The 57,671-nt window shown below is 46.9% G+C and carries 49 protein-coding genes and 2 pseudogenes (1 of these 51 only partly in view); 23 read left to right on the top strand and 28 right to left on the bottom strand.

The genetic code is table 11. The features are described from left to right. Positions 1–1,363: the 5' portion of an NAD-dependent succinate-semialdehyde dehydrogenase gene (locus JOY44_RS19150; RefSeq protein ID WP_171575165.1), read on the bottom strand. 2 nt of this gene lie to the left of the window's left edge; the window shows 1,363 of its 1,365 coding nt (coding positions 1–1,363); its start codon is at positions 1,361–1,363; its stop codon straddles the left edge of the window (only 1 of its three bases is visible, at position 1). An 87-nt stretch (positions 1,364–1,450) separates the two neighbouring features. Beyond that, a complete protein-coding gene (locus JOY44_RS19145; RefSeq protein ID WP_171575164.1) occupies positions 1,451–2,197 on the bottom strand; it encodes a metal-dependent hydrolase in 747 nt (248 codons plus the stop codon). Here JOY44_RS19145 and glcD point away from each other — a divergent pair. The 4 genes from glcD to JOY44_RS19125 all read left to right on the top strand — a co-directional run bounded on the left by glcD (position 2,155) and on the right by JOY44_RS19125 (position 6,973). Next, complete coding sequence (gene glcD / locus JOY44_RS19140) at positions 2,155–3,876, top strand: glycolate oxidase subunit GlcD (protein WP_197985572.1); 1,722 nt, start codon at positions 2,155–2,157, stop codon at positions 3,874–3,876. The two genes, JOY44_RS19145 and glcD, sit on opposite strands and share 43 nt — an antisense overlap. Positions 3,877–3,951: 75 nt before the next feature. Continuing rightward, entirely contained in the window at positions 3,952–5,292 is a 1,341-nt protein-coding gene (gene gntT, locus JOY44_RS19135) for a guanitoxin biosynthesis MATE family efflux transporter GntT (protein WP_197985571.1), read from the top strand. 410 nt (positions 5,293–5,702) lie between these two features. Continuing rightward, the gene (locus JOY44_RS19130) at positions 5,703–5,918 is read left to right on the top strand and encodes a hypothetical protein (RefSeq protein WP_171575163.1); all 216 of its coding nucleotides are present in this window, start codon (positions 5,703–5,705) and stop codon (positions 5,916–5,918) included. Between the two features lie 326 nt (positions 5,919–6,244). After that, complete coding sequence (locus JOY44_RS19125; RefSeq protein WP_171575162.1) at positions 6,245–6,973, top strand: pentapeptide repeat-containing protein; 729 nt, start codon at positions 6,245–6,247, stop codon at positions 6,971–6,973. 19 nt (positions 6,974–6,992) lie between these two features. On the opposite strand, the gene JOY44_RS19120 is transcribed toward JOY44_RS19125, so the two are convergent. Further along, a complete protein-coding gene (locus JOY44_RS19120; protein WP_203032060.1) occupies positions 6,993–7,784 on the bottom strand; it encodes a hypothetical protein in 792 nt (263 codons plus the stop codon). 189 nt (positions 7,785–7,973) lie between these two features. Between JOY44_RS19120 and JOY44_RS19115 the strand changes: the two are divergent. Further along, positions 7,974–8,216: pseudogene (locus tag JOY44_RS19115) on the top strand (pentapeptide repeat-containing protein); the annotation flags it as partial. A 19-nt stretch (positions 8,217–8,235) separates the two neighbouring features. Here the strand turns inward: JOY44_RS19115 and JOY44_RS19110 are convergent. From JOY44_RS19110 to JOY44_RS19100, 3 genes are all read right to left on the bottom strand, one after another. Then, positions 8,236–9,000: a hypothetical protein gene (locus JOY44_RS19110; protein ID WP_203032059.1), complete on the bottom strand. Its 765-nt coding sequence runs from the start codon at positions 8,998–9,000 to the stop codon at positions 8,236–8,238. A gap of 292 nt (positions 9,001–9,292) precedes the next feature. Beyond that, positions 9,293–11,947, bottom strand: coding sequence for a PAS domain S-box protein (locus JOY44_RS19105; protein ID WP_171575158.1), 2,655 nt, complete (start codon positions 11,945–11,947; stop codon positions 9,293–9,295). Positions 11,948–12,234: 287 nt separating this feature from the next. Further along, positions 12,235–12,399 (bottom strand): hypothetical protein, encoded by a 165-nt coding sequence (locus JOY44_RS19100; RefSeq protein WP_203032058.1) that lies wholly within the window; start codon positions 12,397–12,399, stop codon positions 12,235–12,237. Positions 12,400–12,602: 203 nt separating this feature from the next. Here JOY44_RS19100 and JOY44_RS19095 point away from each other — a divergent pair, with 203 nt between their 5' ends. From JOY44_RS19095 to JOY44_RS19080, 4 genes are all read left to right on the top strand, one after another. Then, a complete protein-coding gene (locus JOY44_RS19095; RefSeq protein WP_171575156.1) occupies positions 12,603–12,986 on the top strand; it encodes an alr0857 family protein in 384 nt (127 codons plus the stop codon). A 189-nt stretch (positions 12,987–13,175) separates the two neighbouring features. Further along, on the top strand, positions 13,176–14,966 hold the full coding sequence (gene sppA, locus JOY44_RS19090) for a signal peptide peptidase SppA (protein WP_171575155.1): 1,791 nt from the start codon (positions 13,176–13,178) through the stop codon (positions 14,964–14,966). Positions 14,967–15,242: 276 nt separating this feature from the next. Then, positions 15,243–15,959, top strand: a complete 717-nt coding sequence (locus JOY44_RS19085; protein WP_171575154.1) for a PHP domain-containing protein — start codon at positions 15,243–15,245, stop codon at positions 15,957–15,959. An 18-nt stretch (positions 15,960–15,977) separates the two neighbouring features. Next, positions 15,978–16,223, top strand: a complete 246-nt coding sequence (locus JOY44_RS19080) for a hypothetical protein (protein ID WP_197985570.1) — start codon at positions 15,978–15,980, stop codon at positions 16,221–16,223. Positions 16,224–16,249: 26 nt separating this feature from the next. Here JOY44_RS19080 and JOY44_RS19075 read toward each other — a convergent pair whose 3' ends face one another. Continuing rightward, positions 16,250–16,612 carry a Lin0512 family protein gene (locus JOY44_RS19075; protein WP_171575153.1) on the bottom strand — a complete coding sequence of 121 codons (363 nt, stop codon included), beginning with the start codon at positions 16,610–16,612 and terminating at the stop codon, positions 16,250–16,252. Between the two features lie 150 nt (positions 16,613–16,762). Here JOY44_RS19075 and JOY44_RS19070 point away from each other — a divergent pair, with 150 nt between their 5' ends. From JOY44_RS19070 to JOY44_RS19060, 3 genes are all read left to right on the top strand, one after another. Then, positions 16,763–17,629, top strand: a complete 867-nt coding sequence (locus JOY44_RS19070) for an SWIM zinc finger family protein (RefSeq protein ID WP_171575152.1) — start codon at positions 16,763–16,765, stop codon at positions 17,627–17,629. 80 nt (positions 17,630–17,709) lie between these two features. Further along, positions 17,710–17,850, top strand: a complete 141-nt coding sequence (locus JOY44_RS19065) for a hypothetical protein (RefSeq protein ID WP_171575151.1) — start codon at positions 17,710–17,712, stop codon at positions 17,848–17,850. 188 nt (positions 17,851–18,038) lie between these two features. Further along, positions 18,039–18,677: a YqiA/YcfP family alpha/beta fold hydrolase gene (locus JOY44_RS19060; protein ID WP_171575150.1), complete on the top strand. Its 639-nt coding sequence runs from the start codon at positions 18,039–18,041 to the stop codon at positions 18,675–18,677. Positions 18,678–18,884: 207 nt separating this feature from the next. Here the strand turns inward: JOY44_RS19060 and JOY44_RS19055 are convergent, their stop codons facing one another. Next, a complete protein-coding gene (locus JOY44_RS19055; protein ID WP_171575149.1) occupies positions 18,885–20,216 on the bottom strand; it encodes a histidine kinase in 1,332 nt (443 codons plus the stop codon). 244 nt (positions 20,217–20,460) lie between these two features. Then, entirely contained in the window at positions 20,461–21,639 is a 1,179-nt protein-coding gene (locus JOY44_RS19050; RefSeq protein ID WP_171575148.1) for an esterase-like activity of phytase family protein, read from the bottom strand. Between the two features lie 242 nt (positions 21,640–21,881). Between JOY44_RS19050 and JOY44_RS19045 the strand changes: the two genes are divergently transcribed. Then, positions 21,882–22,745 carry a tetratricopeptide repeat protein gene (locus JOY44_RS19045; protein WP_171575147.1) on the top strand — a complete coding sequence of 288 codons (864 nt, stop codon included), beginning with the start codon at positions 21,882–21,884 and terminating at the stop codon, positions 22,743–22,745. On the opposite strand, the gene JOY44_RS19040 is transcribed toward JOY44_RS19045, so the two are convergent. The 6 genes from JOY44_RS19040 to JOY44_RS19015 form a co-directional block, all read right to left on the bottom strand. Continuing rightward, the gene (locus JOY44_RS19040; protein ID WP_197985569.1) at positions 22,729–23,910 is read right to left on the bottom strand and encodes a leucine-rich repeat domain-containing protein; all 1,182 of its coding nucleotides are present in this window, start codon (positions 23,908–23,910) and stop codon (positions 22,729–22,731) included. The two genes, JOY44_RS19045 and JOY44_RS19040, sit on opposite strands and share 17 nt — an antisense overlap. 1,081 nt (positions 23,911–24,991) lie before the next feature. Continuing rightward, complete coding sequence (gene msrA, locus JOY44_RS19035; RefSeq protein ID WP_171575145.1) at positions 24,992–25,654, bottom strand: peptide-methionine (S)-S-oxide reductase MsrA; 663 nt, start codon at positions 25,652–25,654, stop codon at positions 24,992–24,994. Between the two features lie 131 nt (positions 25,655–25,785). Continuing rightward, a complete protein-coding gene (locus JOY44_RS19030; protein WP_171575144.1) occupies positions 25,786–26,907 on the bottom strand; it encodes a tetratricopeptide repeat protein in 1,122 nt (373 codons plus the stop codon). Positions 26,908–27,085: 178 nt separating this feature from the next. Then, positions 27,086–30,712 carry a methionine synthase gene (gene metH, locus JOY44_RS19025; protein WP_171575143.1) on the bottom strand — a complete coding sequence of 1,209 codons (3,627 nt, stop codon included), beginning with the start codon at positions 30,710–30,712 and terminating at the stop codon, positions 27,086–27,088. A 175-nt stretch (positions 30,713–30,887) separates the two neighbouring features. After that, entirely contained in the window at positions 30,888–33,863 is a 2,976-nt protein-coding gene (locus JOY44_RS19020; RefSeq protein ID WP_197985568.1) for an NPCBM/NEW2 domain-containing protein, read from the bottom strand. A 755-nt stretch (positions 33,864–34,618) separates the two neighbouring features. Further along, the gene (locus JOY44_RS19015) at positions 34,619–35,941 is read right to left on the bottom strand and encodes a glutamate-5-semialdehyde dehydrogenase (RefSeq protein WP_171576114.1); all 1,323 of its coding nucleotides are present in this window, start codon (positions 35,939–35,941) and stop codon (positions 34,619–34,621) included. Between the two features lie 90 nt (positions 35,942–36,031). Between JOY44_RS19015 and JOY44_RS19010 the strand changes: the two genes are divergently transcribed. Next, a complete protein-coding gene (locus tag JOY44_RS19010; RefSeq protein WP_171575142.1) occupies positions 36,032–36,364 on the top strand; it encodes an arsenosugar biosynthesis-associated peroxidase-like protein in 333 nt (110 codons plus the stop codon). Between the two features lie 74 nt (positions 36,365–36,438). Here JOY44_RS19010 and JOY44_RS19005 read toward each other — a convergent pair whose 3' ends face one another. Together JOY44_RS19005 and JOY44_RS19000 are read right to left on the bottom strand one after the other, a co-directional pair. Next, complete coding sequence (locus tag JOY44_RS19005) at positions 36,439–37,557, bottom strand: glycosyltransferase family 4 protein (protein WP_171575141.1); 1,119 nt, start codon at positions 37,555–37,557, stop codon at positions 36,439–36,441. A 304-nt stretch (positions 37,558–37,861) separates the two neighbouring features. Then, a pseudogene (locus tag JOY44_RS19000) lies at positions 37,862–38,687 on the bottom strand (IS5 family transposase). Between the two features lie 192 nt (positions 38,688–38,879). Between JOY44_RS19000 and JOY44_RS18995 the strand changes: the two are divergent. Continuing rightward, positions 38,880–39,890: a tetratricopeptide repeat protein gene (locus tag JOY44_RS18995; protein ID WP_171575140.1), complete on the top strand. Its 1,011-nt coding sequence runs from the start codon at positions 38,880–38,882 to the stop codon at positions 39,888–39,890. Positions 39,891–39,952: 62 nt separating this feature from the next. Here the strand turns inward: JOY44_RS18995 and purE are convergent, their stop codons facing one another. The 4 genes from purE to JOY44_RS18975 all read right to left on the bottom strand — a co-directional run bounded on the left by purE (position 39,953) and on the right by JOY44_RS18975 (position 42,431). After that, a complete protein-coding gene (gene purE / locus JOY44_RS18990; RefSeq protein ID WP_171576113.1) occupies positions 39,953–40,444 on the bottom strand; it encodes a 5-(carboxyamino)imidazole ribonucleotide mutase in 492 nt (163 codons plus the stop codon). A 32-nt stretch (positions 40,445–40,476) separates the two neighbouring features. Further along, on the bottom strand, positions 40,477–40,968 hold the full coding sequence (lspA, locus tag JOY44_RS18985) for a signal peptidase II (RefSeq protein ID WP_171576112.1): 492 nt from the start codon (positions 40,966–40,968) through the stop codon (positions 40,477–40,479). 190 nt (positions 40,969–41,158) lie between these two features. Further along, on the bottom strand, positions 41,159–41,740 hold the full coding sequence (locus JOY44_RS18980) for a biotin transporter BioY (protein ID WP_242541807.1): 582 nt from the start codon (positions 41,738–41,740) through the stop codon (positions 41,159–41,161). Between the two features lie 151 nt (positions 41,741–41,891). Continuing rightward, on the bottom strand, positions 41,892–42,431 hold the full coding sequence (locus JOY44_RS18975) for a class I SAM-dependent methyltransferase (protein ID WP_171575138.1): 540 nt from the start codon (positions 42,429–42,431) through the stop codon (positions 41,892–41,894). 281 nt (positions 42,432–42,712) lie between these two features. Here JOY44_RS18975 and JOY44_RS18970 point away from each other — a divergent pair, with 281 nt between their 5' ends. Next, complete coding sequence (locus tag JOY44_RS18970; RefSeq protein ID WP_242541806.1) at positions 42,713–43,624, top strand: FkbM family methyltransferase; 912 nt, start codon at positions 42,713–42,715, stop codon at positions 43,622–43,624. A gap of 42 nt (positions 43,625–43,666) precedes the next feature. Here the strand turns inward: JOY44_RS18970 and JOY44_RS18965 are convergent, their stop codons facing one another. The 4 genes from JOY44_RS18965 to JOY44_RS18950 all read right to left on the bottom strand — a co-directional run bounded on the left by JOY44_RS18965 (position 43,667) and on the right by JOY44_RS18950 (position 48,341). Beyond that, positions 43,667–45,892, bottom strand: a complete 2,226-nt coding sequence (locus JOY44_RS18965; protein WP_171575136.1) for an O-linked N-acetylglucosamine transferase, SPINDLY family protein — start codon at positions 45,890–45,892, stop codon at positions 43,667–43,669. Next, the gene (locus JOY44_RS18960; RefSeq protein ID WP_171575135.1) at positions 45,885–46,094 is read right to left on the bottom strand and encodes a hypothetical protein; all 210 of its coding nucleotides are present in this window, start codon (positions 46,092–46,094) and stop codon (positions 45,885–45,887) included. The genes JOY44_RS18965 and JOY44_RS18960 overlap by 8 nt, the downstream gene beginning before the upstream one ends. Positions 46,095–46,293: 199 nt before the next feature. Further along, positions 46,294–46,881 carry a type IV pilin-like G/H family protein gene (locus JOY44_RS18955; protein ID WP_171575134.1) on the bottom strand — a complete coding sequence of 196 codons (588 nt, stop codon included), beginning with the start codon at positions 46,879–46,881 and terminating at the stop codon, positions 46,294–46,296. A gap of 125 nt (positions 46,882–47,006) precedes the next feature. Further along, on the bottom strand, positions 47,007–48,341 hold the full coding sequence (locus JOY44_RS18950) for a class I SAM-dependent methyltransferase (protein ID WP_171575133.1): 1,335 nt from the start codon (positions 48,339–48,341) through the stop codon (positions 47,007–47,009). 122 nt (positions 48,342–48,463) lie between these two features. On the opposite strand from JOY44_RS18950, the gene JOY44_RS18945 reads away from it, so the two are divergent. The 3 genes from JOY44_RS18945 to JOY44_RS18935 all read left to right on the top strand — a co-directional run bounded on the left by JOY44_RS18945 (position 48,464) and on the right by JOY44_RS18935 (position 51,515). Beyond that, the gene (locus JOY44_RS18945) at positions 48,464–48,958 is read left to right on the top strand and encodes an adenylyltransferase/cytidyltransferase family protein (protein ID WP_171575132.1); all 495 of its coding nucleotides are present in this window, start codon (positions 48,464–48,466) and stop codon (positions 48,956–48,958) included. 130 nt (positions 48,959–49,088) lie between these two features. Continuing rightward, on the top strand, positions 49,089–49,832 hold the full coding sequence (locus tag JOY44_RS18940; RefSeq protein ID WP_171575131.1) for a GUN4 domain-containing protein: 744 nt from the start codon (positions 49,089–49,091) through the stop codon (positions 49,830–49,832). Between the two features lie 240 nt (positions 49,833–50,072). Then, on the top strand, positions 50,073–51,515 hold the full coding sequence (locus JOY44_RS18935) for a GAF domain-containing sensor histidine kinase (RefSeq protein ID WP_171575130.1): 1,443 nt from the start codon (positions 50,073–50,075) through the stop codon (positions 51,513–51,515). Positions 51,516–51,603: 88 nt separating this feature from the next. On the opposite strand, the gene JOY44_RS18930 is transcribed toward JOY44_RS18935, so the two are convergent. Continuing rightward, a complete protein-coding gene (locus tag JOY44_RS18930; RefSeq protein ID WP_171575129.1) occupies positions 51,604–52,632 on the bottom strand; it encodes a TonB family protein in 1,029 nt (342 codons plus the stop codon). 381 nt (positions 52,633–53,013) lie between these two features. Between JOY44_RS18930 and JOY44_RS18925 the strand changes: the two genes are divergently transcribed. After that, on the top strand, positions 53,014–53,724 hold the full coding sequence (locus tag JOY44_RS18925) for an esterase/lipase family protein (protein ID WP_171575128.1): 711 nt from the start codon (positions 53,014–53,016) through the stop codon (positions 53,722–53,724). Between the two features lie 92 nt (positions 53,725–53,816). Here the strand turns inward: JOY44_RS18925 and JOY44_RS18920 are convergent, their stop codons facing one another. Continuing rightward, positions 53,817–54,245 carry a hypothetical protein gene (locus JOY44_RS18920; RefSeq protein WP_171575127.1) on the bottom strand — a complete coding sequence of 143 codons (429 nt, stop codon included), beginning with the start codon at positions 54,243–54,245 and terminating at the stop codon, positions 53,817–53,819. 114 nt (positions 54,246–54,359) lie between these two features. Between JOY44_RS18920 and folD the strand changes: the two genes are divergently transcribed. The 3 genes from folD to JOY44_RS18905 all read left to right on the top strand — a co-directional run bounded on the left by folD (position 54,360) and on the right by JOY44_RS18905 (position 56,897). After that, positions 54,360–55,232, top strand: a complete 873-nt coding sequence (gene folD, locus JOY44_RS18915) for a bifunctional methylenetetrahydrofolate dehydrogenase/methenyltetrahydrofolate cyclohydrolase FolD (RefSeq protein WP_171575126.1) — start codon at positions 54,360–54,362, stop codon at positions 55,230–55,232. Positions 55,233–55,424: 192 nt separating this feature from the next. Continuing rightward, positions 55,425–56,345: a geranylgeranyl diphosphate synthase CrtE gene (crtE, locus tag JOY44_RS18910; protein ID WP_197985565.1), complete on the top strand. Its 921-nt coding sequence runs from the start codon at positions 55,425–55,427 to the stop codon at positions 56,343–56,345. A 96-nt stretch (positions 56,346–56,441) separates the two neighbouring features. Beyond that, positions 56,442–56,897 (top strand): divergent PAP2 family protein, encoded by a 456-nt coding sequence (locus tag JOY44_RS18905; RefSeq protein WP_171575124.1) that lies wholly within the window; start codon positions 56,442–56,444, stop codon positions 56,895–56,897. Between the two features lie 51 nt (positions 56,898–56,948). On the opposite strand, the gene JOY44_RS18900 is transcribed toward JOY44_RS18905, so the two are convergent. Further along, a partial coding sequence (locus JOY44_RS18900) for a thiamine phosphate synthase (RefSeq protein ID WP_171575123.1) occupies positions 56,949–57,671 on the bottom strand: 723 nt, incomplete at its 5' end.

Genomic DNA, 57,671 nt, shown 5'->3' with positions numbered 1-57,671 from the left:
ATTTCACCCAAATCGTTTTAATATTCACAAATTCGTGAATTCCATGAATCCCCAATTCTCTGCCAAAGCCCGATCGCTTGGTGCCGCCAAAGGGTAACCGCGGATCAGATTTCACCATGCCGTTGATGAAGACACATCCAGCATCAATGCCATTGATTAACTGTTCTTGTTCAGTAGGGTCGGTTGTCCAGGCGCTAGAGCCTAAACCGAAGGGTATATTGTTTGCCAGAGCGATCGCCTCACCCACATCTGCCACCCGCAACAGCAGCCCAACTGGACCAAAAAATTCTTCTCGTCCCAAAGAGTTATCCACTGTAATATCCGTGATTAGCGTGGGCTGATAGTAGTTTCCAGGGCGATCGAGCCGGGTACCGCCTACCAGAATTCGTGCGCCTTGCTGGACGATCGCTTGCACTTGGCGATCAATGTCTTCCAGAATTTTGGGTGTAGACAGTGGACCCAAATCCGTCTCCGGCAGCATGGGATCACCGACTTTCAACTGTTTATACTTAGCAATCAACAACTCTTCAAACTCATCTGCAATAGAATTTGCCACAATAAACCGCTTGGCAGAAATGCAGGTTTGACCGCAGTTCAACATGCGCGAGGCAACCGCAGTGGCAGCAGCAGCAGCCAAATCCGCACTAGGCAAGACGATGAAGGGGTCGCTGCCGCCCAGTTCCAACACTACTTTTTTAATGTTTTTTCCAGCCGCCACTGCCAAACTCGCACCCGCAGGTTCGCTGCCTGTCAACGTTGCCGCTTTGATGCGATCGTCTGCCATTAGTGCAGCGACCTTGCTGGCATCCATCAGCAATGCTTGGAATGCACCTTGGGGAAAGCCTGCTTGCTGAATCACTTCGGCGATCGCCAGCGCACATTGGGGTACGTTGGACGCATGCTTCAGCAATCCCACATTGCCCGCCATTAGCGCCGGAGCCGCAAACCGAAACACCTGCCACAAGGGAAAATTCCACGGCATGACGGCAAGAATAATGCCCAATGGCTGATAGCGGATAAAGCTGTGGCTGGCATCAGTTGAGATCACCTCGTCTGCTAAAAACTTCGCTCCATTTTCAGCGTAGTAGCGACAGACCGCAGCACATTTTTCTACCTCTGCGATCGCCGCCTTCAATGTCTTCCCCATCTCTAGCGTAATCAAGGCACCCAAGCGCTCTTTATCAGACTCTAGAATTGCAGCAGCAGACTGGAGCCACTGCGATCGCTGCTCAAAATTCGTCTGGCGATACTGCAAAAACGTCGCTTGGGCGATCGCAACCTTACTTTCAATCTCCTCATCTGAAAACGCCTCAAACGTTTTCACCACCTCGCCAGTCGTCGGGTTAACTGTAGCGATACCCATACTGACCCTCCCTCGAAATTCTTTTATGTTCACCATTTTAGACAGCCAGATTTGCCTGTTTGGTAAACAGCAAGCATTTCGTTACGATCAACCGTGTGCTGCCGGATGAAAGTTGGGTTGCAAATACCAGAAGCAATGGGGAACTGTTCGCAGTAGCATTTTCTCTTTTGTCAGCCAAAACTGCCCCATCTCCCGCCAAGCTGCCCATCGCCAAAGGCACCGATCCTGATGCAGCAAGGTAAGCGTACACCTATTTAATAAGCCCAAGACAAAAGCACAGCCGATCGCCAACCCTGCAACCCGGAGCAGATAATTCTGACTCACGGTTTGCAGTACCTCATAGGCAACGCTTTTATGCTCAATCTCTTCTATCGCGTGCCATTCCAACATGGCTTTGAGGGTGGGTTCAGCCGCTGCTAGCAGGTCACTGTGGAGAACTACCTCAGACAGTAAGACCGTCAGATGCTCCATACCTGCGATCGCTGCTAAATTCAACCGCCAATCTAGCCGTTGCAGACTCGCTAATAGCCAATCCTCCATCTGCAAGCAAGCCTTTAGCTCGTACCCTTGCTGTCGTAGTATTTGCCCAAATCGAGCGTGTTGCTCCGCATGTTGGGCTTCTTGTAAAACAAATCCGCGAACATTTTGCCTTAGTGGGTCGGCTGTAATGTATTTGAGCCTAGACTTGACATGTCTAATCATCCAATGTTCCACAGCAGGCAAAGTCAAATGCAAGCTGTTAAACAAATGAGTTTTGAACGGACTGCCACTAATCCAATGGCGATCAATCGATGCTGGCAAATCAAACTGAACGGCTCGAACTGCGATCGCCATATTGCTTCATCCACATGCTGGTCTCTTTTGAGAGAACACGATCGCTACAGCAATTGTCATCATCCCTTAGAGCCACACCAACCCTCCAATTTGTTGATACTTCACGCGGTTGCATTATCCAGTGGGGTTCGGCTTCGCTCACCTCACCTCCACCCCTCGTCATTCGCTATAAAATAATCTTAGATACTACGCAGGGACGCTTCATGCTGGCTCAAGAACGAGAAACCACGCGCAATTGGCAGCCGATCATCAAGCAATTTGAGGCGATCGTCAGCAAAAACAACGTCATTCGTCGCAAAGAAGAACTGCTGGTTTATGAATGCGATGGGCTAACCAGCTATCGCAACCGCCCTGATGTGGTGGTGTTGCCCCGCACAACCGCAGAAGTCGCAGCGATCGTTCAAGTGTGCGCCCAAAGCCAGATTCCCTTTGTCACTCGCGGTTCGGGCACGGGCTTATCCGGTGGAGCGTTGCCTGTGGATGGCTGCGTTCTCATTGTCACGACCTTAATGAACCAAATTTTGGAGATTGACCTAGAAAATCAGCGCGTTGTGGTGCAGCCCGGAGTGATTAATAGTTGGGTCACACAAGCCGTCAGTGGAGCAGGTTTTTTCTATGCGCCGGACCCTTCCAGTCAAATCATTTGCTCAATCGGTGGCAATGTGGCAGAAAATTCTGGCGGTGTCCACTGTCTCAAATATGGTGTGACGACCAATCATGTGCTGGGCTTGAAAGTAGTGCTGCCCACCGGCGATATTGTGGACATCGGCAGTGCGGTGCCAGAAACGCCAGGATATGACCTGACTGGCGTGTTTGTCGGCTCTGAAGGTACGTTGGGCATTGCTACTGAAATCACGTTGCGACTGGTAAAAACGCCAGAATCGATTCGGGTCTTGCTGGCGGATTTTATGAGTGTAGAAGCAGCGGCGGCAACCGTTTCAGATATTATCGGCACGGGGATTATTCCCGGTGGCATGGAAATGATGGATAACCTCAGCATTAACGCGGTGGAAGATGTGGTGGCAACAAACTGCTATCCCCGCGATGCTGAGGCGATTTTGCTGGTGGAAGTGGATGGGCTGGAGGTGGAAGTAGAGGCAAACACGCAGCGGGTAGAAGCGATTTGTTTTCAAAACGGGGCACGCAGCGTTCGGATTGCCACCCATGTAGATGAACGGTTGACCCTGTGGAAAGGACGCAAAGCTGCATTTGCTGCTATGGGTAAGCTTTCGCCCGATTACTATGTGCAGGATGGTGTGATTCCTCGCACCAAGCTGGAATTGGTGTTAAAGGAAATTGCGGCATTGGGCGATCGCTATGGCTATTACGTAGCAAACGTGTTTCATGCAGGCGATGGCAATCTGCATCCGCTGATTTTGTATGATAATGCGGTTCCCGGTGCGCTGGAAAAAGTGGAAGAGTTGGGCGGCGAAATCCTGAAGCTGTGTGTGAAAGTCGGCGGCAGCATTTCCGGGGAACACGGTATTGGTGCCGATAAGCGCTGCTACATGCCAGAGATGTTTTCGCCAGCAGATTTAGAAACGATGCAGTGGGTGCGACAGGCGATCGATCCCCAAACGATCGCCAACCCGACTAAGCTCTTTCCTACGCCCCGCACTTGTGGCGAGGCGGCTAAACCGTTACCTAGCAAAACTTTTGAAGGAGTCGATCGCTTCTAGACTTTCGCCAAACAGCATTGTCAAAATGATTCTGACATTTCTACGTGATGTAAATTCTCCAAACCAGATCAACGAATGCCAGAGTTAAATGTGGAAGGCGATCGCGCTTTTTTTGAGCGATTCTTTCGCTTGGCAGCGGTCAACGTATTGTCAAATTTGATGGTGCCCCTGGCAAGCCTGCTGGATATGGCATTTTTGGGGCACTTGCCAGACATTCATCATTTGGCAGGAGTTGCCCTAGCAACCGTTCTATTTAACTACCTCTATTGGACATTCGGATTTCTTCGCATGGGCACTACGGGACTAACGGCTCAGGCGATTGGACGAGATGATCACGACGAGGTGATGCTGACTGGGCTTCGCAATGGATTAGTTGCCTTGATTGCTGGAGTGGGCATGGTCTTGCTACAAGAGCCATTACGAATCCTTGGGTTTGCAGTATTAAATGCCACAGCCGAAGTGAAAGCATCGGGACAAGCCTATTACAGCGCTTTAATTTGGGGAGCGCCTGCCACACTGATGAATATGACCTTAGTGGGTTGTTTTTTAGGACGAGAGCAAAGCACAAAAGTGCTGCTGCTTTCAGCAGTGAGCAATGGCAGCAAGATTGCATTGGAATATCTATTTGTGGTGCAGTGGGGCTGGCAAAGCATGGGAGCAGGCAGCGCAACCACCGTTAGCCAATATTTGATGCTGTTCGTTGGTGTATGGATGGTTGGCAGCGATCGTGCCCTTTACCCCACCATCCCTCATCTTCGCCAAAAGCTGCTGGATGCTACCGCGCTGAAAGCCTCATTTGCCCTTAACGGAGCGATCGTCGTTCGCACCTTTGCTTTTGTCTCCACGTTCGCTGTCTTCACAACTCTGAGTTCCACGATGGGCACAACAATCCTGACTGCCAATGCGTTGATGCTGCAAGTGGTGTCTTTGGCTGCCTATTTTATCGATGGATTAGCTTTTGCGACCGAAACCATGGCAGGTGTATTCTATGGGAAAAATAATCTAGACAAACTCGCTTTGCTAGTTCGCGTGTCGGGGATAACCAGCTTAGGGTTGGGACTCACCTTTGCGATCGCCTTCATTGCCATGCCCAATTTTCTATTTGGGCTGCTGACAAATCATTCTGAAATCGTGGAACTGATTCATGGACAAGTCCCTTGGCTACTAGCAATTCTTGGATTTGGCTCCATTGCCTATATGCTCGATGGCTACTTCCTCGGACTCACCCAAGCTCAAGTAATTCAAAAGTCAGCGTTGATCGCAACATTAGGCGGTTTTGCACCCATAGCTGCGATCGCTGGATTCTTACAGAACGTTCATCTTCTGTGGTTTGCCCTGACCATTTTCATGGCAACCCGCGCGCTCACGCTAGCTCTACAAGTACCCAAAACGTTTCGTTTTAACAGCAGTTGCTAAAATAGTAGTAGCTGATAGGAAAAGGCTGAATTGAAAGGATGGGCTAGTTTCCCTGAACGGGTGAGGCGATCGCGTTCCGCTTCAGATAATCTTAAAGAAATGAATCCTTGACTAAGGAAAGGTTGAATTAAAGGCTTTCTTTAAAGATTTGCTTTTCCTAGAGACATCGCTACAAAGGAATGTTAGGTTCGTGCTGTAGTAATTTTGTCAAAGAACAAAGCTCTGTAAGTCAGTGATTCAAGACTTTGAAGCCTATTATTGCTTTTTAAGTCTTTGGGATAGACCATTCAGAACTGACAGTTGATATACTGCACAAAGTTTGTTGATAACACTAGATTACCTGCGCAAAAGTTAGCCTTCCGGACCTGGGCAACTTCTTTAGTAAATTAAATTAGTTTTAGGACATAACAATGCTTCAGCCACATCTACAACTGCACACACTGAGTTCTTATCACAGTTCACTCAATCCAAGTCTTGCTCAACAGCAAGAGCGAAGTGTCACGGTTGATAGATCGGATGCAACCATAGCTCAATTAAAAGAAACGCTTGGTGCAGAGATGAGTCCAAACAAACGGGCAGTGGTTGAGCAATTGATTAAATTATGGAGTCAGGGCAATTTAGGTTAAATTTTTACTGATCTGCGGGTTTTTACTGCCCTGCAATTACTTTTTATTAAAATAACTTATCAATGGGTTCACAAATGTGAACCCATTCTTGTTTAGAAAAAATTAGAATTTAGGTAATTCACGCTAGTTTGGGCGCTGCTTTTCCGAGAGCTGAGCAGTCATTTTTTCTAGAAAACGTTTGATTTATTTCAGCTTCACAAACAAGTTGTGATTTGACAGCAAAAGATTTGAATTTGCGATCGCCCGACTGGTTGAATATTTCCAGCTAAATTTCAGGATATTTACTCATTACTATTGATTCTGCTAATGTTCCTAACCGGAGTGTTATGGATTACAGCTCCACCCTTTCTGGGCAGTTTTACCAAAATATGCCAACCGACCAGCCTTTTCAGAAACTTCACGACTTAACCCAACTGGTTGCGAAGGCAGACACTGAAGACTTTTTTGAGCTGGCAAAACTCGTTGGATTGCGTCCAACTGAAGATTTTTCTGGAGCCGACCTCAAGCGGGTTGATTTACACTCTGCTCAGCTCAAAGGAGCTAATTTTATCAGTACCGATCTTTCCGGTGCCAATCTGATCAATGCCAATTTGGAAGATGCTCGGCTAATTGGTGCTTTTTTAATATCAGCCACGTTGATTGGTGCTAATCTTAACAACGCCAATTTGGTGGGTGCCAATTTGACTAAAGCCAACGCTCTAGGTGTCACCTTAACGAATGCAGACTTGACCCGCGCAAATCTAACGCAAGCGAATTTAAGTCGGGTCGAGATGGGTCGGGCAAACCTGACAGCCGCTGTTTTAGAAAGCGCTAATTTGAGCGAAGCTTCTTTAAGTCATGCCAACTTGCGCCGGGCTGATTTAAATAGTGCTGATTTAAGTGGTGCCAATCTTTACGGTGTCGATTTGAGCAACTGCGATTTGCGTTGGGCAGATCTGCAAGAAACAAACTTGATTGGTGCGACTGTTACCAGAACGCTGTTTGGTCAAAATTCGGGGCTGACAAAAAACGCCGCTCTTGATTTGAGGCAGCGCGGCGCAATTTTTTATACTTAAAAAACTGGAGTTCCTATCCCTATAGAAGTGGCTTAACCGATTTGCGTTTAAGAGACCAGCCGAAGCCTAGTAAGCCGATCGCGATCGCGCTGCCAGCCATTTCGCTTGGTTCGGGAACTGCCTCAGAAGCAGGTGACACAGAAGCAGGTGACACAGAGTAAGAAGTCACGTTCTGCAACGTTTGGGCAATGCCAAAATCAAAGGTTGCTGTGCCGCAAAATGGGAATGTTGCATTGGAACATTCGCTTGGGTTTGCTGGATTAGAAAGCGTAAGCACAAAACCTGAGCTAAAAACAACTACACCTGTAGGAGTCAAGTTAGAAAAGCGCAGGTCAAAATCTTGTCCAAAACCTGGCATTGGGTCGGTAGCCGCTCCAGGGCTAAGCTGCTCTTTAGCGAAAATCACGGATCGTGGAATGATACGCTTGATAGTGCCATCACTGCCGGGTGAACTCGCGGCAAAGTAGCTGCCGATAAAGTTGGTAAAGGTATAGCGATCGGCGAGTGCTCGAACAGCCGCTTCCTGAACCTCCGGCGAAGCGTTAGAATCAACCGGTCTAAACCCTGGCAAACTAAAGCCTCCAAGTCCTCCTATAACAAATGTTCCACTCACTTCAGGTTCAAGCATTCCCGAAAACAAATATCTCGTAAAAGGAGTCTGAGTCACTCCATCAAAACTGACTAAAGCATTATTCTCATCAATCTGCGTGAAGAATTGAACGGCAAAAACTGGACGGACATCGGCTGCAACTAGGCAAGTCAGTGCGGCTGTGGCAATGGAGGTCGTTCGCAAAAAGCTAGAAAAGTTCATGGCTATGTGGGGATAGGTGGCTAGGGGGGTGTCAGGGAAACTACCCAGAAGGTTATCGAATCTCAGAGAGGTCATTTCATCTCTCTGCTATGCCTTATTAAAAAAACATAAAGGATTTACGATAGCTACACATGACACTTTGGTTCAGTCAGGGCATGGCATTCGGACCATCACTTTCTAGAAAGCGCTAATTTGAGCGAAGCTACTTTAAGTCATGCCAACTTGCGCCGGGCTGATTTAAATAGTGCTGATTTGAGTGGTGCCAATCTTTACGGTGTCGATTTGAGCAACTGCGATTTGCGTTGGGCAGATCTGCAAGAAACAAACTTGATTGGTGCGACTGTTACCAGAACGCTGTTTGGTCAAAATTCGGGGCTGACAAAAAACGCCGCTCTTGATTTGAGGCAGCGCGGCGCAATTTTTTATACTTAAAAAACCGGAGTTCCTATCCCTATAGAAGTGGCTTAACCGATTTGCGTTTAAGAGACCAGCCTAAGCCTAGCAAGCCGATCGCGATCGCGCTGCCAGCCATTTCGCTCGGTTCGGGAACTGCCTCAGAAGCAGGTGACACAGAAGCAGGTGACACAGAGTAAGAAGTCACGTTCTGCAACGTTTGGGCAATGCCATAATCAAAGGCTGCCGTGCCGCAAAATGGGAATGTTGCATTGGAACATTCGCTTGGGTTTGCTGGATTAGAAAGCGTAAGCAGAAAATCTGAGTCACCAACATTTACGCCTGTGGAAGTCAAAATAGTACGGCTTACCTCACCCTCCATGTCTCCAACGCTGACCTGACCTCGAAAGAACCTCGCTGACTGGGGGAGTATGAGCCCGCTAGCGGTGCCGGGTAAATTGGCTGCAAAGTAGCTGCCGACAAAGCTAGTGAAGGTATAGCGATCGACAATTTCTTGGGCAATCTTTGTACTAATTTCTAAGGGAATCGAAGAATTGCTACTTGGTTGAAACCCGTCTGAAGTGAACAATCCCTTTGCTCCTGGCGCGTTAAGTGTTGCAGTAACTTTAGGTTCAAGTGTTCCCGAAAACAAATATCTCGTAAAAGGGATCTGGGTTACCCTGTCATAACTGACTAAAGCATTATTCTCATCAACCTGCGTGAAGAATTGAACGGCAAAAGCTGGACGGACATCGGCTGCAACTAAGCAAGTCAGTGCAGCTGTGGCAATGGAGGTCGTTCGCAAAAAGCTAGAAAAGTTCATGGCTATGTGGGGATAGGTGGCTAGGTGGGTGTCAGGGAAACTACCCAGAAGGTTATCGAATCTTAGAGAGGTCATTTAATCTCTCTGCTGTGCCTTATTGAAACAACATAAAGGATTTACGATAGCTACACATGACACTTTGGTTCAGTCAGGGCATGGCATTCGGACCATCACTTTGCCGACTCAATCGGATACTGGATAGCAAATATTGCGCCCCTACAAAAATTTGAAAATTAATGAAATTAGCAGGTAGGAAAAGCTCTGTTTCTCTTATTGAAATATTACGGCTTTGTTAAGCACAGGGAAGGCTAAACCAAAGCGTTGAACCTTGACCCGGTGTACTACAAACACCGATTTTGCCACCGTGAGCAGAAATAATCTGCTGGCATCGATAAAGTCCTACCCCAATACCAGTGAGACGCTGTTTATCTAAGCCACGGGCATAGAGTTGAAAGAGGCGATCGCACTGTTTTTGAGTCATGCCTGTGCCATCATCGGTCACGGTGCAATAGAGAGAGTTTGGGAAAGCTTGATTGGTAAGAGTAGCTGTGAGGGTTATAGTGCGACCCGGCGAATTGTGTTTAGCAGCATTGGCAAGCATGTTTTCTAAAACTTGCTGGAGCAGGATAGGGTCAGCATTTACAGCCGATAAGCTTGGCGGCATCTGATTGACAATTACAGCTTCATTTTTAGTTAACAGACCAGCTTGAGCGGCGATCGCCTCCTCAAAGACTTGAGATAGACAAACGGGTTCGCAACTTAAGGTCAGTGATGCCTGAGTATTGGTATGGGTTTCCATTAAAGAGTTAAGCAGACTCAATTGGCGATCGCTGCTGGCAATCATACAATCCAGCATGGAGCGAGTCACGGGCACCGTTTCACATCCTTTATCACGGAGATGATTTAGCACCATCAGCGTTCCCTGGATTGGAGTTCGCAAGTCGTGAGAAACAGCATGGAGCAGTAAATCTTTAACCTCATTTAGGTTCTGTAGTTCTTGCATTCGCCGATGTAATTCCACGGTGCGGTCTTCGACTTGAGATTCTAGATTGCTTGCCAACGCCATTAGTTGTTGATAGAGCTGCCCTTGCTGAATGGCAATTTCAACTTGAGTGCCCAGTTTTTTTAGCAAATCTACTTCAAATGGCTGCCAGTGACGAGGTTCTAAACACTGATTAACAATGAGTACACCAAACATTTCTCCATTCAACATGATGGGAATGCCCATTCCCGCTTTTACCTGGCAGCGCGTGTAGTATTCCGCAATAAAGGCAGTCTTTTCAATCTGGTCAGTGTTGTGAATGACGCGCACGGTATCTGGCTCGAACAACTGTTTGATTTCTGCGATCGCGCAGGCTTGAACCTCCCATCCCAAGACAGGTTTCCAGTTATCGCCTACAGATTCTGCGATCGTTCGACAGCAACCAGTTGGCTCAAAATAGCTAATCAGCACCCGATCTGCCTGCAAAAATTGGCGTACCTCTGCTACTGTCGTCTGCAAAATCTCTTCCAGGTTGAGTGAACTCCGGATTCGTAGCGAAATTTCCCATAGCAGCCGCTCGCGATCAGCCGCTAATTGCAGTTGTTCCTCAGCCTGTTTGCGCTCAGTAATGTCATAGCCTGTAGCTAACACGGCTGGCTTACCCTCCAAGGTAATCACGCCAGCAGTAGAGTCTAACCACCGTTCTTTACCGGATTTAGTCAATATTTTAAATTCGTATCGATTGGGTAGATCTGCCCCACTCTGTCTCGCTAAGCCGCGATCGCGCACCATGTCTTGAAAATCAGGATGAACAGAATCCCAAAAGGTCATCGTCATCAGCTCATCACGAGAATATTCACTAATGGTTTCTGCGGCCGGATTTGCATAGCGAAGAGAGTTTCCTTGAAACACCAAAAACATACAAGCGGCGGTTTCTGCAACCACCCGAAATCGTGCTTCACTTTGTTGCAAAGCGTCTTCAGCCTGCTTGCGCTGGGTAATATCGTCAACGACCAGCCCGATACACCGATTGGGCAGCGGAAATGCTTTCATTGCAAAAATCTGCTGGCTCGTAGTGTCGCCGTAGCACCCTTCACACAAATTTCGACCTTGACCTGATCGAATCACTTCCGCGTAGATGTCAGGAATATCGGTTTCCAGCAACTCTGGAAAGAGCGCCGCCAAGGGCTTGCCGATTAACTCTTCATGGGTTGCTGTGATTTGCAAAATCTGTTGAGCCGCAGGATTACACTCGACTAAACGCAAAGACTGAACATCATTTAAATCAGGCATTTGCCAAACCAATAGCCCAAGCTGCATTCGTTTCACGATGTCTCTGTAAAGCTGAATGCTTTCTTGAGCTTGCTTTAAGCACGTAATGTCTTCGATAACAGCAATGGTGTAGCGAGGATTGTTCGCCTCATCCCGAATTAGGGAGTTGGTCAGCCTGATCCAGCGTAACTGCTGATCTTTGTTGATGTGACGTTTTTCAATTTGGTATGAACTGCGATCTCCTGCAATCATTTCACCAAATAGCCCAATATCGATCGCCACATCATCGGGATGGGTGAATTGAGAAAAAGTCATGCTGGCAAGTTCTTCATGGCTGTAGCCCAGCATGGCTTGTAAAGCAGCATTGCTTTCTATAATTTTGCCATCCAGATTGTCTAACCCAATACCGATCGCAGTTCCTTCAAAAATAGTCCGAAATCGATTTTCACAATCTTGAGTAGAGATCAAAAACCGAGCCAAAAAAAATGCTGTTGCAACAACCGCAGCAATACTGCAAATAATTGGAATGCCAATCATTGCAACCTGCATCCAAACAGGCGTTTGGGCAATGGTAGGACTTTGAGACTCCATCACTTTCCAGGCAATCACTTCAACCGTCGATGCGATCAATCCCGTGATTGCTGCGATCTCCCTAACCATTCGCCAGTATTGAATTGGTTGATTCAGCCCCATAAGCCTCCAAACACACATCGATGGAGTATAGAAAAACTTTCGTTAGAGCTGCCTTATTGTAAGACTGCCTTAGCTCAAACGAATGCCCTCTAACACAGCCCCTTAAATAGGTTGGCTGTTTTTCCTAGCCTTTACCTCATCCACTTGGATGACCGAAGAAGCAAGTTTTTTCAATCTTTCAGGAATACATCGTGATCACACTGATTCCCCTAGTGGTAGACAAACAGGTGTTACACCTTGTAGTATCTAAGTAACAAAATTAAAACCCACGTCCTATGTTGATTCTCTCAGCCATACCCAGCCAATCGTATTGCCATTCTATTACCGGAAGTCTGGCGATCGCTGGGCTTTTTAATGGTAGCGGCTTTGCCAAAGAGCTGGAGAATCGACCTATAGGCAATTGTGATGTCGTCACTGCAAGCCCAAGCGATCGCATTTTTAGACTCATTCAAAATGAGTTCAGTTCAGAAGCATACATTGATAGCGGGAGGTGCAGGTAAAGACCTGAGCCGACATAGGCAAGCTTTGTGAGACGCTTACGCCCCCGCTGCTGGAAAGAACCAGAAGCGGGGGTTGTTTTTTGTCTAATTTTGGCACTTAATCCCCATCTCCATTCAACTCCCCTACTTCCTCTCCCTCCCCTGGAGAAATCACCATGCTGAAACTGACGTATACCGAGAATGGACTACATATGGAGCGCGTCATGGCTCCTTTAGAAGTGTTGATCGCTCAACGAATTGTGCTGGCAATGCGGCTAGGGCAACATCTATATATTCAGCCAGGTCGTGCCTCGTTTTTGCTGCCTGCGACTGCACCTAGCCTGAAGCAACTCGAGCAGATTCTGCGATTAGAGCAAACCCAAGTGGTAATGGTCACTCCTGTGGATCAAGAATTTGTGGAAGCAACAGTCTATGGAAGCTGGATTGCCGAAAACATCCAAGCAGAGACAGGCATTTTTGTGACGGCTGTTTCAGATATGGCTGAATTTCTATTGCTGCGGTTGTGGGAAGCGCAAACACAGGTATCATTTCTGGCATAAAACAGCACCAGATCCATGATTCCCCCTCCTTCTGAAGGGTAGATCTATCTACCCTTCACTCTTACCTCTTGCCCTCCTAGTGTCCTTCCGCCGCTCTTTTCCTACTTGCCCCTTGTCGTTAAAGCATTTTCACGCCAGCATGGAGCTAGTAGCGATTTTGTGCTATCCGCAGAAAAGAAAAGGATTGGAATGCGCGACTTTTTTAAATACACCTTTGCCAGTTTGCTAGCATTGCTGATTTTCTTGGGCTTAAGCATTGGTGGACTAGTACTTTTGGTTATTTCTATCTCATCTAAAGATCCCGCACCAAGCGTTAAAGATAAGTCTGTGCTGGAGTTCGATTTAACAGTAGACATCACCGATGGACAGAGAGGCTCTAGGGGTAATTTAGGCAATGCGTTACTCAGTGGCACTCCAGATACAATACCGTTGCGTATGGCACTGAATGCGATAGATCGCGCCGCAAAAGATAAGCGAATTGTGGCGCTATATTTGCATGGAGAGATGGAGAGTTCCAGCAGCGCAGGCTATGCTGCACTAAAAGAAATCCGTGAGGCACTACAGCGGTTTCAGGCTACGGGCAAAAAAATCATTGCTTATGGGGTTGACTGGAGCGAACCGGAATATTACCTGGCATCTGTAGCCGACACGATCGCAATTAACCCTTACGGCTCATTTGAAATCAACGGTCTCGCTTCCAACACTGCGTTCTATGCAGGTGCCTTAAAAAAGTTTGGCATTGGCGTGCAAGTGACGCGAGTCGGCAAATATAAAGCCGCCGTAGAATCATTTTTATTAGACAAACGCAGCCCCGAAAGCCGCCAGCAAACCCAGACGCTGCTGGGAGATGTATGGGGTGAGTTCTTGACAACAGTGAGCAAAGATCGAAAATTGACCCCCACTCAGTTGCAGAATCTGACTGATAATCAAGCCATTGTGGAAGCAGAAGATGCTGTTAAGCAAAAGTTAGCCACAAAGCTAGCATATGAAGATGAAATGATTAGTCAACTTCAGCAGCTTGGCGAAAAGGATGATGAATCTTTTCGCAAGATCAGCTTGAAGAGCTATGCCAGAGTTGCGCAGCAAGCATTAGAGCAAGAGCGGCAATCAAAAAATCAAATTGCTGTGGTGTATGCAGAGGGCGAAATTGTCGATGGAGAGGGCGATGCTGACCAGGTGGGAGGAGATCGCTTTGCCCAACAGCTACGAGAAATTCAGGATGACGACGATATAAAAGCGGTCGTGATTCGGGTGAATAGTCCCGGTGGTAGCGTGGTTGGCTCGGAGGTGATTCAGCGAGAAGTGATTCAAACTCGCAAGAAAAAGCCCGTGGTTGTTTCTATGGGTGGAGTCGCAGCCTCTGGCGGCTACTGGATTTCCACCTTTAGCGATCGCATTTTTGCCCAACCCAACACCATTACAGGCTCTATTGGGGTGTTTGGATTACGTCCTAATGTGCAAAAGATCGCAAACGATAACGGTATATCCTGGGATGTGGTGAAAACAGGGCGTTATGCAGATATTTCTAGCATCAACCGTCCTCGTACCCCGCAAGAGTTAGCCATTTTTCAGAAATCAGTCGATCGCATTTATAACCAATTTGTGACTAAGGTCGCAGAGTCACGCAAGTTGCCAAAGGCAAAAGTGGCAGAAATTGCCCAAGGTCGCGTTTGGTCTGGTAAGCAAGCATTGGCGATCGGGTTAGTCGATCAACTGGGCGGGCTGAAAGATGCCATTCAAGATGCTGCTCAACGAGCCAAATTGGGAGACGACTGGAAACTCGCCGAGTATCCTCAATCTCGTGGACTTCAGGAAGAATTACTAAGGAGTTTATCCAGCGAAAGCTTTCAAAAAGCTAAATCAAAAAATCTAGTTTTCAAAGAGCTAGGAAAGCTTCAGACAGAATTCACTGTGCTGAGAGGGATGAATGATCCTTCAGAAATTTACGCTCGATTGCCTTTTAATTTCCGCTTGGACTGATTCCGTCTAAGGTGGACAACTTTGAACGACGGGTGATTCGGTGCGGTCTTTTTTCCTGTGGGCTTGCCAGGGTGATTAGTTTCTTTTATGAAGCAGACTTAAAAGTTTGATCAGTAGAAGATAAAGACTGGAAACTATTGCACTGAATAGGATTGACAAGCATCCAGCAACACAGTAAAGCAGACAACAGTAAGTAACAGAAGGTTAAGATAGAGTTGGGGTGTTGAAGTCTTGCCAAAGATTAAGACATACCCACGTAACCCTTCTGAGGCAACTATGGCTGTCGTAAATTTGGTTGAGGAATCTGTTTCCTCGAAGCCCACTGCCCAGGATACCCTGGCGCTAAGGGGCGTATTTGAGACTATTCACGCTGAAAGCTGCCCCACATCGTTTAACTTTCACATGCACACTGTTTGCTCGGATGGACAGTTGCAGCCAGAGAAATTGATGGAACAAGCGATCGCGATCGGGCTGCAAGGATTTGCCATCACCGATCACCACACCGTTGATGGATACCAACGGGCACAATGTTGGCTAGCTGACTATATCCAAGCGAATCCTGACCGGGTTGATAATTTGCCCCACCTGTGGACAGGGATCGAAATCACTTCTAGATTGTTGGAAACAGAAGTACACATCCTCGGCTATGCCTTTGACGTAGCTCATTCGGCGATGGAGCCTTATGTGCAGAAGTGCGCCCCCCAAGACGAGATCGCATCGGCTGCTCAAGTCATTGCTAGCATTCAAATGGCGGGTGGTTTGGCAGTGTTAGCGCATCCAGTTCGCTATCGGCGATCGCCTGAAGACCTGATTGCCGCCGCTGCCACCTTAGGGATTAACGGCGTCGAAACTTACTATGCCTATGACAACCCTTCTCCTTGGCGCACTAGTCCTCGCCAAACCGAGCAAGTGCAGCGCTTAAGCTCTACCTATGGATTGCTCAATACTTGCGGTAGCGATACCCATGGACTCAGCTTGCTTCAACGCCTCTAAGCACTATTTGGACATCCAATGGCGGGTGGTTTGGCAGTGTTAGCGCATCCAGTTCGCTATCGGCGATCGCCTGAAGACCTGATTGCCGCCGCTGCCACCTTAGGGATTAACGGCGTCGAAACTTACTATGCCTATGACAACCCTTCTCCTTGGCGCACTAGTCCTCGCCAAACCGAGCAAGTGCAGCGCTTAAGCTCTACCTATGGATTGCTCAATACTTGCGGTAGCGATACCCATGGACTCAGCTTGCTTCAACGCCTCTAAGCACTATTTGGACATCCATCCAACTTTTAGATGTCTACCCAAACGGTCACAGAGGCAACCGCAATTAGCATTTCATCATTTTTGTCCTCTAATTCAGCGATCGCTCGTCCTTGCACCACCATGCCCCCCTGTTCTACAGACAATGATTTGCGACCAAAGGGCAACACCGCCAATACCTCTTCCTGCCTGACCTGATCGGGATAGGGAACTCCAACCTGAACTTCCACGATCATTTTATTCGGATGGTTTAACCCTGCGACTTCCCAAACTCCCGGCAAGGCATTATGGGCGATCGCATTGCGAACAGCGCGGGCAGCCGCAACCGTTGGCTCCTGACCATGCTGATCCACTCCCATACCCATTTCAATAATCAATCGTTTACGCGCCAAGCATTCCTCCTAACATTGAATAAACATCGCCCTCAGCATACTTTGTTAGGACAAGCTCCTACAGAAAAGCGGTTCATTCAAAGGTAAATTTGAATAAGACATCCTTGTTACTTCTCTCGCACTCTTCTATCCCTTCACTCCCCTCCTCCCATGACTGATGCCTATTCTCAACCCATCCGTGAATGGTGGGCGCAGCGCTGGATCGATGTCCTAGAATCTTTTGGATGGATACGGCGATTGGCACGAGCGCGAGTCTATGCACGCGAAGGAAACGTTTTGAGCATTGAGTTTCAAGGGGAAAAAGTGGCAGCCCTTGTTCAAGGAACGGCTCCAGAACCCTATAAAGTGACGTTATCGCTTGATCCTTTCACCGATGAGCAGTGGAGCTATGTGATTGAATCCATGTCGCAGCGGGCAATTTTTTCCGCTAAGTTGCTAGCGGGAGAAATGCCGCAAGCGATTGAGGAAGTATTCACTGCGAATGGTTTAAGCCTGTTTCCGTTTACCAAGTTTGATATTCACAGTCGGTGCTCTTGCCCTGATCCCGCAAACCCTTGTAAGCATATTGGTGCGGTCTATTATCTGTTGGGCGATCGCTTTGGCGAGGATCCCTTTGTTCTTTTTCAATTAAGGGGGCGAACTAAGGAGCAAATTATTGAAGCCTTGCGCCAAACTCGTAGCCAAGGTGGGTCTGAAGATTCAATCCTCCAAAATGCAGACTCATTTCTACCCGCTTCTGTCACAGCTTCCCATGCTCTCGATTTAGAGAAGTTTTGGCATTATGTCGATGAACTAGAGCCATCTTTGGTGGTAATCGCACCTCCGCCCAGCAGTGAAACGGTTTTAGATGTGTTAGGCACGATTCCATTGAAAACCAGTGATGGAGATGCAGCAATGGCTGCAAAGGCGGCTCAAACCGCAATGCAGCATCTCAAGGGGATTTATCAAAGTGTGAGCCAGCAGGCAATTTTGACCGCCATGAATGTGTCAGTACCTAAACAGGAATCAGAGCTCTAAAGCTTTTGGGTCCAGATGGCATAGTTCTGTAAAGATTTCTAAAATAAAGAAGAACATGAAAGCAATAGACATTCTTCTTTATGGCAAGTGCAGACGATCGCAAAAAGCGCATTTTGGAACATCTATCTCGTAGCACGGGAGACTTTATCAAGCGCTCCACGGGCAACAATTCTGAGCGTAAACAGAAAATTATGGATCATGCTCGACGAACAACAGGCTGAGCAGGTCTGCTTAACAGCGATACCTCAGATTTTCATCTACTGCGCTTTAGCCGCACGGCTCTCAAACTGCTATGTGCTCTAGAGATTGCTGATGTAGTTAAGCGAACTGTGCCACCATTTAAGGATTGATAAAGTCAAGCTCTAAGCCGATTGATAATGGTTTGAATTGACCTTAAACGAGAAAATAAATGCATCAATATTTTTATTTACATGGATTTGCCTCCAGCCCTCAATCGGTTAAAGCAAAAAACTTTAGCGATCGCTTCACCCATCTCCATATTCCCCTGACTACTCCCGATCTGAACCAAGGTGACTTCACTTACCTTACCTTGACTCGCCAACTACAACAGGTGGAAGCTGAACTACCCGCTCCGCCTACCCCCGTTACGCTGATCGGGTCTAGTTTTGGTGGATTAACCGCCGCCTGGTTAGGGCAACGTCAGCCTCAAGTGGAGCGATTAGTCTTACTCGCTCCGGCTTTCGGTTTTTTATCTCATTGGTTGCCCCGCTTGGGCTATGAACAAGTGCAGCAATGGAAAACTGAAGGCTTTTTGCCGGTCTACCACTACGGTGCAGAGAAAATGCTGCCCATCAGCTACCAGTTTGCTGAGGATGCTGCCCAATATCGCGAAGCCGACCTCTTGCGCCCGGTGCCGACCCTATTGTTCCATGGCAAAAGTGATGAAGTAATTCCGCTGCAAACCAGCATTGACTTTGCCAAAACGCGCCCTTGGGTGAAACTGGTTGAACTTGACAGCGACCATGGCTTAGCCGATGCTAGCGACATTATTTGGCAAGGTATTCAAGAGTTTTGCTCACTGTCATAGTTCCTTGGTTATAGTTCGTTAGCGGCTGAGGCAACTATGGCGATCGTGTTTTAGACCGAAATAATCAAATACTGCGGCGGTGAATACAATACATCGCCGTGTTTTGTCTAGAGCAAACCGAAATCATCAGCGTACAGGTACAAACTACTTCACGCGGTGGATGACTTCTCTAAAGCATGGGGTGAGGGCAGTTAGCTATACCTTGCGCTATTTTCGAAACACGGGCAGTGTAAAATGAAAGGAACTGCCGTGATTTAAGGTAGAGTCTACCCAAAGTTGTCCATAATGAGCGCGAATAATCCGCTGGCACAAAGACAGCCCAATTCCATACCCGGCTTTATCTTCATCTCGCTTGAGGCGAAAGCACTCCTCAAAAATTCGCTCTTGATTTTCAGGAGGAATCCCAAGTCCATTATCTACCACACTAATCTGTACTTTTTGCGTGGTGCGATGCAGTGCAACAAGCTGAATCGTGCCGCCGTCTGGAGTGTATTTCACAGCATTGTCGAATAGGTTCATTAAAACTTGTCGAATACGTTCTCCATCCGCCAGGATCATGGGTAAATCTGAGGGAATATCTTTTTCAACCTGATGAGATTTTTCTTGGAAACGGTCTTGCAAATTATTCAGCACATCTAAGCATAAAGTGCCTAAATCAAGCTCATGAGGATATATACGCGCATCGGAACCCATGCCGCGTGCCGCCTGCAAAATATCGGTAATCATCCGGTCAATCGCCCGTGTTTGAGTCCGAGCATGGTTAAGCAACCGAGCAGTTAGTTGCGGTGTTATGTGCGACTCTACGCCATTTCTATGGCTGTGGTTTCTTTCCAACGTTTCTAGGGCGATCGCAGTTGCTGTCAGCGGGTTGCGTAGATCATGCGCCAACATTGTCAAAATTTGGTCTTTAAACTCAAGCTGGTGCTCTAGTTCCTCTTTTTCGCGCTTCAGCCGAAAGACTTCATCCGATAGTTGAATTAACTCAGTTGATCGAGTCACCGCATTAGATGAAGCTGAACTATCAAATGCATCTTTGAGAAGGCGTAAAGCGGAAACCTGCTCAACCTCAGCCGATATAGGCAATTCTAAGTTTGCGGTAGGTGCATTGCCCAAAGGTGCCGCCACGCTAATTCCAGTTTGAGGAGTCAGCGCAGCAATTTCAAGTGCGATTTGCTTGAGCGATCGCACCTCTATCGCACCCGAATCCGCAGTGGTCGCCAAATACTCCGCCACAGAGCGCTGCCAATGGCTCCACCAGTGTTGCAACTGCTGCACTAGTGTGCCGCCTGCAAGAATTTGACGAGGTTCTGGATGAAGTTTGACCAATGCAGGGGTTGCAATGAGACGAAAGTATTCAGCTAAGTAAGGCTGCTCACTCACATCAACAATTTGAAGTTCAAAGTCGCATTCTTCCCGTAACTCCTTGAGAGCCATGCGAACCTGCTGAACTTGCTCTCTAGAACTCGGTCGTTTATCAATAAACAGCAAGAGCTGTAGCAGACAACCGGCAAGATTTGGCTGATCAGAGTTTGCCTGCATTCGATGCCTCTACAGCTTTGAATCACTTACCAAGCTGGGTTATCCCTTACGGTTTAGCCCATCAAATATAAAGAAAACATTACGATACAATGTAACACGCTGCTAAATATAAGTTTCTGAACCTTAACAAACCGTATCCCCTCTTTACATTGTATGAATTAGCTGTTCTATTGCTTTTTCTCTTCAGTATTTTTCTATTTCGCTGATTCAAGAGAGTTCCGTAGGCAGCGATTCGCATGTTCAGTTAACGAAGCCCCTTGATCCGAAATAGGAAAAATAAGGTTGCCTGTTGATCGTTAAAGTTATCGTCGCTGATTAACAGTAGGCTCTGGCTACCATCAGGCAGTTGAGGTCCAAAAGCAATGCCTTCTAAATTGTCAAGGGGAATGCCCAGTTGGTTTAGGTCAAACAGCAGCTTTTTACGGATGGGCTGCACTCCTGGACTCTGCCCTTTTAAGCTTTCAATGGTTGTGGTGTCGCTGGCGCTACCCATTGCCAGTTGAAACAGTTTCACTCCAAAACCATTGCTGCCAAATGATCGCTCAATGCTGATAAAGTGTCCCCCCTGATCGATCGCCAGCATCTCCGTCAACCCATGATACAAAGCCCCCTCCGGCGGCGGAGCCATTTCATACAGGTGTTCCGATAGCAACAGAGAATAGGTTGGATCAAGGGAATAATGCAAAACGCGGTTGCGGCTGGCTCCTTGCTGAGGATGGTCTGGACTGGCATCTTGAACCAGCGCCGATTCTGTTGCAGTAAATAGGCGAAAAGGTTCAATCGCAACGGTGTTACCACCGCTCATGTTGAGTGTCAAAGATTCAAAGCCTAGATTATCGCCTACACCCTGAGTTTGCTTGTCGCCTTCAGTTTTAGGAAGGTAGCGATCAGGGATGAGCAAACTCCGTTTCCATTTCCCAGTTTTCAGGTCAAACTCCCGCACAAACGGAGCAATGCCTTGACGGGCAACTCCTTCACTCGAAATAAACAGCGTTCCTGATGAAGACAATACAATTCCTTCGGGGTCAACTGTTCCTTTGGCATAAGGCTGACCCGCTTCATCGGTGATGAACGTGACACCTGTGACATCAACCTGTTTAATCTTTGGTGCTTTAGGGTTGGCGGCATCCAGTTTTAATTTCAGCGTATAGAAGCGTGCTGGAGCCAGTTCGCTGCGATCGTCAGAAATGGCATACAGCAGATTCCGCTGGCGATCGTAGGTGAGAGCAGATAGGCCACCGACAGGTGTGTCTTGAAATTTTTGCTTGGGTAACTTGTAGCTGCTTAAAAAGTCAAGCGATAAATCACGAAATATCCGTTGCTCTGCGCTTACTTGGGGCAAGTCACATCCAGTTAGCAGCGTGGACAGTGTGATGACGCAGGTCAACAAAAGGGCAGCGAGTTTAAATCGACGATCGCTCACAAGATTTCTCCAAATGGGTCTGCCTCACCTTTTTGATTATCAGCGATCGCGGGAGTTGCTCAACCGTCAATCATGATCTAGATCATCGGTCAGTTTTAAAGGTTGATTGCCTTTTCTTCAGCACTCAAAACTTAAAACCTACTTCGCCGCCTCGCACCCTATTTTTTCTTCGCACAATCTTTAGATAGTTTGTAACACCGTTTGCCAACTCTAAGGAAACATACTATGGCGCTGAGTTCTTTATGGGGCAAGATCAATACTCTGAAGATCTGGGTAACAGTACACATCAAGCTCGTTGCCCAAATTCTTTAGAGGGTGCCCTTGCACGCTATGATGCGCTTTTAGCGAACCAGCCCGATCTTTATGAAGTATGGACCTGTCGTGGCTTTGTTTTAGAGCATTTAGGTCATTATCGTGAGGCGATCGCTAATTTTGACCAAGCGATCAAAATCAATCCAGATTACGCGCTGGCATGGCATGGACAGGCGATCGCGTTAACCAGTTTAAGATGCTATGAAGAAGCGGTCATCAGCCTAAACAAAACAGTTAAGCTCACACCCAAAAATGCCCAAGCTTGGTATAACCGGGGGAATGCTCTAGTTTTTTTGTACCGTTATGAAGAAGCCTTGACCAGTTTCAATCGGGTCATTGAAATTACGCCAAAAGACTACAAAGCTTGGTATCACCGGAGTAAGGTACTCGCCAATTTAGGCTATCAATATGCAGCCTTAGCAAGTTTAGATAAAGCTCTAACGATTAATCCCAAGTGTTATTACGCCTTAAATTATCGCGGAACCGTATTGAAGAAGCTTGGGCAGTATGAAGCCGCGATCTCGAGTTTTGACCGAAGCCTACAAATCAAGCCTAATCATCCAGATGCCTGGTATAACAAAGCCCGCTGCTTTGCTTTATTGGGCGATTTGGAAACCGCATTGAATTATCTACATCAAGCCTTAAAGCTGAATCCAACCCTGTATAGAGCGATCGCAAAAATTGATGCTGACTTTAACGCCTTGTCAAACCATCCTCGGTTTTGCACCTTGATCAGTCCTACGCAGTCCGCAAATAATAATCAGACCGTTTCCTTTGCTAGAAGCGGCACCTAGATATTGGTTTAATTGGGCAAACTCGCTTGATCAAAGGTGTTTTCCGCAAATCCAACTCTTTCAAATTGGGCAATGTTTTAAGGACGCTCACATCCATTACTCGTGTGTTGTAGAGATCAAGTTGAGTCAGTGTGGCGATCGCGCTAATAGGTTTGATATCCCTAACTCGCGTGTTAAACAACGATAAAGACTTCAGTTTAGTGAGTTTACTCAAAGAGCTGACATCCGAAATAGGGTTATTACCTAATAATAAATCCCGCAAATTCACTAATGAGCCAAGTGGGCTGACATCTGATATTTGATTTTCAAACAGTGTTAAAGATTCAAGATTGGTCAAGTTTTCTAACGGAGATAAGTTGGCAATCTTGTTTTCAAATAACACTAATATTTTCAAGTTAGTCAACAACTTAAGTGGGCTTAAATCCTCAATTTGATTATCATAAAGCGACAGAATCCGTAAGTTTTTCAGCGAGGCTAAAGGACTTAAGTCAGAGATTTGATTGTTGTATAACGCTAGGGTTTCTAGTTTCTTGAGCAAAGCTAATGAACTAATATCAACAATTTGATTTCCATACACTAGCAAGCTAGTTAACTCATTTAAAGATTCCAGAGGACGCAGGTCAGAAATCTGATTGGTATCCAAAAGTAAGGTTCGCAAATTAGTGAGTGTGGCCAGAGGGCGCAAGTCAGAAATTTGGTTGGTATCCAAAGAGAGCCAGGTGAGGCTAGTTAAGTGACTCAACGGCTTTAGATCAGAGATCTTATTGTTGTTGAGAATTAGCGTTTTGAGATTAGTCAGCGACGCAAGCGGGCTAAGGTCAGTAATCTCGCGGCCTTCTAAAAAAAGCGCCGTCTGGTTAGAAAGCTGCTGTTCGGCTGCCTGACAATTGGTCGTGTTGGTAACGCTCATCAGTAATCGAACAGTATTCTGGCTTGCGGCAGACAGGGATGCTTGATTGACACACCAATCTGCAAACCTTTTGTAGTTGGCAGTGGATGAGGAATTATCAGGAGGTGGTGTAGAAGTGGGTACAGGAGTCGCGATCGCGCCACTTTCCAGAACGATCGCTGCCAGTCCAATATCTGAAGTAACGATGGCGATCGCTCCAGCCGCTAGCCACAGCATCACGGTATTCATCAGCCTGCCCAACAGAAAATCCTTCATGATATGTGCTCAAAACTAGAAAAGTTTGCAAACAGTATGAAGTTGCTCTTGATATCTCAGTGTTTTCTCTGGAAAGAAAGCCATACTCGAAGAATTATAAAATCCTCAGAATCGCAATTGTAGCTATGTATTGCTGACATTGTTATTTAGAGTAATTCAACAAAATGGATGAGTTTAGTCAACATCCGTTCTCTTTTTTATCGTACCAACAGCTCTTCGAAGAACTGGAAAATATTGTAGCCCTTGAATCTCAAAAAACCGAGAATCCATGGATTAGCACAGTCAGACTCAGTGGATTGTTCTGTGCAAAGTATGGAGTAGCTCTTAAAGACGTAACAAAAACTTTAGGTCATGGCAACAACTTGAGGTGTTTCCTAAAAAGTGGCAATTGCTTTTCCATTTACGGTACTCAAAATCCACAAGAGTGTTACGTAGCACTTTTGCGGTCAATAGTTCCTGAATTTCAACAGTTTCCTACATCTGTAAGCTGCCCAATTCAAGACAGAATCAAGCGATATTGGAAAGTAGATAGACGTATGAAGATGAGAAAAACCGAAGTGCTAAAAAGATCTTCGGCTACCAACTTCAAAACATCCCACAATATTGTCCAAACCTAATCTTAGAGATTAGCTCAGTAGATGAGTTGAAGTTTACTTTGGCAGAAATTATCAAAAGCTTGACGGAGAATAACCCAAAAAAGTTTGTCACGATTGCGGAATTGAGTAGAAAATTTTGCGATCACTATAAGCGACCAATACGGACAGTGATGCGGAATATGTGCGATGGCCTGAAGTTGATTGACTTACTTCAGGCTATTCCTAGTCTTCACGTCCAAAAAATAGATGGCAATTGGCAAATTACTGTAAAGACTCATTCAGTAGAACGATAAATCATCCACAATTTCATTGCGGCGGAGGTTAAAAGCCGTCGCAACGAAATTGTAAAAGCATTGATCCTTGTTCAGGCGTAACTTTCCTCTAGGATTACTTCGGGGTCAGAAATTCATTGCATTTTATCAATGAAATGCGATCTCTCGACGCACCTTACTAATCAGGCTATGAGCGATCGCACTCTGCAAAAATTAGCCAGCTACTTCTGCAACACCTACGGGGCAAGAAACGTTGGTGCCGCCTAGCCCACAATATCCGCCAGGATTTTTAGCCAGATATTGTTGGTGATAATCTTCAGCGTAATAGTACGGCGGTGCATCCAAAATTTCTGTTGTGATGGTGCCGTAACCCGCTTGGCTGAGCATTGGTTGATAAGCCTTGAGCGTTGCCTCTGCTAGCTGATGTTGCTCAGCAGAATAGGTATAGATGCCAGAGCGATATTGCGTTCCGGTATCATTTCCTTGGCGCATCCCTTGGGTAGGGTTATGGCTTTCCCAAAACACTTTCAGCAGTTGCTCATAGGAAATAACTTTGGGGTCATAAACCACTAAAACCACTTCATTGTGTCCGGTCATGCCGCTACAAACCTCGTTGTAGGTGGGGTTAGGAGTAATCCCAGCAGCATAGCCAACAGAGGTGCTGAAAACACCGGGCTGCTGCCAAAATTTGCGCTCAGCTCCCCAAAAACAACCTAGACCAAACATTGCCGTTTCCAGCCCATCAGAAAAAGGAGGTTTGAGTGGGTTACCGCTCACAAAATGACGATTGTTGAGAGGCATTTCCTCGGTGCGACCCGCTAGTGCTTCTGTAGCAGTAGGCAGACTCAACTTCTTGCCAAATCCAAAAAGTCCCATTTGTTTTAACTCTCAACTTCAAAATTTTATCTTTACTCTAGTTTACAATTTTGAGCAGCTAGTGAGCAGTAAGAAAGAAGGTGTGGAGTGGGATGGGAAAGTTTTGAATGCCTAACGATCGCTGAGTTTACCTAATTTCTGAGTTCTTTCATCAAGCTATCGATGTCTCGTAGGCGATCGCCTGTGTCACCTTGAGCTTTGGTCAAATTCCGAGCTTGATCCAACGCATAAACTGCTTCTTGTTTACGCCCAGATTCTTTCAGCGCTTTGGCTAGCTTGTAATGCCCATCGGGATCATTTGGCACAATCGCTATGTATTGACGGTAGAAACTAGTGGCTGTCGGGTAGTTCCGCTGCTCAAAGAACATGTCACCCATTCCTTCCTGCGCTTCTGAAAGATTGGGGCGAAGGGCGATCGCACGTTGATAGGCACGCATCGCTTCATCGTAACGCTGTGCTGCCTGAAGCGCTTTGCCCATTTGAAGCTGAATATTTGGATTTTTGGGTTCTAACTGCACTGCTTTGCCAAAAGACGCGATCGCTTTTTCAAAATTATTCAACTGTAGCCAAGCCGTACCAATGTGAACCCGCGCCATTCCTTGCTTTGGAGCAATTCGAGCTGCCTGTTGCAAAGCCGTAAAGGCTTCCTGAGGACGTTTTAATTGAATCAGCGAAGTTCCCAGTAGCTCAAATCCCTTGTAGCTATTGGGTGAAAGGGTGGTGACGCGACGGTAAATATTCATTGCCTCGTCGTATTTACCTTGACGTGCCAGAATGACACCCATGCTTAAATTGGCGTTGGTATGACGAGGATTAAACAAAATTGCCTGACGATAGGCGGAGAGCGCTTCATTATTTCTGCCTAAGCTGGCAAGGTTAAATCCAAGCGCATAGTGAAACTCAGGATTTTTAGGGTCTAAAGCGATCGCCTGCTGATAGGCTCCCAACGCCGCATCATAATTGCCTTGGCTGGCGTACAAAAAGCCAATACCTGCAAAAATTTTAGGATTTGCACTATCCAAATCGGCTGCTTGACGGTAAGCCGCGATCGCACCCGGAACGTTACCAGCGTTCGCCAAACGCCGCCCTTCTCGCAGCAATTGCGTCAGCGGCTCGTTGGTGCTATTAGTTCTACTTGTATTGGCGTTGGCTGGACTTTTGTCAAGTAGTCGCTGCTCTTGTGCCAAAGCCGGAGAAATAAGCAGTGTGGTGGCAAAAACAGAACCAGCCACCCATAAAATGTGCTTGCGCATATGATTCCTGTTACACAACCACTGTGATTGATTACCAAAAATGATCTATTGAGCGAATCACGATTCTACAGGTACATCCCAATAGTTGCAATTCACCCAAATACCACCCTTCAATTTTGCATAGTTGGGGAGCAGTCTCAAATCGGATGCACTGTTTCAGAAGCCATCAGTCAATTGCTTAAGCACTAAAGTACTTAGCGGCTGGATGATAAGCCACGATCGCCGTGGTGGATTGCTCAGGATATAGCTGTTCGCTTTCATCCATAATCATACCAATGCGCTCGGTACCCAGCAGTTCCAGCTGTTTGTACTGATAGGAAATGTCTGGGCAGGCAGGATAGCCGAAACTGTAACGCGATCCTTGGTAACGCTGCGCTAGCATATCGCGGATGTTGTCAGGATCTTGCGACCCAAAGCCCAGTTCGCGTCGAATTCGTGCATGAGTCCATTCGGAAAGCGCTTCGGCGATTTGCACCGACAGTCCATGGAAATAGAGGTACTCGGTATAGCTATCCGCTTTGAATAGCGCTTGGGCAAACTCTGTTGCGCTATGTCCGGCTGTGACCGCCTGCATTGGGAAGACATCCATCTGCCCTGATTCTTCAGCAGCAAAGAAATCGGCAATACAGTAGCGCCGCAGAGATTTTTGGCGAGGAAATTTCCAGCTGACAAGAGGTGTAGAAGTGCCGCCAGCAGTGTCATCGTCGATCGCTGGATCGTAGAGATGAACCGAATTGCCTGCTGATTGGCAGGGGAAATAGCCATAAATCACCTGGGGCTGGAGCAGATTTTCTGCCACAATTCGAGTTTTCCAGCGTTCCAAAATGGGATAAACCGTCTCTTGCAAAAACTGGTCGTACTCTTCCTTCGATTGCTCGCGCGGCTTACGGAATTGCCACTGCCCCGCGATTAATGCCTGCAAATCCAGATGCCAAAAGATTTCATCCCAAGGGATATCTTCAGCATTCAGGATTTGGGTACCCCAAAATGGCGGCGTAGGGCGAGTAATATCAGCGGCGATCACCTCTGAGCGCAGAGTATCTTCAGGGGTGGAAGCGAGAGGCAAAGGACTAGGGGCAGAGGTTGATTCTACTTCCCTTGTCTCTTCTGGTGGTCTGCTCTCCTCTTCAACAAACTCGCCCAAAAAGCCTTTATCGTCTTCCCATTCACCCGCTGCTTTAGCAGGCATTAGCTTCTCCATAAAATGCAGATCGGAGAAGGCATCTTTGCCGTAGATGACTTTGCCACGGTAGGCATTTTGGCAGTCTTCGTAGACAAACTTGGGCGTGAGTGCAGCGCCGCCGAGAATCACTGGCACCTGAATGCCGCGCTGGTTAAAGACCTCCAGGTTCTCTTTCATGAAAGCAGTGGATTTGACAAGCAAGCCGCTCATGGCAATGCAGTCGGCGTTGTGCTGCTCGTAGGCTTCAATAATCTTGTCCACGGGCTGCTTGATGCCCAGGTTAATCACCCGATATCCATTGTTTGAGAGGATGATATCTACCAGGTTTTTGCCAATATCATGCACATCGCCCTTGACTGTAGCAATTAGAAACGTGCCTTTAGCGGTGTCTTTACCAGCTTCAGCTTTTTCCATGTAGGGTTCCAGGTGTGCAACGGCTGACTTCATAGTTTCAGCAGATTGCAATACAAACGGCAACTGCATTTGCCCGGAACCAAACAGTTCGCCAACAACCTTCATACCGTCTAGCAAGTAGACATTGATGATATCCAGCGGTTTGTAGGTTTGTAGGGCGATCGCTAAAGCATCTTCCAGCCCGATCCGTTCACCATCGATGATGTGGCGCTTCAGGCGTTCCTCAATCGGTAAATCCGCCAGCACATCTTTGGAACGGGCTTCTTTCGCCGAAACGCCTTCAAATAGCGTCGTCAAAATAGTTAGCGGATCGTAGATACAGACCTGGTTCTCGTCAAACTTGCGTTCATCAAGGATTAAGTGATGGCACACTTCTTGGTGGTGCGGGTCAATTTTTGACAAGGGGAGAATTTTTGCCGCACTGACGATCGCCCCATCCATTCCAGCCTGCACCGCTTCGTTTAAAAACATTGAATTCAGCACAATTCGCGCTGCCGGACTCAGCCCGAAAGAAATGTTGGATACACCCAGCAAAATATGGCATCCGGGCAAGCTTTCCCGAATCAGGCGAATGGATTCGAGGGTGGCTTTACCGTTGGCGCGGTCTTCTTCAATTCCAGTGGAAATGGGCAGCGCCAATGTATCAAAGAAAATTTCATGAGCCGGAATGCCATATTCCAACGCCTGACGATAGGCACGTTGAGCAATCTGAAACTTCTTCTCGGCTGTCCGCCCCATACCGTCTTCATCGATCGTACCAACGACCACACCTGCGCCATAAGCTTTTGCCAGTTCTAGCACTTTCAAAAAGCGCTCTTCACCGTCTTCGTAGTTAGTGGAGTTGAGGATGCATTTGCCGCCTGCTACTTTCAAGCCGGCTTCCATTTTTTCCCATTCGGTCGAATCTAGCATCAAGGGCAAGGTGACATCCGTCACCAGGCGAGACACCAAATCATGCATGTCTTTCTCGCCATCGCGCCCAACGTAATCTACGTTCACATCCAGCACATGGGCCCCTTCACGCACCTGTGATCGCGCTACGGCAACCAGCCCATCCCAATCTTCTGCATTCAGCAGCTCTCGCACTTTTTTCGAGCCGCTGGCATTCAACCGTTCGCCAATGATGAGGAAAGAATTGTCCTGCTCATAGGGTTGTGCGGCATAAATAGAAGCAGCGGCAGGCATGTAATTCAATACAGGACGAGGATCGTCTTGAACCGTGCTACCGTTTAACTCCCAACGGGGAATGCGGGTGGGGCGCTGTTTGGGCTTGAGCGTTGCGGCTAGTTCAGAAAGCTGATGAATATGTTCAGGGCGAGTGCCACAGCAGCCGCCGATGACTTGCACGCCCAAATCTTCGACGAAGTGTAACAGCGCTAGTCGCAATTCCATGGGGGTCAGCTTGTAGTGAGCGTGCCCTCCAACATTTTCGGGAATACCAGCGTTGGGAATGCAGGAGATGACAAAGGGAGAATGCTGAGACAGATATTTGATGTGTTCTGCCATGAGATCGGGTCCCGTGGCGCAATTTAGCCCCAAAATGTCGATCGGAAAGGGTTCCAAAATGGAGAGCATGGCAGTGATATCGGAACCGACCAGCATGGTGCCCTGAATTTCCATCGTGACAGACACCATCAACGGACGGCGATCACCCTTTGCCGCAAATACTTCTTCAATCCCGTTCAGCGCCGCCTTAATTTGCAGTACATCCTGACAAGTTTCCACCAAAAACAGATCCACGCCGCCATCCCACAAGCCTTCTGCCTGCTCTTTAAATGAGGCTTTCATCGTGTCGAAGTCGATGTGTCCTAAAGTTGGCAATTTGGTCGTGGGACCAATCGAGCCGGCCACGAAACGAGGCTTTTCAGGCGTGGAAAACTCTGCCGCCACGCTTTTTGCCAGTTCTGCTGCCTTCTTACTGAGGGTGTAGGCTTGATCCGCCAGGTCATATTCTGCCAGCACAATGGAGGCAGATCCAAACGTGTCGGTTTCAATGACATCAGCACCCGCCGCCAGAAAGTCGCGGTGCACCTTAGCAACAGCTTCAGGCTTCGTATGAATTAAATATTCATTGCAGCCTTCATACTCAGCTCCACCAAAGTCTTCTGCGGTCAGGTTTTGCACCTGCAGATTGGTTCCCATAGCTCCGTCAAACACTAAGATGGGGCGATCGGGATGATAAAGACGCTCAAGAAACGGGCTATTCATCAATTACTCTGAGATAAAACGCTAAAATGACCAGCCAGCCTGACTATTCAGCTTAACCTATCCCGTAAAAAATCGTAACCATACAGATACCCACTACCTACAGCAATTGATTAAAAAAAGCGGACAGCAATAATTTCTGTCCGCACAACTGCAAGTAAGGCTCTAGAAGCTAAATTTATGATTCAGCGTTGATGAAATCCATGATTCCCAAGTACTTAGGAGCAGTGTTGGGGTCCTGGTTTTGGTATTCCAGTGCGCCCCAGAAGCCCCACTTGCTAGAACTGGCGACATCGTTGAACTGGTTAAAATCACCGCCGCCGCTGCTTGCTTGCCATTGATCCAAATAGGCTTTGTACACATCTCTCATGCGAGGATTACGATTGACTTCTGTAAATAGGTCAGTCATTCTTGCTACCTTATCATCGGGGAATTGGTAGCTGGTCAGGTGGCCCCCCCCCTCGTAAGAGGCTAAATCGATGCCGAATCGTTTTGCAATATTGGCATTGCTGTCGAACATAGCTTTGATTTCTGTAGGGATTTCCTTTAACATGCCGTCGATAATTTGGTCGGCGGTCATGTTGATCGTGATGTTGACGCGAGCAACATCGTTGATATCGCTCGAACCATCGCCATCAGCATCGAACCCATCAAAATAGGGCGCGATCGCGTAGGCATCAGCATGTTTGTAAGCATCCTTCCAGCCTAAGATTTGTTCGCCGACCCAGGGATTGGCGGCTTGCCCTGACAAGACGCGCTCAACCCGTTGACTGGTGCTGGCACCAAATACATTTTCCCAAATTTTGAAAATTTCAACGGAACGCTCGGAGTAGTAGCGCAAACCAGCGCCCCAACTGGTGTTGTCTAAGCCGCGTGCCAATCCTTGCTGCCCAACATAGTTTGCTTGCGCAAAAATCCCATTCCAGGCTTCGTTGGTATACTCCACATGAGCCTTGAGAGAAGGATCGAGGCGATCGCGCACCATTGTGGCAAACTTTTGCACATAGTCATCGCTTGCCTGGGCTGGCAGAGTAAACCATGGATCAATTTTCAGCGTGTTCGCAAGCTGAATCATGTATTCCAACGCCACGCCTTTACTGGTTGCCTGTGTGGCACTAGCAGTTGTGGAGCGATCGCTCCAGTTTGTCAAAGTGGAATTATTTGTCGCTTCCCAATCCATGAACCTGAGCGTGTCAAATTTTGCCAATCGTTCTAAGAACACTGGGTTAAAAGGTTGAGTTTGATAAGTGTTCTCAAATCCGGGCATGATGAACCGAATATTGCGGACGGGGTTGCTGGGATTGGTTTCCGACAGTCGTATAAAAATTCCAACATCGTCTGGCGTAACATCCACCGTCATTTTGCCGGGCGATTGACTAATAATTTTGGCGTTGCTAAATGTGAAATCCAGCTTGCCCTCCCCGTCGTAGAGCAAGGTATATCTGCCCCCAGGGAAAGTTTTTCCTGTCATCACCACCGTTTCAGCAAACTGCCCTGGATCTAGCGAAGCAATCCAGCCCTCAGACGTTAGGTTTAGCTTGCCACCTTCGCCCCACTTGGCACCCTGTCGCTGAGAGATCCATTCTCGTGAGGTTTTGAACATATCCACAAAGGGAATTTCTGTAGACCAGTCGGCAAGCCCTGCCAAGTTGGTTCCAATCTGCGATCGCGTTTCAGTTGGTAAAGGTGATGGCGCGGGTAAAGATATTGGTGGAGTGGGTGGTATGCCACCTGAGATGAGTTTTGCATCTGCCCAGTCAGCGTGATCAAAGGTATTGTCATCACCGCCATTAGTGACAATTAGCTTTAGACTTTGTTTGCCTGTGACATCTAAATTCACTAACTGAGTCGCAGTTGCACCTGTCATCTTGCTACTGGTGAAGAGTTGAATGCCATCAACAAATACCTGGAAGACCACTGAGCCTGCATTGCCGACTTCATCATCTACGCCAATGTTTGAAGAGAATTTAGTGTATTTGCCACCCAGGTTATAAATGATTTCGGAGCCAGCGTGAACTCCTAAACCTTTAGCGTAGGTAACCCCATTGAGAGTCAGGGTTTTACCATCAGTGGCTCCTTGTTCACCGTTACTTTTGTCTTTCTCAAATACACCCCAGCCATTGGCGGCTGATGTCGAATTGAGGTCACTGAGATAAGTGACAGTTTCAGTTGAACTTCCAGTTGGAACCGCAACCTGAAATGTTCCTAAATTTATATTGGCGGCTGTGGTATTACCCAGCGTGTCGGCAACTTGGCCGGCTATTAGAGTGGCTGTGTAAGTGCTGTTATCATTTGCGTCCCAAACACCATCAGGAGCCACAATTTGATAAGTGGCAGTGAGTGATGAACTGTTGACATTTGGAGTAGACACGCCGACTAGGGTTGCCAATTGACTGAAGCCGTGTGCTCCAGTGACTCGAATATCGCTAGCTGCGGTCGTGCCGTTAATTGTACTCAGATTGACTGCCGTGGCATCAGCATAGGTGACAGTGAAACCATAGGGAGTGGTACGGGTACTATTGAGTGCAGCAGCGGCTAAGGTTGCGGTGGGAGCGGTAGTATCAAATGGTGTGCCACCTGAGAGAAGTTTTGCATCTGCCCAGTCAGCGTGATCAAAGGTATTGTCATCACCGCCATTAGTGACAATTAGCTTTAGACTTTGTTTGCCTGTGACATCTAAATTCACTAACTGAGTCGCAGTTGCACCTGTCATCTTGCTACTGGTGAAGAGTTGAATGCCATCAACAAATACCTGGAAGACCACTGAGCCTGCATTGCCGACTTCATCATCTACGCCAATGTTTGAAGAGAATTTAGTGTATTTGCCACCCAGGTTATAAATGATTTCGGAACCAGCATGAACTCCTAAGCCTTTAGCGTAGGTAACCCCATTGAGAGTCAGGGTTTTACCATCAGTAGCTCCTTGTTCACCGTTACTTTTGTCTTTCTCAAATACACCCCAGCCATTGGTGGCTGATGTCGAATTGAGGTCACTGAGATAAGTGACAATTTCAGTTGAAGCAACAGAACTACTGCCACTCAGAAATTGTGGAGTGGGATCCGTGGGTAGACTGCCATTTACATTTAATGTTGAACTTGAGGGAACAAGCAAAAGGCTTGCACCTGGATCGAGGACATTGGTATTGCTGGGCATCAATTATTCTCCAAATGCTAGTGAGAGGTTGCATTCGGTAGATGGCATCCCTGTGAGATTGATAGCCTTTGATAAGGCATTACGATCGAGTGAGCAATCGCACTTACGCCCATTGCGAAGTTTGTTGCACACGAATAACGGCAGGCAGTGATTTAGCAATTTGATTGCCTGCTGTTGCTTGTATTTAGCTGTTGCTTGTATTTAGAAGTTCCAGCGAGGGGCACTGAAACCAAAGCGCACAAAGTTTAGGCTGGTTAACATTTGTCGCATGAAAACATAAGCAGATAGCGACGTTTGCTTCAACAGATTAGTGATGCATCAATTAATCAATTGATGGTAGATTTTCAGGAATATTTTTGCAGTTGCTTAGCTAGCATCGTGGGAATGGCAATGCTGATTTTCAGGAGTATTCCCAAAACATTACGGTTAGGCTCAACGTGATTTAGCGATCGCCTGATTTTAAAGTGTGTAAGGGGTATAGAAAAGTATTCTACCTAGAGGATGCATTATCGACAGGGAACTATGGCAGATACTTATCTTTGGTAGATACCCGAAGGCGTTGAACCGTATCTGTACAAAGATTAATGTTGTTTTTTTAAGATGCAGGTGTAGCGTTGCCAGTTTTTGAGCTGTCCCTCACTATGACAAACGCTGATATCTGTTTTGCATGGCATCCCCCGGTAAAAGACAACCGCCAAGGTCTGAATTCAGCCGTCACTTGCTTTTCCCAAATGTTTGTTGCTGATGAACAATTGCTATAAATCTCGGTGGGTGAAGGATTTGGCGCGATCGCCCGTGTAACTAGCAACAATGTGACCATTGCCAACCAGTTGATATTTATAAGTGACCAATCCTTCTAACCCAACGGGACCACGGGGTGGCATTTTTTGGGTGCTGATGCCCACTTCCGCGCCAAAGCCATACCGAAAGCCATCGGCAAAGCGAGTTGAGCAATTGTGATACACTCCCGCCGCATCCACTTGAGTCATGAATGTTGCTGCGGTTTGGACATCTTCTGTGACGATCGCTTCCGTGTGGCGCGACCCATAAGCGGTGATGTGGGCAATCGCAACTTCTAAAGAGTCCACAATCTTAATTGCCACAACTAAATCACTGTATTCGGTTGACCAATCGGCTTCAGTGGCAGGTTTAATGTTCAAAATCTCTAGCGTACGCTGATCGCCCCGCAGTTCCACCTGCTTGCTTTGAAACGATGTTACGGCTGCCAATAAGAAATCGGGTGCAATCTCGTGATGCACCAACAATGTCTCTATCGCGTTACAGGCAGCAGGATATTGAGTTTTGGAGTCGATCGCAATTGCAATTGCTTTCTGCATATCCGCCGCTTTGTCTACATACAAGTGACAAATGCCATCGGCATGACCTAATACAGGAATGCGCGTGTTGTCCTGAACAAACTGCACAAACGAATTCGAGCCTCTCGGAATAATCAGGTCTACAAATTGATCTAGCTTTAATAACTGCAACGTTTCTTCTCGCGTTGTCAAAAGCTGGACTATGGCGGGATCAATTCCTACCTGCTGCAATCCCTGTTGAATTGCTTTGACCAGTGCCTCGCAGGAACGGATTGCTTCCTTACCGCCTTTCAAAATCACGCCATTGCCCGACTTAATCGCCAGACTAGAAATTTGCACTACCGCATCAGGACGCGCTTCAAAAATTACGCCGAGTACGCCTAAAGGGCAGGTAATTCGCTGCAATACTAGCCCTTCATCTAGTTCACGATTAAGCTGCACGACTGCAAGCGGGTCAGGAAGCTCTGCCACGTCTCGCACTCCCGAGATCGCCTCCTTCAGCTTGTTGTCATTCAATTTCAGGCGAGCATATAGCGCTGAAGCAATACCCTCAGCAGTCGCTACTTCACAATCAACCGCATTCGCCGCTAAAATTTCTGATGTTGCACCTTCAAGAGACTGCGCGATCGCCTCTAGCGCCTGATTTCGTGCCTCTGTGGGCAGCATTCCTAACCGCAATGCGCTAGCGCGCGTTTTTTTGGCTAGTTCAACCAGCGCTATAGAATCGGTAGATTGGGAAGCAGCGATCGATGAAAGCGACATAACCTGTAGCAAACTAAACAACATTCAAGACAATTTCAGTCTAAGAGAAAAGTACAAAATTCATCTTCACCCCTTCCCTCCTACTTACCCATGTCGTCTTATTACAATCCCAAACATCTCCCTAACTTCGGCAACATTGCGGAAGGTAACCCCGAACTCTCAGAGAAATTTTTTGCCTACTATAGAGCCGTTTTTGAAGAAGGGGCCTTATCGACTCGTGAGAAAGCCTTAATTGCGCTGGCTGTTTCTCATACAGTGCAATGCCCCTATTGCATTGATGCCTATAGCAAAGACTGTTTACAGAAAGGGGCAGATTTAGAGCAAATGACTGAGGCGATCCATGTCGCGACGGCTATTCGTGGCGGAGCTTCTCTAATTCATGGGTTGCAAATGTTGGACCACGTCAACCAACTGGGGATGTAAGAAAAGTTTTGAGTGCTGACTTTGCACTTCGCACTCCCAACCTACATTTTGCACTTCATGCTAATCCAGCATTATCACGTCATCAATCCAACATCATCTAAAACACTTTGGAGAGCGGCTCCTGCGGCTTCATCAGAAAAATGTTGAGCAGCATAATTTTTCGCATTATGCCCAATCTTGTTTCGTAGTTGAGGATCATCCCACAGCATTTCGATCGCCCGAACTAACGCCTGCGTCGAGCCAGGTTCAACCAGTAGCCCCGTTTCTCCATGAATAATATAGTCTTCAGCGCCATTGCATCGAGAAGCAATTACAACTCGTCCCATGCGCATGGCTTCAACAATAGTGACTTGCCCAGCCGCAGTGATGTGAGCATTTGTTGTCATTGGCACGATATTAATTCGGGCTTCTTGTGCCAGTCGCAAGCAGTCTTGCTTGCCAAGGTCAAGCGGGGCTTGAACATGAGATGGCAATTGTAAGCCTGTTAATGCACGGGAACCAGAAGCAACAACAGTAGGCAGCTTCAGCTTCTCCACGGCTTGAAAAAGCGTGGGAAAATCGCGATGGGCTGATCCGATCGCTGCAATAAATGGTTGAGTTGCGTTTTCCTCATAGATGACGGGAATATCAGCCACTTGGTAGGGGAAAAACACAAATCGCTCTTTTGGCAATCCTAACCATTGGCTATACATGTCGCATTCGCGCCGGGTATGAACGACAAAGCGACTAATGTGTTGCAAACTGGCTTGTGCTACACGACGGCGCACCCCTGATTGACAGGTGCCCACATTAAACAACCATGCAACGACAGGGATTTGCCTACGAGAAAGCTGCTGGCACATGCCAACGGCACTAGCAAGCTGCGGAAAGACTGTAATCACCCCACCATCGGTCGTTTGAACGGCATTCTTGCCATGTTGTAAATAAGTTACCCATCCGGCAATGTTGGTAACCGAGGAGGCTCGGTTGTGCCAAGAACGGAGTGGTCTAGGACGAGGAATAATATTGAAGTGATAGCGAGCGCCCGAAACATAGGGTGCTAACCACTGTCCATCGTGCTCTAGATCGTGAATAAATGGAGCAACGATCGTCCAATGAGTCACTTTTGAGTTCAAAGAGGTCGGTGAAGGACATTGCACTGCTGAAGTTTTATCAAATCGGGGAAACACACGCTGATTGGAGATTGCTTCCATGCTCTTTATAGTTTTTAAATCTTTATAGTTTTTTAAAATTGAACGTGAGCCTAACCGTTAACCTGCTCAGGTGCCTATACAAGCAGTTGGGTTCGGCTTTTAAGGCAGTCTTCTTAACGCAGTTGGGAATTCTTTTGCTACTTAAATATCAATATGCTTGCATGAAAACATTAGGCAAGTTGTATCTTCACTGTTACTTTACATTGCTGGGGCAAATCACCTAGGTTTGAAATTGATGGGATTACCTTGGCGATAGTGAACTTCAAGAAAGGTTTTTACCGATATATTAGAACTCTTGTGTGAATCAAGAAGAGAGCGCAAGCTCAAAGTTTAGGATCGCTGCAATCAGGTTGAAGCGCAACCCGAAGCGCTTGCGTCGATTTCGATACCGTTCAGCCAGAATCCGAAAAATCTTGAGCTTGCGGTTGACATGCTCAGCGACTACTCGCAATCGGGCTAGAGTGCGGTTGTGCTGCCGCTCAGCTTTGCTCAATTTGCCTTTACGGGGCTTTTTGGTTGGAGTGCAACTACAGGGGTGTAGCGTTGCGATACCTTGATAGCCCTTATCCGCCAAACACAACTGCTCGGCTAGCATCGGCGATGGAGCTTGAACAAGCGAAAGTCATGGACTCGCCCTTTGCCAAAGGCTGTGCAGATAATCTGTCCAGTGGTTTGATGGACTAGGACTTAAGCTTTTAGCGTATGCCGCTTTTTCTTGCCGCTGTAGTAGCCTCGCTGTTTTTTTGGGGACGCTCAATGGGGCTTTCAGTTACATCGACTGCCACTACGCTCCAGGTATTGGCATTCTGATAGAGTTGCTTTTTGCCCGGTAACCGAAACTTGCCTGAGTTCATCAATAATCCTTCAACTTTTTGAATCAATCGACACACGGCTGACTCACTCAACCCCCACGTGGTGGCAATGTGAAACTGGGTTCGGTATTCTCGCCAGTATTCAAGTACGACCAACAATTGGTCTTCCACGCTTAATTTGCACTGTCCACCCCGTTTTCCTCTACGATCAAGACCAGGACGCAATATTGCTACCATCTGCTCAAAGGTTTCAGGCTGAACCCCACACCGCCGTTTGAAAGCTCCGGGTTTAAGTTGGCTAAGTTGCTTGTAGGTCATATTTCCTCCTCCTTAACCTAGTTCTAGCCACTTACCTACATTCACGCAAGAGGTCTATTCATGGAAATACGCTTCCAAGCTTTACATTCCAGTAGCTATACGGAGTATTTTGTAATCAAGTGTCATGCAGCTTAAGAATCTGGGTACTCTGGGTGCATCAGACAGAGATTATAGAAGCATAGAGGTCGTCCTGTGAGTCAAACAATTCAACTCAATGTGGCTGGTGCTGAGAGCGCTTTTCAACAGGGGTTGGAGTTAACCCAACAAGGAAATTATGCAGATGCGATCGCCTATTTTGAGCAAGCCATTCAGCTCAATCCTACTGATGCGATACTTCACTCTCATCTTGGCTGGGCAGCATTTTCTCTGGGGCACTACGACACTGCTATTCGCAGTTATCAAGCCGCATTAGCGTTGCAGCCAAATCTGGAGACGGCTCACCACAGCTTAGGATTAGCCCTCTATGCAACACAACAATATGAAGCTGCGATCGGGTATTTCCGCACGGCTTTAGAGGGTCAGCCTGACTCTGAAGATATCTGGTTTTGCCAAGGATATTGCCTTTACGCAACCCATCGATACGAAGGAGCAATTCAGCATTTCAATACAGCATTGACATTGCAACCTAATTATTTTGAAGCGCTAGTTTTTCGAGGAGATTCCCTGAAAGAATTGGGAGATTGGGAAGCCGCCCTTGTGAGCTACAACAAAGCTTTGGAACTACAAGAAGATAGTGCCGAACTATGGTTTCGTTGGGCAAATGGGCAAAAACAGGTGGGGCATGCTCAATCAGCCCTCGACGGTTACAAAAAAGTAACATCTTTTCAACCAGAGCATTGGGAAGCCTGGTACGGTCAAGGCGGTTCTCAAATGAAGTTAGGAGATTTTGAAGGAGCGATCGCCAGCTACGACCACGTTCTAACTCTCAGACCCGATTCTTACGAAGCCTGGTTTAATCGGGGTGTGGCTCTGAAAAATCTAAATCGCTTAGAAGAATCCATTGCCAGCTACGACAAGGCATTAGAACTACGACCTAATGATCATCGCGCCTGGAATAATCGTGGTGGTGTAATGGTTAGTCTAGGCAATTTACGCGGCGCGATCTCGTGCTTTGACAAAGTACTCAAAATTAACCCCAGCGACACCAAAGCTCAACAAAATCGAGCCGTGTTAGTGAAACGGTTGGAATCCAGTCAAGGGTGAAGGTGGAGTTTCTTCTAGCCCCAAAACTAAACTTCAAAACCCGAAACCCGAAACCCGAAACCTTACATCTGTTCCAAATACTTCTTATACCCCATCTGCTCCAACTTCGCCTGCTTTTCCATCACCATTTGCTCTAGGCTCTGGCGGTACTGTTGTACTTTTTCTAATAGAGCAGAATCATGGCTTGCTAGCATTTGCACGGCGAGCAATCCTGCGTTTTTAGCATTGTCGATCGCCACAGCGGCAACTGGAATTCCCCCAGGCATTTGCACAATCGAATAGAGAGAATCGATGCCCTGCAAATGGCGACTAGCAACGGGCACCCCAATCACAGGCAGAGGAGTTAAGGCGGCAACCATTCCCGGCAAGTGAGCAGCCCCCCCCGCCCCCGCGATAATGACTTTCAAGCCGCGTTGATGGGCAGTTTGGGCGTAGTTCACCATACGTTCTGGGGTGCGATGGGCAGAGACGATGGCAACCTCATAAGAAACCCCAAACTCTTCACACACTGCGATCGCCGCTTGCATGGTCGGCAAATCTGAATCGCTGCCCATAATGATGCCAATTAAAGGTTGTTTGAGTATTGTCAAGAGGATTTATTCCTGTTTGTAGAGTTGGAGGATTGAGCAAAACTGCTAATCAGTAGACACACAATCCCAACATTGATAAAGGTATCTGCCAAATTAAACACCGGAAATCGAATCAGGCGAAAGTCAAGAAAATCAACGACTTGCCCCAATATGAAACGATCAATGCCATTGCCTAAAGCCCCCGATAATATGAAGCCATAGCCAAGCTGCTCCCACTTGCTCAGAGTGGGTCCGAACCACGCCAATAGCAGTAGCGCCACACTGACTCCCAAAGACAGCCAGCGTAGCCAACCCACCCCTTGGGCGAAAAAGCTGAAGGCTGCCCCCGTATTGACTACATAAGTAAAATGAAACACATCTGGAATCAGCGCTAAGGTTTGCGGCGGCTCGGTGAGGGGAAAAGTATAGACGACCCAAAACTTACTTAAGCGATCAAGGACTAAACCAGCCAAAGCAGCGAACCAAAAGAAGCGATTTTTAGAAAACATTGAACTATTCAAAAGAGAGATCGCATGATAAGAGGCGTTATCTAAAACATGTACTTGCTTCATCCCAACCCTTTTTTCCAAGGAGAAAGGCTTTTCTGGTCTAGTTCCCTCTCCTGGGGGAGATGGCTAGGGCTTTTGTGAGCGTCGTTTGACTGAGCGCTCACGTCGAAGTCCGACGAATGGTTAGAGCTTAGTAAAACAATAGGCGGCGCAATCCATACGCCAGAATCGTTACTGCACAAACCACCGCAAACTGACCCGGCAACGCCTCCACCGAAAATTTTAGCAACAACTGGATAAACTCTATCGGTTTCACCACACCCAACAACCGCAGTCCCCCCAGATACAATAATCCTGTGAAGTGAATACTCAGCAATCCTGTTAGGCAGCTAATCAGGAGTACCTCCAACTTGGGAACCGCTTTGAATGCCAAATAGCCACATATCCAGGCACCAGGAATAAATCCCAAAATGTAGCCGAAACTGGGTTCCGCTAAATATCCCAATCCACCGCCCTTGGAAAAAACGGGAAACCAGGGTGTTAATCCCAATAAAACGTAAGCGACTTGAGACAATGTTGCCGGATTTTTGCCAGCGACACAGCCCACAAGCAGACCCGCCCCAAACTGATAAGTAATTCCCAAGGCATACATTTGAATGGCTTGGTGTCCCCAATCTCGGCTAGGAACTGCCACCGATGCGGGGAGAAAAGTGCCGCCAATTGTAAGAAGCAAGCCAATCAGCGCCCATAGCAATTCAGTCGAAATAGCCACAGTGAAACGGTCAACCATGAACGGGCAAATTACCCAGTTGCATCCATAGTTTCGGCTTTGGAACGGTAAATTGCTGTATGGTTTGAGCGAACTACCTAGCCGAGACTCGTTGGATTAAGAGCTATGGCATTGTATCATCTGCCACCATTATCTATGCTTGCTCTATTTTCGATTTCGTAGCAATCACATTCAGACTAATCAGGGTATCTAGCAGGCGCATACTGCTGCAATCGTTGAATAAATTGAACTCCACAACCCGCTCATAATTCTGAAAACCAGCTTCTTGTAAATAAAGACCCAGTGTCTCAAAATCAAAGCCAACCTTATGCACATCGTATAGATTCACCTGGCCACCAAACATAATTCGCATTAAATGATGCCGCTCCAACGCCTCAAGATTGGGATGTAAGTAGAGCCAACATAGTGCCTTTAAATCTGGCACACTGATGAGCAAACTGCCCTCTGGCTTCAGTACTCGGTGCCATTCTTGAAGAACTAGCAGAAGTTCGTTATTTAAGCCATAGTAAAAATGTTCTAAAACATGGCTTGCATAAATTTGGTCGATCGCGCCGTCTGCAAACTGGCTTAAATCCTGAGCATCTCCCACATATTCAACTTCTGGACGTGGCTCTATATCCAAGATTTTCCAGTCTGGATGAAACTCGGTACCACCAATGTGTAGCTTTAGCATCGTCAGTATTTACTTGTTCATTTGACTCAAATAGATAGAAAAGCATCCCTTACTTTTAGTCTTTTAACATGTTTGGCTGCATCCACGTCTGGCTATTCCTAATTGTTTGTAGAATCAAGCTAAGATCATAGGCCTTAGACAGAGATCACAGATATTAGATTTGGTCTTCAAGCCCATCTACTCAATCCTTTAATGTCATTGACCCATCTACTTTAAAGAAATAGCCCATGTCGTTGTTTCTGCATAGCCTTAAGCAGAGTGGTCATCTAGACCAGATCTCTATGACAATTTGTAATGTTGGCTCTCGTAAACTTTGTAACAGCAATGATTATGGCAGTCAAGATTGGGGAATATTCGCGCCAAACTTAGCAATTTATGGATTTGACGCTGATGAAGATGCTTGTAATATTGCAAATGCCAACATTGAAGCTCGAAAAATCGACTGGCACGAGGAGCATTTTTCAGTTGTACTAGCTAACACTGTTGGGGAAGCCACTTTATATGTTACTCACAGTCCAATGTGTAGCTCGTTGTATCGACCAAACGAACCTTTTCTCAAACGATTTGATGGGATGCTGGAGCTATCAGGTTTAGATTTTACAATAGACCTAGAGACTACAACATTAGACTCTTTTTTCCAGAGAAAAAGTCTAAATTCGATTGATTTTTTACAAGTTGATGTTCAGGGTGCAGATCTTCAGGTATTGGAAGGAGCAACCAATCTATTGGATCAGGGTATTTTGGCTATACAAGTGGAAGTAGAATTTTCCCATTTGTATGTGAATCAGCCATTATTTGCAGATGTAGATAATTTTGCTAGAAAGCACGGCTTTACGCTCTTTGATCTAGATGTAGCTCGATGGTCACGATCACCTATCTGTTCAACATCTCGCCCTGGACAAATCCTATGGGGAGATGCTTTCTATTTGCGTGATCCTTTTCATGAAAATTCTTCTAGCGTTTTCAAACAACCATCCGCAATTCTCAAATTGGCCTGCATTGCTGATATTTTAGGATTGACTGACTATGCGCTTGAACTCTTGGAATTCTTAACTTTAGAATATGGATCTCATGACCCTCTCTATAATGTGGCAAACAGTCTAGTTGAAAGCCTTCGTCAAATTCCTGAGTTAACCCAATCAGACTTGGAATCATTGCCGATAATGTCTAATATTAAGCATCTTTTGACTTGACCAGTGCATAACTTGGCCTGCAAGCAATGAGCTAACCTTGGCTTATTGCTTGCAGTGAATCCACATCTGTTGATAGGCCTCTTCCATTTCGCGGGTAAATTGCGCAGCGTTCCACAGGGGCGAGGTTTGGCGCGATCGCCGCAGTTTCCAATGGATCTGTTGGCGCAGGGCAGCATCAGTTCCTAGGCGGACGCCCCACTCTACATACTCTTCATCCGTCCAGGCAATCCCTTCCTCGATGCCCACATTTTTGAGCATAGTGTAGCTGTTACGGGCGGCAAATTGCTCACCCACTCGTGTAATCAGTGGCACTCCCATCCACAGGGTTTCGAGGGTAGTAGTGGCACCATTATAAGGATAAGTATCTAGCACCACATCAGCGATCGCTAGATCTGCCCGATGAACTCCCTCTGTCAGAGTTTCAGGGAGAAATCTCAATCGATCAGGAGCCACACCTTCTGATAACGCAATTTCAATAAAAAACTGCTGAATCGAATCCTGTTCGGCAGAGCCTTTAATTAAGAAATAGCTGTTGGGAACGTTCTTAATAATTCGCATTTGTAAATGGGCAGTATCAGCATGGCGCTTGTATCCTTTTTGAGCGCTGAGGAAAATGACAGCATCGTTAGAAATATCTAGGTGATCGCGGCGGAGGGATGGCACCTCTACCTCAAAGCCATCCACAGCGATATAGGTTTGGGGTAAGCGCCAAATGGTTTCAGTGTAATAATCTTGGGCGTTGTCTGGTAGCACATAGGGATCGGCGATAAAGTAATCTACACCAGGAATTCCGGTGGCATCCCAGCCGAGCCATGTCACTTGAATGGGGGCAGGCTTAAGCGCCAAAATATCAGAGCTTAGATCCAACGTAATACTATCGAGATCAATCAAAATATCAATATCATCTTGATAAATGCGCTCTGCTAAATCTTCGCTATCTGGTACTTCTACACCAATCCGACAGGCGTGATCCATCTGATTCACGTACCACTGATAAAGCGAGTCGTGTTTGCGATCGTTGATGAAATAGCCATGAAGTTGAAAACGACTGCGATCGTGATGCTTGATCAGCCAGCGTGCCAGCCAGCCAACGGAATGGCGCGCCATACAGTGAGATAGATAGCCAATTTTTAATGGACGTACAGAATTGGATGGGATAAGAGGAGTCGATCTCGATTGATAGCGAACTATTTGTTTACTAGCGCGTTGATGTAGCGCCGTCTGGCTCCATGCTGCAACCTGGTTTTGCAGCGATCGATTGAGCTTGGGATCGTCTTTGAAATAGGGCAAAAAGAAGCTAGAGGTGAGTAAGCGCGTAATTTCAATCGGTGGAATATCGATTGTGGGAACAGTTTCAAGTAAGGCGGTTAACAATTGCCGATGCTGTTGGATGGCGATAAGTCCTTCTTGCCAATATCCGCCAGGAGTCATCAATCCGCGCAGGAGCAAATGGCTAGAAAAAATTTGTTCTAGCAAGCTGCTTGGCAATCCACCCCGGCGTTGGGCAGTCTGGATGCCCAAGTCATAGAGATCGGCATCCTGATAGAACCCGGAGAGATGACCCAAAATTTCAATATTTTGGTCATCCACCCGGCAATAGAGTGCTAACAACTCGGCGGCAAATTTTGGCTGGCGTAGCGCATGGGCAATTCTGATGGATGCGGGTAACATCACGGTCATCAAGCCCATCACATCGCCAGAGACCCACTTGAGACACGCCTCTGCAAATTCCAGCGCGATCGGATGAGGTGCAAAGGCTGTCAGAATTTGGTTCAACAGGTGCAGCAGCAGTGGTACTTCCAGTAGCTGATCTGACGATGTTTTGAGTAAGGAAATGATGTCGGTTTCCTGCAAATCATTGGGAGTCAGGTTTTCTAAGGCGATCGCAAGAGAAACCAGATTTAAACGATTATTCAAATCATCTGGGGAAATTTCTTGCAGGTGTCGCCGAAGTGCCCATGCTGCTGCAAGATTTTCCCGCTCAGTTTGATGTATTGCAGCTGCGACTAACACTTGCCCCAGTTCAACTGTCCACTGGTCAATCTGCTCTAGCTCGCCGTCTGCCATGGCCATCAGCCAAATTGTTTGGGCTTCTGCCTCTTGCTCTTGCAGCACCATCAACATACCCAAATGCCAGTAGTGAGATTTTACGTCTGGCTCTGTTTCAATTGCCTGTTCGTATAAGCTAGCGGCTTGGGAATAGTTGTTCTGTTGAATGAGGCGGTCAGCTTGCTGTTGCCAATTGGCCGAAAGCGATTTGTTAGTCATTGGAAAAACCGTCTGTAGCAGCCATTTCCTGTCGTATCCTCTCAGCGATTCGATCCCATTGATCATCCATCGTCGCTTCAAACTGAGCTTTCCATATCTGCTCGTCTTCTAACTCAGCAACCAGCCGCGCGGTAATTAAATCCTGTTCATCAGCAGGTAACGTTCTCAGTTGATCGACTACCCGTTCGAGTAGCTCAGTCATAGTTATGTACCACAGAAGAGATTTTACTAATTATTGCTTACCTCAAGTTGGCAGGTTGAAGTGTGTCAGTCCTTTTGGTAGCCCAGATCTTGTGCAACTCACCATTGGAAAAACAGCGGGTAAGAAGTGGATTACTTCCTACCCGCTGCTTCTCCAATTGGCTAAACCAATAGACTACACAGTTAAAAGCGGAGTGCAGCTAGACGCTGGGCTTGCCAGTTGCTACGTCATTGTATGTACCAGGGCACTTAGGACCACCAGCGGCATCATAAGTTGCCGTCTCGACACCTGTTGCTCCAGTTGCGATTGGGGCATCAATCCCTTCACACAAGACAGTGAGAGTTGTAGCTTCTTTCGTTGCTGCAATCTGACCGGCATTTACACCGCCGATGTATGCCTTGATAGTATCACTGCCAGCCTTGAGGGGTTGAGCTTGAATGGTGGCAGCCGTACTGTCTTTACCACCGTCTGGAATCACAAACTTATAGTTTCCAGACTGGGTTTTAATGCCTAATCCTAACTTACCGAATTCAACGTCACCCGTTCCAACAAACTCGGCTTTTTCTAGATAGTAAGCTTGCTGAGCGCGGTTCACAGAGCCAGAATTCGTTTTTGCCTCAGACTGCTTGGCTTTGTTTGCTTGGTTTAAGAAGGCGGGCAATGCTATAGCAGCCAAAATACCAATAATAATGATGACAACCAACAATTCAATCAGGGTAAAACCTTTGTCGCCCTTTTTACGTTGATTGAGGTGGCCGAGGAACTTCGCTTTAAACTCTGTATTCATGATGAGGTTTCTCCTTAATAAAGGCGCGGGGTGGGTGTCTAAACCCTTGTAAATGTAAGTTACCCACGCTTTTGCACTTTCATATCAGCCACCCAGTTTTTTTTCCTTTTTTCCCTTTTATTGGGTTATTCCAATTCCAAAAGAACGTAAAGAAAGACTTCTAACCGAGTTAGAAGCACTATCAGGTCATTCAAGATTGCTGCTGTCGTGCGGGGTTCCAAAGTGACTGGGTTGAGTGGTTGAATCTGGCGAGATCGCTCCATGAGTGCCGCAACAGATTGTGGCTCATCCCACAAAGGCAGAAGAGTGGCTGCAACTGTGCTTTCTAGAGTCACTGAAGTGTTTGCCTGTCCTAAAAGATAGCCGCCTAAGCTAAACGGTTGATGAGTTTCAATGCTTTGCACCAATTCCTCGTGCAATTTCAAGTTTTTCAATTGGGGATGCAGGCGGACTTTTGCAGTTTTCCAGTCGTCTTCTGACCAATCGGCGATCGGGGTAAAGGCCTTCGTCTGATCAGGATGCCCACACCAAAAATCTAGCAGGCGACTAATGGGATGCAACAGTTCAAATAACTGCAATCGCTGCTCCATAGAAACGTTTGGGAGGCTCATTGCCCAAAAGATTGGTAAATCGTCAGCATCTTTAAACAAATCTAAAATTTCCCAATCTCGCCAGTTCACCATGCTAATAAATTCCAGGTCGGCAGATCTCAAGGCTGCAAATAGGTCGGCAATGGTGTAGCCTTTGTCGCCTTGAAACAGATAGTTCATCAAGACCCATTCCTTTGACTCTACCGCCTTTCGCTGTGCAGCATCCTGCCAAACTTTGTTTTTTAGATTGACCCAGTCTGCCAATGCCCCAAAGGTTTCTCTAGCAATTTCAATCTCCATTTCTTCAGGGTTAGAGTCCATTAACCCCATCAGCTTGAAGACTTGTTGTGCCCGAAAAAAGTCAACTCGTTGAGTGGCACTGTGGAGATTTGCTCGAATAATACCGTTTGGCTTAAGTGCCGCTTTCATCGCCTGCAAGCCGCTTGCAATATCTGGCAGTAAATACAAAACTTCATCGCAGTTGATGTAGTCAAACTCCATGCCTAAGCTGGGTAGCGCTTCAATCGACGTGACGACGAACTCTGCATTTTCAAATCCATAGAACTGTAGTCGTTGCTTTGCTAAGTCAACCGCTTCTTTAGATAAATCAATTCCAACAATTTTGGCCCCGGGATTTGCTGATGCCAATACTAAGGATTTAAAGCCTGTGCCACACCCAGCATCTAAAATAACTTTGCCGTCGGTAGAAATTAAGGTTTGGTTACGCAGATATTGAGATGTAACCAAATTATGTGCGTACAGAAGATTATGAGCATCTTGAGGATTTTGCTCAAGGGGTGTGCTGGGGTAGGGTGCGCTATCAAACTGTTGACGAATTTTTTCAAATAGTTCGGCTGATTGCTCATTCATAAGTCGCATTTCTAAAAAAGTGGGTAATCAGGAGTAGCGCGATCGCGCAGAATTACAGACTTCAAATCGCTTATATATTCCAATTTCTGTCACCATATCCTATGACGTTGAAATGGTGACAGATGATTTCGAGCCTCTACACACTTGAAGCACTTCAGCAAGCGATCGGCACCGATCCGCAGCGATGGCGACCGTTAGTGTTGACGAATGGCTGTTTTGATCTGCTTCACGCAGGGCATGTGCGCTATTTGCAGGCTGCCAAATTATTGGGGCGATCGCTGGTGGTTGGCTTAAATAGCGATGCATCGGTTCGCGGCATTAAGCCACAGGCTGCGGGAGAGCCGCCGCGACCAATCGTGCCAGAACTGCAAAGGGCAGAAGTTTTAGCCGCTTTAAAGTCAGTGGATGAAGTGGTCATTTTTGCGGAGCCGACCGCCACACGACTGATCGAAATATTAAAACCAGATGTTTATGTGAAGGGAGGGGATTATCAAATTGCGACACTGCCAGAAGCCGCCGCCGTTCAGGCCTATGGGGGATGCATTCAGATAGTCCAAATTGAAGTGCCAAGCTCTACCTCTGCTATTATTCGCCAAATTCGGAGCGCTGGTGCTTGAGCATTCAATTCAAAAAATCATCGCCACAAGATAGCATGGAGTGTGGCTTAAGATTCTTGGAGTCTTTCCTGTTTGATTTCAAACGCAATTTTCTTGATTTTGATAAAAGCTGCTTGAAATGATCCTTGCAATGAATAGTTTTTCCACCGACCCTGTGATCTCTTCTATTTCAACATCGCCTGATGCTTTAGAGCTTTTAAACACCATAAAAGCAGCTCCAGAAAAAGCTCAACTATCCCAAATTCAAGCGCTAGAGCAGCTAGGAGAAATAGGATGGGCGGTGTTAATGGAATTTTTATTTGAGCAGCGAGAGGGATTAATGACTAGCACTTTACCCAATTTAGCGGCAGGTCAAGCCTATCAAGTTTTATATCGGGCAGAGTCTCCGGCCTGTGCAGATTTTTTGCAGACCCATTTTGCTGAAGGTGTTGTACCGCTGCGATCTCACGCCAACATTGATTACACTCCCCTGCAAAAGCTGCTTGCCCAGCAAGATTTTCAAGCGGCTGATAAACTCACTCTCGAAAAGATGTGTGAACTAGCTGGAGCCACCGCCATGCAACGCAACTGGATTTACTTTACGGAAGTTGAACAGTTTTCGGTGATCGATCTGCAAACGCTCAATTCTTTGTGGCTGGTTCATTCGGAAGGAAAATTTGGCTTCTCTGTTCAGCGCGAGATTTGGATGAGCGTAGGCAAAAACTGGATAAAACTGTGGTCAAAGATTGGTTGGAAGAATGGTAACACTTGGACTCGCTATCCTCAGGAATTCACCTGGGATTTAACAGCACCCAGAGGGCATTTACCGTTATCGAATCAGCTTCGGGGTGTCCGCATGATTTCATCTCTTCTATCTCATCCTGCATGGATTTAGCCTACGGGTACTCGTCTTTTTAGTAACAAAACGTACCTACCTTACGTTCTGACTCACGTCAAAATTCAGTAATTTTTCTTGGCTTTACTTAAACTTACCTAGACGAAAGCCAGAAAATTCAGTATTCTCCCTTGGCTCTTTGGCGTTCACTCCTCTCAATGTGAGGGAATGCTGTGTGTAGTAAAAAAACTTCGCTTTTTTACAGAGATACACGGACGCACATGGGAGCTATAGGTCGGCATGAGCAGCCAAGAGAATCAATTATTTTGTCGCCTCGATGGGTTAACTGTCTCCGCAAGAGAGCAGCAGCGATCGCACGTGATTAGCACGTTAGGGTTGCTCGCCACAGACAGCATTCCCATTTTTGAAGAAGCCACTCAAGCGACCGCCCAATCGCTCAGTGTACCAATCTGCACCCTGGGATTAATGAGTGCATCGCAGGAACGGTTTAAGTCGGCGGTCGGGTTATCGACGTTGGGATTAATGAATGAATTGGCAACGACTCGCCAAATAAGCCGCCAAGAATCCTTTTCTGCTTATGTTGTGGATAGCGGCCAGACTTTGATTATTGCCGATACTCTCGCTCATTTTACTTTTGCTAACAGCAGCTTGGTTTATGAGCATGGTATTCGTGCTTATTTGGGTGTTCCTTTGCTGACCTGTAGCGGCGAGTGTATTGGAGCTTTAGCAGTGATGGACGTGGTGCCACGCAGTTTTAGCCAGCAAGATGTGGCATTTCTGCAATTAATGGCACGCTGGGGAATGAGTGAGTTTGAGCGGCAGCGATCGCAAATGCCTCAACCCCAATCGGTGCGATCGACAACGCCAGAAAGCGCGCCTCAACCAGCCAACCTTTCCCTCACCAACCAACTTAAAGTAGACCTCCTTGGTCAGCTTGCCCAGGATCTGCGAACGCCATTAACCTCTGTGATGGGTATGGCAAGTGTTTTAAGCCGTGAAATTTATGGACCTTTAACCATCAAGCAGAAAGAGTATTTAGACATCATCCACAACAGTGGACAATATTTGCTATCGCTGATGAATGAAATTGTGGAACTGTCCGAGTTAAAGGAGATTGACCAGACTTTAAACTTGAGTTCCGTTGATATTGAAATGCTTTGCCAACAGGCAATCATTACCCTAGAACAGGTTGCCCAACGACGAGATCAACAAGTTCGCTTAACTGTGGAACCGGGTCGCCGCATTTGGCTACTAGACAAAGAAAAAGTTCGCCTGATGCTTTATCACCTCATCTTCAGCATTATTCAAAGTTCTACAGCCGGTAGTCTTGTGCGATTACATGTCTCTCGACGAGATACTAGCCTAAATCTATCTATTTGGGTGTCGCACCCTTGGCTAGGAGAAGGATTGCCTTACACCGATATTTATTCTCCACCCTCTTTAGTGAGTGCTGCTGCCAGTAATGGTTTGGAATTTACTACGCTCAATGGAGTCTTAGCAACTGCGATCGCACACTCTAATACAGGAAACAATGTCGTAATGCAAGAGAAAGAAGCAGCGATGGACATCTCTCCGCGCAAAAACGTAGGCTTGTTGCTCAGTCAGCATCTAGTGGAATTGCATGGCGGCAAAGTTACCATTCAGAGCGGCTCAGATACTGGCTTCCGCTACAGCATTACCATTCCTCAAAGTTTCAATTCAGTTAAGGAACAGTGGTCTTGAAGGGCATAGAGGGATGAATTGATTTTTGGGGGCGCTTTCCGAAGCGTCCCTACAGCCGTTTCGTACCTACCGTTTCGTACCTAATAGTTCAGGAAGCCGAGTTGGTGGTATCTGCCGTAACACAATCTGTTTTGCTAAATTCAAGTTTAATCGGAACATAAAATCCGCGATACTGCTTACTTGACTCAAAAGAATACTTAGCAATAAATTCTGTAGCAGCTTCATCTAAACCTTTGAAACCAGACGATCGCAATAAGGTTGGTTTTGTCGCTAGTTCGCCATTGGGCTGAACAACTACCCCAACCCACGCCTCTCCCGCGATCGTTTTGCCCTCATGTTTAAACTGGCAAGCATCTTTAGGATAGGGGGCAGTCATCGTATCTAGCTTTTCCCAATCTCTACGAATGTCTCCTTTGGAAACAGCCTCTGCCGTTTCACTCAGGGTTTTGGAGTTGTTGCCAAAATCATCAGGAGACGTATTTTCTGTACTGTAGGCATACTTTTGCTGTAACGCTATTTTGCCCTGATCATCTTGCTGCTTAGACGCTAGCAAGTCTTCTGCTTTTGAAGAGATTGGTGGCTCAGAGGTCTCCTGTCCTTCCTGCTCAGTTTGCTTTTCTGTATCTTTTGCGGACGATTGAGCCTTGGTTTCAGAATCCAAATTTGCTTCAGCAGCACTTTTGCGTAGCGATCGCTTACTCAGTGGCGCAACCGAATACGGAAAAACAGTAGGAGCAGCAGTCTCAGAAGGTACATTGTAGTAGGACGTTGAATCTTGAGGCGTTTGAGGATTTATTGGCTCTAGTGCCAATGAATTAGGCAATAGTGAACCCGGCACCGTTGACTGTTTTGGTAAATTTAACTGTGTTGAAGAAGAGATTTGAGGTAACCGAGCCTGTTCCAACGGGCTAAGCTCTACTAAGGGCACCGATCGCTGAGTGTCAGACTGTTGTGGCTCCGAAGCAGACATCAGGGGCAAGCCGAACCATAGCAACCCATGCACCCCAAAAGACGCTAGCACTGCTAGAGATGTCGGTTGCATCAGCAATGCCCCAGTTTTACCTATATTTCCTGAGTCAAAAAGGGCTGGAAAGCTTTTAGGTAGGGAAGAAGACATAGCTCAGCATTCCGTTGCAAAAGGAAAAAGACAGGTATTCAAATAATGGAAAACAGATTTCCAGCTTGATTTTAATCAAAAATAGAGACAATCAGGGTGAATAAAAATTGGTAGATAGGTTTTTAGCAAATTGTACAAGCTGCATTTCTCAATCAGACGAAAGCGATGTTCAAAAGTTGCCTCAGCCTAAAATCAGCCTAAAAACAGGTCGCAATCAACTTTACAGCACTGGCGATCGCAAATCTGGGAGCCGTTTATCCGTTTATTAATTAACAGCCTCGTCTGTATGAATATAGTTTGTTTGCAAAGGTTTCAGCGTTTGATTCTAAAGTGATTCTGTGACCTAACTGTTCTCCAGCAAATTTTGATAATTTTTCAACAATGGCACATCCAACCATTATTCTGCCGGGTTATCTAGCCGGAGCTACAGACTATCGCTTCCTACAAAAAGCATTGATTGATCAAGGCATTTCAACTGTAACAGTGCCACTGCGCTGGCAAGATTGGGTAACAACTTTGGGCGGGCGATCGGTGACTCCAATTCTGCGGCAGATCGACCAAGCCATCACGCAACTGCTGCAACAAAGTGGTGCTGCCAAAATCAATTTGATTGGGCATTCCGCAGGCGGTTGGTTGGCACGCATTTACTTAGGCGAAAAACCCTATTGCATCCATCCTAATGATGCAGAAGACTGTGTTTGGAATCGGCGATCGCAAGTAGAAACATTGCTCACGTTGGGCACTCCCCATACCAGCCTAGAGCGCTGGACGCGAAAGAATCTAGATTTTGTTAATCAAACCTATCCAGGAGCTTTTTATTCTGATCTGCGCTACGTTTGCGTAGCAGGCAAAGCAATATACGGAAAACGCCGACCTGGAAGTTGGCTTGCCTACAGCAGCTATCAACTCACCTGTGGTCAGGGGAATTGCTGGGGCGATGGCATTACCCCGATCTCTGCTGCTCACCTCGACGGTGCGATTAACCTCACCATTGAAGGCGCAACCCACTCGCCCAAATCGGGGCAACCTTGGTATGGCTCTCCAGGATTGTTAGAACAATGGGTGGAGTATTTGAAAGGGGATAAGCTTTGAGTTTTAGTTTGTTCCCCATTTAAGACTTTCCCGACTTTGGCCAAGAAAGCACTAAAGAGGGATTAATTCCGCACTCCATACTCCGCACTCTCTTACTCCTGCTCCACGTAGACCGATCCCTGCTCTTGCCCATTCAGGGGAATACTTTTGAAGCGGATGTTGCCGGTAATGACTGCTTCTTGCCCTGGGGCAGGCGGTTGTTTTTTGGTAAGTATCCAAATTTTGCCAGTAGCGTCCTGAACCTCATACACAGTGCCGTCTAGAATGGGTACGCGATCGCCCACTACGCCTTTGACGGTCACTACCGAATTTCGGTCAGCCGTTTTTTGCACCTCTTGAATTGAAGTCGTTTTTGGAGAGACGATTCCACTGGTGCTAATCGTGCCACTACTTTCAGAAGCGGCTTGTCCCCCACAACTAACCAAGGTGATTAAGAGTCCGAGTGATATCCATCGGCTACCTAGCAACGGTGCTGGTTGCGGAGTATTACAAACTAGCGAATTAAAATTTGGAAGAGTCATCACAGAACCCATTGAATCTGAGACACTGATGAACAGCTTACTGTGCTAACACAGATTAGTGACATAGTTTAGCTATACAGTCCGCTTTAATACTCACTTCGCTGTTTATCCTGCATGTCTTCTGCGATCGCCCAGCTTTTGGATGGTAAAGCGCTTTCTCAACGCATCCAAACCAGCCTTACCCATCAGATTCAACAGTTAGAACCCCAAAGAGGTCGCCCTCCTGGCTTGGCGGTATTAATGGTGGGTGACAATCCCGCTAGCGCCGCCTATGTTCGCAACAAAGAACGCGCCTGTACTAATGTGGGTATCGCCTCCTTTGGCAAACACTTTCCCACTGAAACCACTCAAGCAGAGCTAGAACAGACCATTCAGGCGCTCAACGAAGATGATCGCGTCGACGGCATTTTAGTTCAGTTGCCTCTGCCCCCTCATCTCGATGCCGTTGCCTTACTCAACCAAATTCACCCCGATAAAGATGCGGATGGATTGCACCCAGTGAATCTGGGACGACTGCTGCGAGGCGAGCCAGGATTGCGGAGTTGCACTCCTGCTGGAGTTATGCGGATACTGCAAGCATACGACATTGCCCCCAAAGGCAAACACGCCGTTGTTGTTGGGCGCAGTATTTTGGTTGGCAAGCCCCAATTCCTGCTGCTGCTGGAAGCAAACGCCACCGTCACCATTGCCCATTCTCAAACATCTGATCTGGCAGCCATTACTCGCACTGCTGATATTTTGATTCCTGCTGTTGGTCATCCTGGGTTGATTACAGCGGATATGGTTAAACCCGGAGCAACAGTAATTGATGTGGGCATGAACCGCGTTACTGACCCAAATGGTAAATCTCGTCTGGTGGGGGATGTCGATTTCGACAGTGTGCGGGCGATCGCGGGTTCTCTCACTCCGGTTCCCGGTGGTGTTGGACCGATGACCGTTGCCATGCTGCTAGAAAACACCGTAAAAAGCTATGGCCGACAAGTCTAATCTCCGCTGAATGAATGTTCCACGAGTGCATAAAGCTCCGTAGAATGATTAGAAATGGCTTTGTTAGCGGAACCACACTAATCAATTCAATGCTCTTTTCTTTGCAAATATTGATTCTATAGGTTCCCCATAGTGCCCATGCACACGTATTCTTGTGTAGTTAAGAGAAACTGAGAGGGATATGAAATGGTCATGACGGACGATGTACGATCTTCCCAGCGAAAATCTCACTTCGACCTGCCAGCTTATCTTGCAGAGCGACAAGCCCAAGTTGAGATAGCGTTGGATCATTCTCTTCCAGTAATCTATCCTGAAAAGATTTATGAAGCCATGCGATACTCCCTCATGGCAGGGGGAAAGCGGCTGCGTCCAATTCTTTGCCTTGCCACCTGTGAACTAACGGGCGGGACAGTAGATACGGCGCTGCCTACTGCCTGTGCGCTTGAGATGATTCACACCATGTCGCTGATTCATGATGATTTGCCTGCAATGGATAATGATGATTATCGTCGTGGCAAACTCACCAACCATAAGGTTTTCGGCGACGATGTGGCAATCTTGGCAGGGGATGGTTTACTAGCTTACGCCTTTGAGCATGTCGCGATGGAAACAAAGGATGTCGCTCCTGAAAATTTGCTGAAGGTTGTCGCCATGCTGGGTCGTGCCGTTGGCGCAGCGGGTTTGGTGGGCGGTCAAGTGGTAGATTTGGACTGCGAAGGGAAGTCGGACGTTTCACTGGAAACTTTGAATTTTATTCATAACCACAAGACTTCAGCCCTACTTGAGGCATCTGTGCTGTCTGGTGCGGTCTTAGCAGGTGCGCCTGAGGATGATTTGCAGCGTCTGTCTCGCTATGCAAAAAACATTGGGTTAGCCTTTCAAATTGTGGATGACATTTTGGATATCACGTCAACTCAAGAAGAACTTGGAAAGACGGCTGGCAAGGATTTAAAGGCGAAGAAGGCAACCTATCCGAGCATTTGGGGGCTGGAAGAATCTCGCTGTCAAGCGAAAAAGCTGGTGGATGGTGCAAAAGCAGAACTCTCAATCTTTGAGGAAAAGGCTGCTCCCTTGATTGCATTAGCAGAATTTATCGTTGCGCGCACCCATTAGGTATTTAATACTTGATGATTATCTTCGAAAGTTAATTCTGTCCTGTCGAACTCTGATTGACTGAACGCTTAAACGTCCTTTTCACCCACAGAAACCATGCAGGATTTTGGCGACATTATTCACAACCAAGTGCTAGTGGTTGCGATCGCAGCGTGCTTGATCGCCCAGGTGCTTAAAATTCCTGTTGAATTGGGTACCCAAGGAAAGCTAAATATCCGGGCGCTGGTAGAGACAGGAGGCATGCCTAGTGCGCACTCTGCCTTTGTTACAGCTTTAGCAACGGGTGTGGGGCAAACTGTAGGCTGGGCAAGTTCTGAATTTGCGATCGCGGTTGTTTTTGCGATCATCGTCATGTATGACGCGGCGGGAGTCAGGCAAGCGGCGGGTAAACAGGCGCGGGTGTTGAACCAAATTATCGATGAGTTTTTTCAAGGAGAGCATCAGTTTACAGAAATGCGTTTGAAAGAACTGTTAGGACATACCCCCTTTCAGGTGATTGTAGGTTCCATCCTGGGAGTTGCCATTTCCTGGATAGCAGAAATTGCCTATTAGGTAATCGATTCCTGACTATAGGAGACATGCATTCAACTAATCTAGATGCACTCAGATGCTGCTTTTCATATCTCCAGGAAACTGATTGAGCAAATATTGCGTTATTTTGGTAGGCTGCTCGGCTAGCATAATGGCACGGACAACGGCAACGCGATCGGCTCCAGCTTTCAACACGACCGCAAGATTATTCGCATCGATCCCCCCGATCGCAAACCAGGGAAGAGTGGCATGGTCTACGGCATAGCGCACATAGTCTAACCCTACGGCGGCTCTACCCACCTTGGTAGGCGTTTCATACACCGGACCTACGCCAATATAATCCGCGCCTTCTTGAATCGCCCGGTGCATTTCATCAGGGTTCTTGGTGGAGCGTCCGATTAACCGCTGAGCGCCAAGCAACTGGCGAGCGATCGCAAAGGGAAGATCTTGCTGTCCCAAATGTACGCCATCGGCATTAACGGCTACTGCCACATCTACTCGGTCATTTACAATAAACAGCGCTTTATAGTGATGGCACAATTGACACAGTTTATAAGCAGTTTCTAACCGCAGGTAGTCATCTGCTTCTTTATCCCGGTATTGCACTAAGGTCAAACCACCTTGCAGCGCTGCTTCCACTTGTTCATACAGCTTTTCAGAGGGAGATGTGACTAAGTAAAGGCGCGATCGCTGTAGTTTTTTGTGCAGGCTGAATTTTGTTAGCTTACTTTCTAGGGTGTAAACCCGATACCGCATGTGCTTACACGCGATTGCTATCCTAGGTTGATGCACTTT

Origin of the sequence: Leptolyngbya sp. Cla-17, from assembly GCF_016807185.1 — a bacterium.
In the GTDB taxonomy this organism is placed as follows: Bacteria; Cyanobacteriota; Cyanobacteriia; order Leptolyngbyales; family Leptolyngbyaceae; genus ULC077BIN1.
This window is presented reverse-complemented; position numbering and strand designations above follow the sequence as displayed.

Excerpts from the sequence above, each read along its gene's own strand:
- JOY44_RS19105 (WP_171575158.1), bottom strand. The coding sequence starts at position 11,947 with ATGGGGCTGAATCAACCAATTCAATACTGGCGAATGGTTAGGGAGATC.
- glcD (WP_197985572.1), top strand. The coding sequence starts at position 2,155 with ATGCTGGCAAATCAAACTGAACGGCTCGAACTGCGATCGCCATATTGC.
- JOY44_RS19060 (WP_171575150.1), top strand. The coding sequence starts at position 18,039 with ATGCATCAATATTTTTATTTACATGGATTTGCCTCCAGCCCTCAATCG.
- JOY44_RS18955 (WP_171575134.1), bottom strand. The coding sequence starts at position 46,881 with ATGAATACAGAGTTTAAAGCGAAGTTCCTCGGCCACCTCAATCAACGT.
- purE (WP_171576113.1), bottom strand. The coding sequence starts at position 40,444 with ATGGGCAGCGATTCAGATTTGCCGACCATGCAAGCGGCGATCGCAGTG.
- JOY44_RS19030 (WP_171575144.1), bottom strand. The coding sequence starts at position 26,907 with ATGCGCAAGCACATTTTATGGGTGGCTGGTTCTGTTTTTGCCACCACA.
- JOY44_RS18940 (WP_171575131.1), top strand. The coding sequence starts at position 49,089 with ATGAATAGTTTTTCCACCGACCCTGTGATCTCTTCTATTTCAACATCG.
- folD (WP_171575126.1), top strand. The coding sequence starts at position 54,360 with ATGTCTTCTGCGATCGCCCAGCTTTTGGATGGTAAAGCGCTTTCTCAA.
- JOY44_RS18925 (WP_171575128.1), top strand. The coding sequence starts at position 53,014 with ATGGCACATCCAACCATTATTCTGCCGGGTTATCTAGCCGGAGCTACA.
- JOY44_RS19065 (WP_171575151.1), top strand. The coding sequence starts at position 17,710 with ATGGCAAGTGCAGACGATCGCAAAAAGCGCATTTTGGAACATCTATCT.
- JOY44_RS18935 (WP_171575130.1), top strand. The coding sequence starts at position 50,073 with ATGAGCAGCCAAGAGAATCAATTATTTTGTCGCCTCGATGGGTTAACT.
- JOY44_RS18965 (WP_171575136.1), bottom strand. The coding sequence starts at position 45,892 with ATGACTAACAAATCGCTTTCGGCCAATTGGCAACAGCAAGCTGACCGC.
- JOY44_RS19085 (WP_171575154.1), top strand. The coding sequence starts at position 15,243 with ATGGCTGTCGTAAATTTGGTTGAGGAATCTGTTTCCTCGAAGCCCACT.
- msrA (WP_171575145.1), bottom strand. The coding sequence starts at position 25,654 with ATGGGACTTTTTGGATTTGGCAAGAAGTTGAGTCTGCCTACTGCTACA.
- crtE (WP_197985565.1), top strand. The coding sequence starts at position 55,425 with ATGACGGACGATGTACGATCTTCCCAGCGAAAATCTCACTTCGACCTG.
- JOY44_RS19125 (WP_171575162.1), top strand. The coding sequence starts at position 6,245 with ATGGATTACAGCTCCACCCTTTCTGGGCAGTTTTACCAAAATATGCCA.
- JOY44_RS18905 (WP_171575124.1), top strand. The coding sequence starts at position 56,442 with ATGCAGGATTTTGGCGACATTATTCACAACCAAGTGCTAGTGGTTGCG.
- JOY44_RS19005 (WP_171575141.1), bottom strand. The coding sequence starts at position 37,557 with ATGGAAGCAATCTCCAATCAGCGTGTGTTTCCCCGATTTGATAAAACT.
- JOY44_RS18920 (WP_171575127.1), bottom strand. The coding sequence starts at position 54,245 with ATGACTCTTCCAAATTTTAATTCGCTAGTTTGTAATACTCCGCAACCA.
- JOY44_RS18970 (WP_242541806.1), top strand. The coding sequence starts at position 42,713 with ATGACAATTTGTAATGTTGGCTCTCGTAAACTTTGTAACAGCAATGAT.
- JOY44_RS19145 (WP_171575164.1), bottom strand. The coding sequence starts at position 2,197 with ATGGCGATCGCAGTTCGAGCCGTTCAGTTTGATTTGCCAGCATCGATT.
- JOY44_RS18960 (WP_171575135.1), bottom strand. The coding sequence starts at position 46,094 with ATGACTGAGCTACTCGAACGGGTAGTCGATCAACTGAGAACGTTACCT.
- JOY44_RS19070 (WP_171575152.1), top strand. The coding sequence starts at position 16,763 with ATGACTGATGCCTATTCTCAACCCATCCGTGAATGGTGGGCGCAGCGC.
- gntT (WP_197985571.1), top strand. The coding sequence starts at position 3,952 with ATGCCAGAGTTAAATGTGGAAGGCGATCGCGCTTTTTTTGAGCGATTC.
- JOY44_RS19095 (WP_171575156.1), top strand. The coding sequence starts at position 12,603 with ATGCTGAAACTGACGTATACCGAGAATGGACTACATATGGAGCGCGTC.
- JOY44_RS18930 (WP_171575129.1), bottom strand. The coding sequence starts at position 52,632 with ATGTCTTCTTCCCTACCTAAAAGCTTTCCAGCCCTTTTTGACTCAGGA.
- JOY44_RS18945 (WP_171575132.1), top strand. The coding sequence starts at position 48,464 with ATGATTTCGAGCCTCTACACACTTGAAGCACTTCAGCAAGCGATCGGC.
- JOY44_RS19020 (WP_197985568.1), bottom strand. The coding sequence starts at position 33,863 with ATGCCCAGCAATACCAATGTCCTCGATCCAGGTGCAAGCCTTTTGCTT.
- JOY44_RS19045 (WP_171575147.1), top strand. The coding sequence starts at position 21,882 with ATGGGGCAAGATCAATACTCTGAAGATCTGGGTAACAGTACACATCAA.
- JOY44_RS19015 (WP_171576114.1), bottom strand. The coding sequence starts at position 35,941 with ATGTCGCTTTCATCGATCGCTGCTTCCCAATCTACCGATTCTATAGCG.
- JOY44_RS19080 (WP_197985570.1), top strand. The coding sequence starts at position 15,978 with ATGGCGGGTGGTTTGGCAGTGTTAGCGCATCCAGTTCGCTATCGGCGA.
- JOY44_RS18950 (WP_171575133.1), bottom strand. The coding sequence starts at position 48,341 with ATGAATGAGCAATCAGCCGAACTATTTGAAAAAATTCGTCAACAGTTT.
- JOY44_RS19120 (WP_203032060.1), bottom strand. The coding sequence starts at position 7,784 with ATGAACTTTTCTAGCTTTTTGCGAACGACCTCCATTGCCACAGCCGCA.
- JOY44_RS19040 (WP_197985569.1), bottom strand. The coding sequence starts at position 23,910 with ATGAAGGATTTTCTGTTGGGCAGGCTGATGAATACCGTGATGCTGTGG.
- JOY44_RS18975 (WP_171575138.1), bottom strand. The coding sequence starts at position 42,431 with ATGCTAAAGCTACACATTGGTGGTACCGAGTTTCATCCAGACTGGAAA.
- JOY44_RS19110 (WP_203032059.1), bottom strand. The coding sequence starts at position 9,000 with ATGAACTTTTCTAGCTTTTTGCGAACGACCTCCATTGCCACAGCTGCA.
- sppA (WP_171575155.1), top strand. The coding sequence starts at position 13,176 with ATGCGCGACTTTTTTAAATACACCTTTGCCAGTTTGCTAGCATTGCTG.
- JOY44_RS19010 (WP_171575142.1), top strand. The coding sequence starts at position 36,032 with ATGTCGTCTTATTACAATCCCAAACATCTCCCTAACTTCGGCAACATT.
- metH (WP_171575143.1), bottom strand. The coding sequence starts at position 30,712 with ATGAATAGCCCGTTTCTTGAGCGTCTTTATCATCCCGATCGCCCCATC.
- JOY44_RS19055 (WP_171575149.1), bottom strand. The coding sequence starts at position 20,216 with ATGCAGGCAAACTCTGATCAGCCAAATCTTGCCGGTTGTCTGCTACAG.
- lspA (WP_171576112.1), bottom strand. The coding sequence starts at position 40,968 with ATGTTTTCTAAAAATCGCTTCTTTTGGTTCGCTGCTTTGGCTGGTTTA.
- JOY44_RS19130 (WP_171575163.1), top strand. The coding sequence starts at position 5,703 with ATGCTTCAGCCACATCTACAACTGCACACACTGAGTTCTTATCACAGT.